Origin of the sequence: Catellatospora tritici (assembly GCF_019083965.1) — a bacterium.
GTDB classification, from domain to species: Bacteria; Actinomycetota; Actinomycetes; order Mycobacteriales; family Micromonosporaceae; genus Catellatospora; species Catellatospora tritici.
Window position 1 is genome coordinate 1 of record NZ_JAHRCY010000012.1, and the last position, 57,671, is coordinate 57,671.

General features: G+C 71.5%; 46 protein-coding genes. 13 read left to right on the forward strand and 33 right to left on the reverse strand.

Annotation, left to right across the window (positions count from 1 at the left end):
• Window positions 1-681 precede the first annotated feature (681 nt).
• The 8 genes from KUA19_RS43090 to KUA19_RS25500 all read right to left on the reverse strand — a co-directional run bounded on the left by KUA19_RS43090 (window position 682) and on the right by KUA19_RS25500 (window position 9,596).
• Window positions 682-1,026, reverse strand: coding sequence for an MEDS domain-containing protein (locus tag KUA19_RS43090; protein ID WP_254550121.1), 345 nt, complete (start codon window positions 1,024-1,026; stop codon window positions 682-684).
• On the reverse strand, window positions 1,023-1,412 hold the full coding sequence (locus KUA19_RS25470; protein WP_217399761.1) for an STAS domain-containing protein: 390 nt from the start codon (window positions 1,410-1,412) through the stop codon (window positions 1,023-1,025). Before KUA19_RS25470 ends, KUA19_RS43090 begins: the two co-directional genes overlap by 4 nt.
• 202 nt (window positions 1,413-1,614) lie before the next feature.
• Entirely contained in the window at window positions 1,615-3,630 is a 2,016-nt protein-coding gene (locus KUA19_RS25475) for an FAD-dependent oxidoreductase (protein ID WP_217399763.1), read from the reverse strand.
• A gap of 84 nt (window positions 3,631-3,714) precedes the next feature.
• Window positions 3,715-4,359 (reverse strand): DUF998 domain-containing protein, encoded by a 645-nt coding sequence (locus tag KUA19_RS25480; protein ID WP_217399765.1) that lies wholly within the window; start codon window positions 4,357-4,359, stop codon window positions 3,715-3,717.
• Between the two features lie 13 nt (window positions 4,360-4,372).
• Window positions 4,373-5,551, reverse strand: coding sequence for a DUF5685 family protein (locus tag KUA19_RS25485; RefSeq protein WP_217399767.1), 1,179 nt, complete (start codon window positions 5,549-5,551; stop codon window positions 4,373-4,375).
• Between the two features lie 53 nt (window positions 5,552-5,604).
• Window positions 5,605-6,465, reverse strand: a complete 861-nt coding sequence (locus tag KUA19_RS25490) for a hypothetical protein (RefSeq protein ID WP_217399769.1) — start codon at window positions 6,463-6,465, stop codon at window positions 5,605-5,607.
• A gap of 62 nt (window positions 6,466-6,527) precedes the next feature.
• Window positions 6,528-8,294 carry a vWA domain-containing protein gene (locus tag KUA19_RS25495; protein WP_217399771.1) on the reverse strand — a complete coding sequence of 589 codons (1,767 nt, stop codon included), beginning with the start codon at window positions 8,292-8,294 and terminating at the stop codon, window positions 6,528-6,530.
• A gap of 30 nt (window positions 8,295-8,324) precedes the next feature.
• Window positions 8,325-9,596 carry a serine/threonine-protein kinase gene (locus KUA19_RS25500; RefSeq protein ID WP_217399773.1) on the reverse strand — a complete coding sequence of 424 codons (1,272 nt, stop codon included), beginning with the start codon at window positions 9,594-9,596 and terminating at the stop codon, window positions 8,325-8,327.
• 231 nt (window positions 9,597-9,827) lie between these two features.
• Here KUA19_RS25500 and KUA19_RS25505 point away from each other — a divergent pair, with 231 nt between their 5' ends.
• From KUA19_RS25505 to KUA19_RS25515, 3 genes are read left to right on the forward strand one after another with little or no spacing between them, the layout of a single operon-like run.
• Window positions 9,828-10,910 (forward strand): FAD-dependent monooxygenase, encoded by a 1,083-nt coding sequence (locus tag KUA19_RS25505; RefSeq protein WP_217399775.1) that lies wholly within the window; start codon window positions 9,828-9,830, stop codon window positions 10,908-10,910.
• Window positions 10,910-12,379 carry a hypothetical protein gene (locus tag KUA19_RS25510; RefSeq protein ID WP_217399776.1) on the forward strand — a complete coding sequence of 490 codons (1,470 nt, stop codon included), beginning with the start codon at window positions 10,910-10,912 and terminating at the stop codon, window positions 12,377-12,379. Before KUA19_RS25505 ends, KUA19_RS25510 begins: the two co-directional genes overlap by 1 nt.
• 23 nt (window positions 12,380-12,402) lie before the next feature.
• Window positions 12,403-13,077 carry an N-acetylmuramoyl-L-alanine amidase gene (locus KUA19_RS25515; RefSeq protein ID WP_254550122.1) on the forward strand — a complete coding sequence of 225 codons (675 nt, stop codon included), beginning with the start codon at window positions 12,403-12,405 and terminating at the stop codon, window positions 13,075-13,077.
• A gap of 108 nt (window positions 13,078-13,185) precedes the next feature.
• Here the strand turns inward: KUA19_RS25515 and KUA19_RS25520 are convergent, their stop codons facing one another.
• The 5 genes from KUA19_RS25520 to KUA19_RS25540 form a co-directional block, all read right to left on the reverse strand.
• Window positions 13,186-15,666, reverse strand: coding sequence for a transglycosylase domain-containing protein (locus KUA19_RS25520; protein WP_217399778.1), 2,481 nt, complete (start codon window positions 15,664-15,666; stop codon window positions 13,186-13,188).
• Between the two features lie 260 nt (window positions 15,667-15,926).
• Entirely contained in the window at window positions 15,927-16,931 is a 1,005-nt protein-coding gene (locus KUA19_RS25525) for a cation diffusion facilitator family transporter (protein WP_217399780.1), read from the reverse strand.
• A 297-nt stretch (window positions 16,932-17,228) separates the two neighbouring features.
• Window positions 17,229-19,040, reverse strand: a complete 1,812-nt coding sequence (locus tag KUA19_RS25530; RefSeq protein ID WP_217399782.1) for an ABC transporter ATP-binding protein — start codon at window positions 19,038-19,040, stop codon at window positions 17,229-17,231.
• A gap of 200 nt (window positions 19,041-19,240) precedes the next feature.
• Window positions 19,241-19,984, reverse strand: coding sequence for a maleate cis-trans isomerase family protein (locus KUA19_RS25535; protein WP_217399784.1), 744 nt, complete (start codon window positions 19,982-19,984; stop codon window positions 19,241-19,243).
• Window positions 19,981-20,541, reverse strand: a complete 561-nt coding sequence (locus KUA19_RS25540) for a TetR/AcrR family transcriptional regulator (protein WP_308167634.1) — start codon at window positions 20,539-20,541, stop codon at window positions 19,981-19,983. Before KUA19_RS25540 ends, KUA19_RS25535 begins: the two co-directional genes overlap by 4 nt.
• Before the next feature lie 83 nt (window positions 20,542-20,624).
• On the opposite strand from KUA19_RS25540, the gene KUA19_RS25545 reads away from it, so the two are divergent.
• From KUA19_RS25545 to KUA19_RS43095, 3 genes are all read left to right on the forward strand, one after another.
• Window positions 20,625-21,518, forward strand: a complete 894-nt coding sequence (locus KUA19_RS25545; RefSeq protein ID WP_217399788.1) for a DUF4437 domain-containing protein — start codon at window positions 20,625-20,627, stop codon at window positions 21,516-21,518.
• A gap of 111 nt (window positions 21,519-21,629) precedes the next feature.
• A complete protein-coding gene (gene poxB / locus KUA19_RS25550; RefSeq protein WP_217399789.1) occupies window positions 21,630-23,366 on the forward strand; it encodes a ubiquinone-dependent pyruvate dehydrogenase in 1,737 nt (578 codons plus the stop codon).
• Window positions 23,367-23,579: 213 nt separating this feature from the next.
• Entirely contained in the window at window positions 23,580-25,421 is a 1,842-nt protein-coding gene (locus tag KUA19_RS43095) for a right-handed parallel beta-helix repeat-containing protein (RefSeq protein ID WP_254550123.1), read from the forward strand.
• Between the two features lie 80 nt (window positions 25,422-25,501).
• Here KUA19_RS43095 and KUA19_RS25560 read toward each other — a convergent pair whose 3' ends face one another.
• Window positions 25,502-26,194 (reverse strand): DUF4153 domain-containing protein, encoded by a 693-nt coding sequence (locus KUA19_RS25560; RefSeq protein ID WP_217399791.1) that lies wholly within the window; start codon window positions 26,192-26,194, stop codon window positions 25,502-25,504.
• A 208-nt stretch (window positions 26,195-26,402) separates the two neighbouring features.
• Here KUA19_RS25560 and KUA19_RS25565 point away from each other — a divergent pair, with 208 nt between their 5' ends.
• Genes KUA19_RS25565 through KUA19_RS25575 form a run of 3 tightly spaced genes read left to right on the forward strand, consistent with a single transcriptional unit; the run spans window position 26,403 to window position 29,333 of the window.
• A complete protein-coding gene (locus tag KUA19_RS25565; protein ID WP_308167635.1) occupies window positions 26,403-26,930 on the forward strand; it encodes a SigE family RNA polymerase sigma factor in 528 nt (175 codons plus the stop codon).
• Window positions 26,927-28,285 carry a TolB-like translocation protein gene (locus KUA19_RS25570; RefSeq protein WP_217399795.1) on the forward strand — a complete coding sequence of 453 codons (1,359 nt, stop codon included), beginning with the start codon at window positions 26,927-26,929 and terminating at the stop codon, window positions 28,283-28,285. The genes KUA19_RS25565 and KUA19_RS25570 overlap by 4 nt, the downstream gene beginning before the upstream one ends.
• Window positions 28,286-28,334: 49 nt before the next feature.
• Window positions 28,335-29,333 carry a WD40 repeat domain-containing protein gene (locus KUA19_RS25575; protein ID WP_217399797.1) on the forward strand — a complete coding sequence of 333 codons (999 nt, stop codon included), beginning with the start codon at window positions 28,335-28,337 and terminating at the stop codon, window positions 29,331-29,333.
• A gap of 3 nt (window positions 29,334-29,336) precedes the next feature.
• Here KUA19_RS25575 and KUA19_RS25580 read toward each other — a convergent pair whose 3' ends face one another.
• Both KUA19_RS25580 and KUA19_RS25585 read right to left on the reverse strand, forming a co-directional pair.
• Window positions 29,337-30,278, reverse strand: a complete 942-nt coding sequence (locus KUA19_RS25580) for a Dyp-type peroxidase (RefSeq protein WP_308167636.1) — start codon at window positions 30,276-30,278, stop codon at window positions 29,337-29,339.
• Between the two features lie 210 nt (window positions 30,279-30,488).
• Complete coding sequence (locus KUA19_RS25585) at window positions 30,489-33,539, reverse strand: alpha-mannosidase (RefSeq protein ID WP_217399801.1); 3,051 nt, start codon at window positions 33,537-33,539, stop codon at window positions 30,489-30,491.
• Window positions 33,540-33,820: 281 nt separating this feature from the next.
• Here KUA19_RS25585 and KUA19_RS25590 point away from each other — a divergent pair, with 281 nt between their 5' ends.
• Window positions 33,821-35,668: a VWD domain-containing protein gene (locus KUA19_RS25590; protein WP_217399803.1), complete on the forward strand. Its 1,848-nt coding sequence runs from the start codon at window positions 33,821-33,823 to the stop codon at window positions 35,666-35,668.
• A 178-nt stretch (window positions 35,669-35,846) separates the two neighbouring features.
• On the opposite strand, the gene KUA19_RS25595 is transcribed toward KUA19_RS25590, so the two are convergent.
• Window positions 35,847-38,105 carry a tetratricopeptide repeat protein gene (locus KUA19_RS25595; protein ID WP_217399805.1) on the reverse strand — a complete coding sequence of 753 codons (2,259 nt, stop codon included), beginning with the start codon at window positions 38,103-38,105 and terminating at the stop codon, window positions 35,847-35,849.
• 301 nt (window positions 38,106-38,406) lie between these two features.
• On the opposite strand from KUA19_RS25595, the gene KUA19_RS25600 reads away from it, so the two are divergent.
• Both KUA19_RS25600 and KUA19_RS25605 read left to right on the forward strand, forming a co-directional pair.
• Window positions 38,407-39,135 carry an AfsR/SARP family transcriptional regulator gene (locus KUA19_RS25600; protein ID WP_217399807.1) on the forward strand — a complete coding sequence of 243 codons (729 nt, stop codon included), beginning with the start codon at window positions 38,407-38,409 and terminating at the stop codon, window positions 39,133-39,135.
• A 35-nt stretch (window positions 39,136-39,170) separates the two neighbouring features.
• Complete coding sequence (locus tag KUA19_RS25605) at window positions 39,171-40,544, forward strand: hypothetical protein (protein ID WP_217399809.1); 1,374 nt, start codon at window positions 39,171-39,173, stop codon at window positions 40,542-40,544.
• A 100-nt stretch (window positions 40,545-40,644) separates the two neighbouring features.
• Here KUA19_RS25605 and KUA19_RS25610 read toward each other — a convergent pair whose 3' ends face one another.
• From KUA19_RS25610 to KUA19_RS25655, 10 genes are read right to left on the reverse strand one after another with little or no spacing between them, the layout of a single operon-like run.
• Complete coding sequence (locus tag KUA19_RS25610; RefSeq protein ID WP_217399811.1) at window positions 40,645-41,064, reverse strand: VOC family protein; 420 nt, start codon at window positions 41,062-41,064, stop codon at window positions 40,645-40,647.
• 18 nt (window positions 41,065-41,082) lie between these two features.
• Window positions 41,083-41,496: a helix-turn-helix transcriptional regulator gene (locus KUA19_RS25615; RefSeq protein WP_217399813.1), complete on the reverse strand. Its 414-nt coding sequence runs from the start codon at window positions 41,494-41,496 to the stop codon at window positions 41,083-41,085.
• Window positions 41,497-41,544: 48 nt separating this feature from the next.
• Entirely contained in the window at window positions 41,545-43,287 is a 1,743-nt protein-coding gene (gene treZ / locus KUA19_RS25620; protein ID WP_308167637.1) for a malto-oligosyltrehalose trehalohydrolase, read from the reverse strand.
• 38 nt (window positions 43,288-43,325) lie between these two features.
• On the reverse strand, window positions 43,326-44,510 hold the full coding sequence (locus KUA19_RS25625) for an MFS transporter (protein WP_217399817.1): 1,185 nt from the start codon (window positions 44,508-44,510) through the stop codon (window positions 43,326-43,328).
• A gap of 44 nt (window positions 44,511-44,554) precedes the next feature.
• Entirely contained in the window at window positions 44,555-46,858 is a 2,304-nt protein-coding gene (treY, locus tag KUA19_RS25630; protein ID WP_217399819.1) for a malto-oligosyltrehalose synthase, read from the reverse strand.
• Complete coding sequence (gene malQ, locus KUA19_RS25635; protein ID WP_217399821.1) at window positions 46,855-48,357, reverse strand: 4-alpha-glucanotransferase; 1,503 nt, start codon at window positions 48,355-48,357, stop codon at window positions 46,855-46,857. Before malQ ends, treY begins: the two co-directional genes overlap by 4 nt.
• Complete coding sequence (locus KUA19_RS25640; RefSeq protein ID WP_217399824.1) at window positions 48,354-49,766, reverse strand: glycogen synthase; 1,413 nt, start codon at window positions 49,764-49,766, stop codon at window positions 48,354-48,356. The genes malQ and KUA19_RS25640 overlap by 4 nt, the downstream gene beginning before the upstream one ends.
• Complete coding sequence (locus KUA19_RS25645; protein ID WP_217399826.1) at window positions 49,756-50,484, reverse strand: HAD family hydrolase; 729 nt, start codon at window positions 50,482-50,484, stop codon at window positions 49,756-49,758. The genes KUA19_RS25640 and KUA19_RS25645 overlap by 11 nt, the downstream gene beginning before the upstream one ends.
• Window positions 50,481-50,756, reverse strand: coding sequence for a MoaD/ThiS family protein (locus KUA19_RS25650; protein WP_217399828.1), 276 nt, complete (start codon window positions 50,754-50,756; stop codon window positions 50,481-50,483). Before KUA19_RS25650 ends, KUA19_RS25645 begins: the two co-directional genes overlap by 4 nt.
• Window positions 50,756-51,541 (reverse strand): beta/alpha barrel domain-containing protein, encoded by a 786-nt coding sequence (locus KUA19_RS25655; RefSeq protein ID WP_217399830.1) that lies wholly within the window; start codon window positions 51,539-51,541, stop codon window positions 50,756-50,758. Before KUA19_RS25655 ends, KUA19_RS25650 begins: the two co-directional genes overlap by 1 nt.
• Window positions 51,542-51,734: 193 nt before the next feature.
• On the opposite strand from KUA19_RS25655, the gene KUA19_RS25660 reads away from it, so the two are divergent.
• Window positions 51,735-52,358: a hypothetical protein gene (locus tag KUA19_RS25660; RefSeq protein ID WP_217399832.1), complete on the forward strand. Its 624-nt coding sequence runs from the start codon at window positions 51,735-51,737 to the stop codon at window positions 52,356-52,358.
• Window positions 52,359-52,388: 30 nt separating this feature from the next.
• Here KUA19_RS25660 and hpxZ read toward each other — a convergent pair whose 3' ends face one another.
• The 6 genes from hpxZ to KUA19_RS25690 form a co-directional block, all read right to left on the reverse strand.
• A complete protein-coding gene (gene hpxZ / locus KUA19_RS25665; protein WP_217399834.1) occupies window positions 52,389-52,766 on the reverse strand; it encodes an oxalurate catabolism protein HpxZ in 378 nt (125 codons plus the stop codon).
• A 75-nt stretch (window positions 52,767-52,841) separates the two neighbouring features.
• The gene (locus tag KUA19_RS25670) at window positions 52,842-54,491 is read right to left on the reverse strand and encodes a regulator (protein WP_254550124.1); all 1,650 of its coding nucleotides are present in this window, start codon (window positions 54,489-54,491) and stop codon (window positions 52,842-52,844) included.
• Between the two features lie 29 nt (window positions 54,492-54,520).
• Window positions 54,521-55,219, reverse strand: a complete 699-nt coding sequence (locus KUA19_RS25675; protein WP_217399836.1) for a cysteine hydrolase family protein — start codon at window positions 55,217-55,219, stop codon at window positions 54,521-54,523.
• Between the two features lie 36 nt (window positions 55,220-55,255).
• Window positions 55,256-55,996, reverse strand: a complete 741-nt coding sequence (biuH, locus tag KUA19_RS25680) for a biuret amidohydrolase (protein WP_217399838.1) — start codon at window positions 55,994-55,996, stop codon at window positions 55,256-55,258.
• 81 nt (window positions 55,997-56,077) lie between these two features.
• A complete protein-coding gene (locus KUA19_RS25685) occupies window positions 56,078-56,731 on the reverse strand; it encodes a GntR family transcriptional regulator (RefSeq protein WP_254550146.1) in 654 nt (217 codons plus the stop codon).
• A 182-nt stretch (window positions 56,732-56,913) separates the two neighbouring features.
• Entirely contained in the window at window positions 56,914-57,444 is a 531-nt protein-coding gene (locus KUA19_RS25690; protein ID WP_217399842.1) for an SMI1/KNR4 family protein, read from the reverse strand.
• Window positions 57,445-57,671: the final 227 nt, after the last annotated feature.

The following is a 57,671-nucleotide window of genomic DNA, read 5'->3' on the forward strand; positions in this document are numbered from 1 at the left end:
CAACCACCGACAAATAAATGTCCGAATGTTTGCTTAATACCAAAGGAATGACCACGACGAGGTGATCAATAAATTGGCACTGGCATATCTAGCACCCTGTTGAGTTCTCAAAGAACAAGCACACACCGAAACCAACCGCTCACACGGCCGAATTTGCGGGGCAACTCGTCAAAGCTTACCCGACCGGCTACGCGGCCCCCCAACCGGGGTCCGCACCACTCGGGGCGGCCAAGCGATCCGGCCTCCGCCCGAGCTAACCGCTCCGGCGTTTCTGTCCGTTCCTCGCTGGCAGAGAGAACATTACGCGGCCCCGCGGGCGGCATGCAAATCGGGGTGGGTTGTCGCCGGTCACATCATCCATCCGCGTCCAAGTCACGAGTAATCGTCGCGTCCGCGATGCCATTTCAGGCGGCGGAATCGCCCGCGACCAGGGCGATGGTGAATCCGTCCGCCACGGCGCAGGGACACGTACGCACAGAGCTGGTGCGCCAACCACAGGCCCAACCCGCCCGGCCCGGCACCGGGCAGCAGACCCGCTGCCGGGGTTGGCCGGGCCCGGACCCCCGTGGGAGACCGTGACGACGATCTGGCCAAGAACTGCCCACGCCCGCAGCACCACCGGCACGCGGCCGTACAGCAGGGCGTTGGTGACGGCCTCGCTGGTGCTCACCAGGAGCCCGTTCAGGTCATCGGCACTCCGACACCGGGGTGCGGCACGTCCGCGATGCGGATCTGCGCCGCACCCTCGGCTACGTAGTCGGCCAGCATCTGCCGGTGCCGCCGGACCGCGACGGCCGGGCGCAGGTAGTGCGGACCGCCCTCGATGAAGACGACGCCGCTGCTCGTTCCCAGCGCCTCCCGCACCAGGTTCTGGTTGCGCCCGCCGAACAGGGAGACGGTCGGCTCACCAGCCGCCACCCCACCGCGCAGGAACGGCAGCACGACCGCGAGGAACTGCTCGTCGGTGTCGTAGAACGCCGCTTCGTGGAGGATGCCGTCGTGCCCGGCGGTCGGTCCGGATCTCACGACACCACCACCTGCAGGTCCGGCAGACGTAGCAGGTCCGCCAGCACCTGCGCCGGGCCGCGACCGACGGTGTGCAGCACCGCGGTGGCGCCTTGACCGCGAGCGTGGTCGACGAGGTGGAAGAGTCCCCGGTGGTCGATGAAGGACAGGTCGCGCGCGTCGATGGCCACCGTGCCGTCGACCGCTGCGACGCCCGCGCGGTCCAGCGCGGTCTGCAGCAGCGCGTGCCCGGCGATGTCGATCTCGCCGGCCAGTGCCGCACCGGTGTCCGGCCGATCGGAGGCGAACAGCCGCAGCGGGGCGGTGGCGGTCCTTGCCAGCGGGTGCATGCAGGCGACCTCGGCGATGGCGGTCGAGCTGAGCTCGCTGCGGTTGTAGCCGCACATGGCGGAGAAGGGGTGTCGAAGGCCGAGCACACGTGCGCGTGGCCGCCGAGGCCGTCGATCGCGTCGACGAACCCGGTCCGGCGCATTGATCGGACACAGCACGGTGGGCTGTGACAGCCCACCGGTGGCGATGAAGGTGCAGGTCGCAGCGGACAGGACGAGCGCGGTGCCTGATCATGTGGGCGAGGTCGGGTCGGGCCGGTCAGACCAGGACGAAGCGCGCCGCGTCGGCGACGACGTAGCCGTCGGTGGCCTCGGTCCGGATCAGCACGCTCGCCCCGGTCGCCGACGACCCGGCGGGCAGCGCGAACGTGCCCAGTGAAACCCACTGCCCGCCCGCGCTGCGCTGGTCGACCGTCCTGGTGGTTACCGTGCCGCCCGCGCACACGTCCACCGGCACGTTGCCGGCCCGGTTGGCGTGCGCGGTCCACCGCAGGAACACCTGGTAGTTGCCCGCCGCCGGAATCGTCGGCGTGAACCGCAACCGGCAGACGCCCTTGTTGGCGTTGTCGTCGTGCTCGTAGTCCGGTCCCCAGTAACCGCTGATCGAGGTCGAGCTCAGCCATACGCCCGCCCGGGTCACCCCGGCCGAGGTCGAGCTGTCCACGATGATCTCGCCAGGCGTGGTCAACGGCCAGGTCAGCAGTTGGCCGTCGGCGCGCAGCCGGGCCTGCAGGGTCGCGATCGGCACCTGCTGCACCGCCGACCCGGCCGTGAGCGCCAGGTGCGCGGCGGTCGCCGCGGACTGGGCCAGGATCATGAACACCGGCTCCATCCGGATCGAGCCGTACGCGATGTGGCTGGCCGACAGGCACACCGGCACCAGCAGGTTCGCGCACTGCGACTCGTACGGCGTGATCGCCCGATAGCTGATCGGGTACGGCTGTGGCACGCCGATCTGCACGTCGCCCTCGTTCTTCAGCGCCCCCGACACGACCACGCGCTGACAGTTGTGCGAGTCCATGGTGTAGCTGGCCAGCCCGACCGAGTCGGCGGGCACCCGGCTGCCGCGGCAGTCCGCCTCCGTCATCACATACGCCGACAGCATCCGCCGCGCCTCGCGGAGGTAGAGCTGGGTGGGCCAGCCGCCGTTGCCGGTGAACTCGTCGGGGGCCAGGCCCCATGAGGCGGTCGCGGTGCGGATCGACGCGGGCAGTCGTGGATCGTTGGCCAGGAACCACATCAGGCCCTGCTGGTAGACGCGGTGCTCCTCGACCATGGCGGCGCGCGCGGCGTAGGACGCGGTGGGGTAGCCGTAGTTCGCGCCGATGAAGTCGGTGGAGAACGCGCCGTCGTTGTTGGAGTCGGTCTTACCGCCGCCGACCGTGTGCGTGGTGAAGAACGGGCCGGTGTAGCCCGCCTGCACGTAGCGCGCCAGCGGCTCGTACCGGATCGGGTCGTAGCCGCTCGGCTTGGCGAACGGGATCCGATTCGCGGCCTGGGTCAGGCACATCCGGAAGTTGTACGCCTGGATCCGGGCGTCTCCGCTGCCCGCGGGCGCGACCGGGGCGGCCGAGATGCCCGGCAGCAGCCCGCTGGCCGGACTGCCCGGCGTGACGTACGGGTCGACGACCCGGTTGAACTGGTGCCCGCTGCGCAGCTGTACCCCGTTGATGGTCTCCCCGTAGACGCTGTTGGCCTCGCGGCCCGAGGTCCAGCCGACGCCCGCCGCCGCCATCAGATCACCCTCGTAGGAGGCGTCGACGTACATCGGGGCCCGGAACGCCTGGCCGCTGTCGCAGGCCAGCTCGGTGATCCGGTTACCGGCCCTGGTCACGCTGGTCAGCCGGGTGTTCAGGTAGATCGGCACACCCGCCTCGGTCAGCAGGTCGTCGAAGACCGCCGCCGCGACGTGCGGCTCGAAGGTGAACCGGCCGGGTGAGGTCGGCGTGACCGGGGTGCCGTTGTACTTGCCGTACACCCGCCGGTAGAACTCCCCGGCCAGGCCGCCGATCGCGGGCTTGACCCCGCTGTCGGTCATGCCCAACCCGCCGGTGGACAGGCCGCCCACGTGGGTGCCCGGCTCGACGATCAGCGCGGTGCGCCCCAGCCGCCGGGCGGTCACCGCGGCGGCGATCCCGGCCGAGGTGGCGCCGTAGATCACAAGGTCGGCGGTGACGACGGCGGCGGCCAGCGCGGGCAGTGGCAGCGCGGGGACCGCGGCGACCACCAGGGTCGCGGTGCCCAGGCGAAGGACATGGCGGCGGGTGTACGGCATGACGGGCTCCAACTCGACAGTCGACCTGTGCAGGAGCGCGCCGCCACACCCGAACCTAAAGGGTCATGCTCATCGAGGTCGATGTCAACCGCGCCGGACGGTCCCCGCGCGAGCCGGACTCGTCCCGGCCGATCGATCCAGCAGCACCAGCAGACCGGTGGCCGCGACCCAGCCCACCGGCGGCACCAGCGCCACCCGCTCGAGCACGCTGGTGAACAGCCCTCGGCCGAGCGCCAGCAACCCGAACACCAGCGCCGCCATCAAGGGCAGGGACACGGCGAAGAACACTCGCGCGGTACGGCGCAGCGCCGGCTGCAGCGAGATCGCCGCCACCCCGCCCATCGCCACCATCGCCAGCCCCACGGCGACCATGCTCGCCCCGGCGTGGACCAGGTCGGTCGGCGTGGACCTCTCGTAGGGCGGCAGCGGGCACCCGGGCGTGCAGGACACCGCCGCCGACACCGCGCCGAACCCGCCCGCGGTGACCAGGACCGCGCACACGTACGGCACCAGCCGCCGCAACGCCGCCCCGAGCAGCACCAGAGAGGCGGCCACGAGCACGATGCCGGTCCGGTAGACCCAGTGCCGGGGGCTGGACGCCACGCCGCCCTCGCTGATGTAGCCCCGTAGCCACGGCTCGGGCAGCACACCGAGCCCGTACATCACCGCGGCGGTGCCGACGACGCAGGCAGCGACGGCGCCGCCCGCTGCCCGGCGCAGCCTGATCAAGCCCGCACCGGGTTCAGCAGTCACAGCCGCAGCAGTCACAGTCGCAGTGGCAGGGCTTCGCGCAGTCGCAGCAGTCGCAGCAGCGACTGCAGTCGGGGTTGCCGCAGTCACAGGCGGCGCACCACCCCTCGCGGGGCAGGCCACTCCACGGGCCCGGATACGGATCCCGGCAGCAGACCTGGCAGGTGCAGCACATCCAGGTGGCGACCGCGCATCCGAACAACGGCCCACGCACCCGCGGCGGCATCTCCACCTGCGGCCACCAGCACGAACCACCGCCCGGCGCCTTCGGCGCCTTGGGCTTGCGCCCCGGTTGCACGACCGGCGGATAGTAGTCGGGGTCGGCCTGGGCGAAGGTGCGCTCGATGGCGTGCTCCACCTCGTGCACCAGCAGGCGGTGCACGAGCTTGGCATCGGTGAACTCGACCTCGCGCAACGCCATCCGGATACCCGCGGCGGCGTCCCTGGCCAGCACCCCGGCCTGGGCGTACGACGCGCCCGTGGCGGCCAGCGGGTTCCACGCCCCGGCGGCCAGGTCGGCGGCCAGGTCCTCGACCGCGTCGAGCAGGTGCGCGATACGGCCGAAGAAGCGACCCGCTTCGGCCAGGGGCTCGGCGTTGCCCGGTCGCCCCGCCAGCACCGCCGTGTGCGCGAACGCGGCGGCGGTGGCGATCTCGGTCGGCTCGGTGACGGTCAGCAGGGACGCGCCGCCGGTGACCGCCAGCTCGACCTCCCGCTGCCCGGCCACGGCCGCCAGCAGCACCGCGGTGTCCAGGCCCAGATCCAGTCCGGCCCGGTGGGCGCGGGCGGCCCACCGCCGGGCGACCACCCGCGCGCCCGCCGCGACGGGACGCCGGGCGTAGATGCCGTCGCGGTCGGCGGCGTGGTCGGACAGCTTGGCCGAGGCCAGCACCAGTGAGACCGTCGCGGCCAGCCGCGCGCCCACGCCGTCGGCCACGGTCGCCGTGCGCATACCGCGCAGTGGGCACGGCCCGGCGGTACGCCGCCGTGCCGTGCCCAGTTGAGCCTGGGTCAGCACCGAGATGATCAGGCCGTCGTAGTTGGTGACGATCCGGGCCGACTGCCCGTGCTCGTCCCGCAACGCCAGGCACAGTCCACACAGGTGGCCCAGCCATTCAGCGTGCAGCCGCTCGGAAAGACTGTGCGCACAGGGTCGGATGATGCCGAACACCGCGGCAGCCTAGAACATTCGTCCGCGAGCCGCGCGCCCGTGCCGCCACGGCGTCACATGGTGGCGAACGTGGCCGTCATCCAGCAGGACACCGAACCGGTGTTGCGGAAGTCCGCGCTGACCGCACCCAGCTCGAAGAACTCCATCGGCTCTGGCGAGAACTCGCACGGTCCGTCCGGGTCGGTCTGCGGCACGGCACCGACCACCACGATCCTCGTGCCGTCGGGACCGATCGTCCCCTGAACGCCGACGTAGCCGCCCGGCGGGGCGCCGCCGACGTAATGGCTCTCGGTGACCGGGACGGACACGTGCAGCAGCTTGGCCGAGCAGGCGACACTGCCGACGTTGACGGCCTCGTAGTCGAACTCGTTCTCCCCGTCGGGGTTGGTGCGGTACCGCGTGGTCACCTCGACGGCGCAGGCACCCGCCGCGGTCTGCTCGCCCAGCACACCGACGAGGTAGATGACCTGGTCGGTGTGGGCGTTGTTCCAGTGGCTGCGCCAGGACTGGCCGGGTGCCAGCACGCCGATCGAGCTCTCGCGGTACTTGGTGAAGCCCGCGAGGTACACCCGCACCTGGCACCGATCCTGGGTGTCGCCCTGGACCGTGAGGTAGAACTCCTTCTCCCCGGAGGGCTGGCGCACGTACCAGGTCCGCAGCAGGGTCACCCAGCAGTGCGCGTCCGGGTCGTCCACCACCACCGCTTCCAGGGTCGGCGCGTACGCGTCAGAGTTGGCGTTGTTCCAGTGGGTGGTCTTCAGCTGGCGCGGCTCGAAGACGCCCATGCTGAAGGAGTACGGGCCGGCCGCGGCCGCCACCTCGGGGGCAACTGTGACGGCGGTCAGTGTGGTCAGTGCCATGACGAGCGCGAGCACGCCGGCACGCCACCGGGTCGGTGCTGTCGGTCTGTTCATCGGCGCAGGATGGCACGCACGATGCCGCGGCAAGCGCCGGATTGGACAGCGTTGGACGGCCCTCAGAAGCTGCTGAGCAGCTTCACGAAAGCCTCGTCGATGAGGCGCGGATCCTGGGCGTCGAAGGTCTTGCCCGTCGTGGCCTTGGCGATGGCGTCCAGGGTCGCCAGGTCCGAGCCCTTGTCGAAAGCGATGCAGAAGATCTTCACCGGGCGGTCGGGGTCGAGCGCCACGTCCTTGAGCAGTCGGGCCAGGTTGTCATCCTTGGCGTACTCGTTCTCGCCGTCGGTCAGCACCACCACCGCGTTGATGCGGTTGCGGTCGTAGTGGTCCAGCATGTAGCGATGCGCGGCCCGGATCGTCGTGTACAGCGCGGTCGCCCCACCGGCCTGCAGCCCACCGAGCCGGGCGGCGAACCCGCGCGCGTCCAACCGGGACAGCGCGACCTGCTCCCGGTAGGGCAGCTCACGGGAACCCTGCTTCTCCGAGGAGAACGACCACAGCCCGACCTGGTCCTCGGAGTTCAGCAGCTGCAAGCCCTTCGCCGCGGCGTCGGTCGCCACGTCGAGCCGGGTGCGCGAGCCCACCTTGTTCGACACCATCGACCCGGACACGTCGACAGCCATCAGAATGTTGGCCTTCTTGCGCAGCGTCGCCCAGCTGTCCAGGATGTCCTGCACCACGTCCGGCGAGGGCGGCAGGAAGTAGTCCTTCTTGGCGGCCTCGTGCCCGCCCACCACCGCGGTAAGTTCGGGCGCGGCCACCCGCTCGTGGTCGCGGAAACCGAGTTCGGCGAAGGCCCGCTGCTGCGAGTCCTCCTGCAGGAACGCCAGGAAGTCCGCGGCCGCCGCCCGCTGCGCCTCGCTCGCCCCCGGCAGCACCACGTACGGGTGGTCGAGGTTGAACGTGCCCTCGTTCGGATACAGCGCCACCAGCGGCTCGTGCGGCTTGTCCCCCACGTGCGGGCTCAGCCGCCCCTCGTTGTAGAGGTAGACCAGCTCCTCCTGGGTCACGATGGCGCTCAGGTCGGAGCCGGCCGAGTCGACCTGGGACAGATCGGCGGCGGCCAACGACTTGAGCAGGTCGACCACGTCGTCGCTGTAGTGCGACACGTTCGCCTCGATCCGGCGCACGAACTGGGTCACGTCCGGGCGCCGTACGTCGGCCTTGGTCAGGTCGCTGGAGGTGCCGGTGGCCGCGTAGTACGTCGCGATGGTCGCGGCCAGGCCGGAGGTGGACAGGCGCGGGTTGTCCTTGCCGAAGGTGAACCGCTTCCACTCCGGCTTGCCGAAGGTGCCCCAGCCCCGGTCGCCGGACATGCCGAGAATGTCGCCCCAGCCCAGGCCGCCCTGCTGCTGCAGGATCCGGGCCTTGGTCGCGGGCATCGCGATGACCAGTGGGCTGTTGGCGATCGACGGGAAGGGCCCCGGCGTCTGCTCCGGCCGCCTGGCCGCCTGGTCGCGCAGCTGCAGCTGCCCGGTCCACAGGCTCGACGTGGGCAGCCACACCTGCGGCTTGGGAATCGCGCCGCCCGCCACCGACGCCCAGTCACCGTCCAGCGCCTCCATCGCCTTACCCGAGGTCAGCCCGGCGACGGTGACGTCGGCGCACTTGCCGCCGAAGCGCCGCCCGCTGTGGTCGTACCGGTCGGCCAGCTCTGCCACCAGCACGTTCTTCTCGGTGGAGGAGACCACATCCAGCGCCACGCAGTCGGAGCGGTCGTCGTCGAGCCGTACGTAGAGGTAGGCGCCCGCGATCACGGCGAGCCCGACCACGACGGCGATGGCGACGGGAAGCCACCTGCGAGCGGTCGACGGACCCGATGCCATGTGTTCCTCCTGTGCTGCGGGGTGAGCGGGTCAGCGCCCGGACGGGTCCTGCTCGGTGCCACGGTCCAGCGCGGCGGCGAGGACCAGCCGGACGGCGTATACGGCGCCGAACGCGGCCGCGCCGATCGTCGCGGCCGTGCCGGTGTCCGTGGAGGCGACATAGCCCGCCGCGAAGCCGCCCGCGCCGAGGACGATCGCGGCCGAGATCCCGATCGGGTCGCCCGCCTGGCGGCCCAGCCGCCGCGCCCAGCCGACCGGGGCCGGGGCAACCCGGGTCGGTGCGGGCACCGGCACCGCGACGGTGGCCTGCTCGGACGCGGTCGACGGCAGGGCGGGCGCGGTTGCCGGCAGGGCGGGCGCGGTCACCGTCGCGGTGCCGGACCCGGGCCCGACCGGGGCGGGCAGCACCGTGGTCGCCGCGTCGCTGCCCTCCCGCAGGGCGGTGCCCAGCGAGATCTCCGGCGCGGACCGGGTGGCGTGACCCAGCAGGCGCAGCAGGAGCTGCTCGGCGGTCGGGCGGGCGTGCTGGTCCTTGGCCAGGCTCTCCTGCACGATCTCGAGCAGCGGGCCGGACAGGTTCGCCAGGTCCGGCGGCTCGTGCAGCACCCGGGCCATCACGGTGGCCAGCGAGTCGTGGCCGAACGGGCCCCGCCCCGAGGCGGCGAACGCGATCGTCGCCGCCCAACCGAACACGTCGCAGCTGGGGCCGACGTCGGTGTTCTGGAAACGCTCCGGCGCCATGTACGGCACCGTGCCCATCACGTTGCCGGTCAGCGTGTGCGTGCCCAGTGCCCGCGCGATGCCGAAGTCGATGACGCGTGGGCCGTCCAGTCCGAGGATCACGTTGTCGGGCTTCATGTCGCAGTGCACGATCCCGGCCTGGTGGATCGCGGCGAGCGCGGTCGCGGTGCCGACCGCGAGCCGGTAGAGCGCGTTGCCGGCGATCGGGCCGCGGTCGCGGACCTGCCGGTGCAGGGTCGGACCTTCGATGAACTCGCTGGCCACGTACGGCTGCTCGGCGTCCAGATCGGCGTGCAGGACCTGGGCGGTGCAGAACGCCGCGACCCGGCGGGCGGCCGCGATCTCCTTGCCGAACCGGGCCTTGGCCTTGGGGTCGTGCTCCAGGTCGATGCTGAGCATCTTGACCGCCACCTGCCGGTCGCCGCCGTCCACGCCCAGGTACACGACGCCCTGCCCGCCCTGCCCCAGCCGACCGAGCAGCCGGTATGGCCCGGCCGAGCGCGGGTCGCGAGTGGACAGCGGCGTCAGGTCGGGCCGTGGGGCATCGGTCGCCAACGCCATCAGCCTCCCTGGATCTCGATGATCAGCCACGCGCCGCAAGGATAGCGTCGGCTGTCCATCACGCCGCCGCACGGTTCGACTTGTCCATCCGCTGCGCGACTCGCCGGGCCGCGCCGCGGGGCCGCCACCGCCACACCGGGCCCCTGACGACGATCGATCGGCTGGTCGCAGGGTCGAGGCCGGTCGCGGGGGCGCCCCCGGCCGAGGCCGGTTGCCGCCATAATGGCCGCCATGATCGAACGGGAGGCCGTCATCGTGGGCGGCGGAATCGGCGGGCTCGCCGCCGCCGTCGCGCTGCGTCGCGCGGGCTGGGAGGTGCGCGTGTTCGAGCGGGCACCCGAGTTCGGCGAGATCGGCGCGGGCCTGTCGCTGTGGCCGAACGCGCTGCGCGCGCTGGCCCGGCTCGGCCTGCACGAGCAGGTCCTCGCCCTCGGCACCGTCGAGGCGCACGGTGGCGTACGCGACCGGCGCGGCCGGTGGCTGTCGCGGACGTCGGCGGGTGAGGTCGAGCGGCGGTTCGGCCACCCGCTGGTCATCGTGCGCCGGGCCGACCTGCTGCGCGTCCTGCGCGAGGCGCTGCCCGACGACGCGCTGTGCGCGGGCACCGAGATCACGCGGGTGCCGGACGCGCCACTGGTCGTCGCGGCCGACGGCGCCGCCAGCACCCTGCGCGAGCGGCTCTATCCCGGCCACCGGCCGCGCTACGCCGGTTACACCGCCTGGCGCATGCTCACCCCGTTCCCCGCGCTCACCGAAGGCGCCGTCACCTGGGGCCACGGCGAACGCTTCGGGTTCACCCCGATGACCGACGGCCTGGTCTACTGCTTCGCCACCGCCTCGGTGCCCCCGGGTTCCTTCGCCGACGACGAGTACGCCGAACTCCTGCGCCGCTTCGCCGGCTGGCCGCAGCCGATCCCGGCGCTGCTGGCCGCCACCGCGCCGCAGGCGGTGCTGCGCCACGACATCACCGACCTGCCACCGCTGCCGAGCTTCGTCCACGGCCGGGTCGCGTTCCTCGGCGACGCCGCGCACGCGATGACCCCCAACCTCGGCCAGGGCGCGTGCCAGGCCCTGGAGGACGCGGTGACGCTGGCCGCGTGCGTGTCCGAGCAGGGCATCCCCGCCGGTCTCGCCCGCTACGACCGGCTGCGCCGCCGACACACCCAGGCCGTCGTACGCCGGTCCCGGCGCCTGGGCCGCATCGGCCAGCTCTCCTGGCCACCGGCGGTGTACGCCCGGGACACCATGGCCCGCCTCGTCCCGGCGGAAATGACCCTCCGGGCGATGACCCCGATCCTGAACTGGGGAATGTGATGCCCGACTGGACCTATCACCCGCTGCGCCCGATCACCACCGCACTGTTGGGCGCACGCCGCTCGCAGCGGCTGGCCCTACGCGCACTCGGCACGCTCGCCGCGCGGCCCGCCGGTGCCCGCGCCATCGCCTGGGTGTTCGACCATCCACGGGTGCCCGAGGAGCTCGTGGGCCGCTTCGGCGCCTCGGTCCCGGCCGAGGTCGCCCGGGACGCGCGCCGGGCGCTCACGGTGCAGGGCGCGGGCGTCATCGAGGTACGCGAACCCGGCATCGACCCGGACGACGACGCGATCCGGCTCACCGGCCCGTCCGTGGCCGACGCCGTCCGGGCCCTCGACGATCCGGCGGCGACCGTGCTGGCCATGCCGTCGGTCCTGCTCGCCGCCGGGCCGGGCTGGTTCCAGCGGGTCATCGAGGCACGCACGCCCACCTCGCCCGCCCCGACCTGGCGCGACGTCCCCGCCAACCCGCTGCGCTGGCCCGGCTGGCTCTGGGGTGTGCTCGTCGGGATCGGGATGATCCTCGCCGGACTCGTCGCGGCCGGGATCACCCTGGGACCGGTCCTGCTCTGGTACGACCGGACCTTCCTGGGCGCGGGCCGCACCGACCTGCACGCGGTCAACGACCACCTGGTGCACTTTCTGCAGCACGACCGCATCACCATGGCCGGGACGCTCGTGGCGACGGGCATCCTCTACGTCGGACTGGCCGGGGGCGGCATCCGCCGGGGCTGGCCGTGGGCGCGTCGGGCCTACCTGGCCTCGGGCTTGGTGGGGTTCCCGACGCTGTTCTACTTCCTCGCCACCGGGTTCGTCGAGCCGCTGCACACGTTCGCCGCGATCGTGCTGTTCCCGATGTTCCTGGCCGCCGTGTGGCGGCGCCCCGCCCGGCCGCACTGGACGATCCGGCCGGAGGGCCCGATGGGGCAGCGTCGTCGGGGCCACGTGGGCCAGCTCCTGATGATCGCGACCGGGGTCGGGCTGTTCATCGGCGGCGCGGTCGTGTCGACTGTCGGGCTGACGGACGTATTCGTGCTGACGGACCTGGAGTTCCTGCGTACCGACGCCGGCCTGCTCGACGCCGCCAACGCGCACCTCGTGCCGTTCATCGCCCACGACCGGGCGGGCTTCGGCGGCGCGCTGATGGCCGCCGCGACGGCCATCACCCTGCTCAGCCTGTGGGGCTGGCGCCGCGGCGAGGCGTGGGTGTGGTGGACCCTGGCGACCGCCGCCACGGTCGGCTTCGCCCCCGCCGTCGTCGTCCACGCCGTCATCGGCTACACGAGCCTGCCCCACCTGGCACCGGTGCTCGTGGGCATCGTCCTCACCGCCACGGCGCTGGTGCTGGCCCGCCCGTTCTTGCACGCCACCGACCAGGCGACGGGCCGCTCCCGGTGGCGATTGCCGGTCGACCAGGGCATTGAAGAAATTGACCAGCCGCAAAACAATTCAGGTAAGACACCTTCATAGATAGATCTGCATACTATAAATTCATGCCGTCAAGGTCCCTCGCCCCCGAGAGGTGCACGATGATCGGCAACCCCGGCGCGCGCCGCCGAACGCTGCTGGCCGCGGCGGTCGGCCTGGCCGCGGCCCCCTTCGCGGCCAGCCCCGCCTTCGCCGCCGTACCCAAGGTCTACCTCGACCCCGGACACGGCGGCACCGACGCCGGTGCGGTCGCCAACGGCCTGCAGGAGAAGACCCTCACTCTCAACATCGCCCTGCAGACCCGCGACATCCTCAAGGCGAGCTGGAACGTCGACGTGCGCATGTCACGCACCACCGACATCACGCGCAGCCTGGCCTACCGCACCGACGACGCCAACGCCTGGGGCGCGACGATCTTCGTCAGCATCCACATCAACGCCGGTGGCGGTACGGGCTTCGAGAGCTACCGCTATCCGGGCGTCGGCGCCACCACCCAGCGCCTGCAGAGCACGGTGCACTCCAACGTGCTCGCCCAGATGCGGACGATCTCCGCCATCACCGACCGCGGCCTGAAGTCTGCCGACCTGCACGTGCTGCGCGAGAGCGCGATGCCCGCCGTGCTGACCGAGAACCTGTTCATCGACACGGTGGCCAACGCCAACCTGCTCAAGCGCGCCGACTTCATCACCGCGACCGCCCGCGGCCACGCCCAGGGCATCGCCGCGTTCCTGGGCCTCTGAGCCCATCGGCGGTGATCGCCGTCCGCGGTCACGGCCTCGACCACAACACGAGGTCATGACCGCGGGCGGCGATCGTCACTCACACCGACGCGGGTCGCGGACGACGGCTCAGTGGAAGTCCCCGGGGTCCTGGTCGGGAGCGGTCGGGAGCGGGGTCGGCGAGGCGCTGGCGCCCTGCCCTCCGCTCAGCGGCGACGGCACCGGGTCGGGGGCCTCGTCCGGACAGAGCAGGTCGACCACACAGCCCGACGGAGACTTGCTGGGTGACGGGCTCGGGGAGGGTTCGACGCCGTCGCCGACGTCCTTGGTCGCGCCGAGTTTGCCGCCGGTGCCGTTGGCCAGCGGTTCGGGCGCGAGCTTCATGTTCGTGTGGGCGACGTTCATGAAGCCCTGCCAGATGTCGGCGGGCAGGCCGACGCTGAGGATGTTGCCGCCACCTCTGGCCTTGGGCATGTAGATGGGGTCGGAGGCGTTCTTGACGTTGCCGACCCAGATCGCCGCGGCGATCTGGGGGGTGTAGCCGACCGTCCAGACGTTGGAGTTGCCGCCCTTGAGGGCCTTGCTCTCCCAGGTGCCGGTCTTCGCGGCGGCCTGGCGCCCGGTCAGCGGGTGGTAGTAGTAGCCCGGCATCTGTTTGAGCACGCCGGTGACCTCGTCCGCCACCTCGGTCCGGATGCGCCGCTCGCCGGTGACGACCTCGCCGGTGTTGGGCACCAGGTGGTACTTGCCGGTCTGCTCGTCCTTCTTCTCGACCCGGACCACGAAGTGGGGCTTGTGGTAGATGCCGCGGTCGGCGAAGGTCGCCATGCCGGAGGCGTGGTCCAGCACGGTGATCGGGTACTGGCCGAAGCCGACCTGGTAGTCGAACGAAGCCCGGCTGATGTCGGTGGCGGGATCGTCGAGGTGGCGCGCCTTGCCGTCGATGAGGGCCCACATGGTGTTGATCCCCGCGGCGTGCGCCATGGTGACGACCTTGTCAGGGCCGATCTTTTTGGCGATCTTGAAGAAGGGCACGTTCAGCGACATCTTCGTGACCTCCTCCAGCGTGCACTTCCGCTTGCACTTGATGGCGCCCTGCGAGCGCCCGGCGTTCTCCACCTCGTACGGGCAGGCCTGGTACTTGTCGCAGTTCTTCCCCTTGCCCTCGGCCACGATCGGGGTCGGGTCCCAGGTGGACTTGAGCGAGATGCCCGCGTCGATCGCGGCGGCCAGCGCGTACACCTTGAACGACGACGCGGGCGGGTGGCCGCCGTCCTCCCAGATGGTGCCCTCGTTGATCTTTCCGGCGTAGTCGATGCCGGTGCCGTCGGCGCCGCCGTAGTAGGCCAGCACCCGCCCGTTGCTGGGGTCGATCGCCACCCCGGCCGCGATCACGTTCTTCGGGTACCCCTTGATCTTCGTGTCCTTGCCGTCCACCTCGTGGTCGACCGCCTTGACGACGTCGTTGACGCAGGTCCGCTTCTCGCCCTTGCCGGTGCACGTCTCCTTCCACTCGAACGTGCGGAACAGCTGCGCCTCCAGCGCCTTCTGCGCCCGGGAGTCGATCGTCGTGGTGATCCGATAGCCCTTGTCGCGCCAGTCCTGGATGCCCCACGCGGCCAGCTCCCGCTGCACGTACTTCTGGATCACGAAGCCGGTGCCGGTGCCCTGGATGCCGGTCTCGCCCGCGCTGGCCGAGTACTTGCGCAGCGATTTGTCCGGGTAGACCATGCCCGCCCGCTGCTGCGGGGTCAGTTTGCCCATCTCGACCATGTTGTCGAGCACGTAGCCCCAGCGGCTGCGGGCGGCGTCGGCGTTGAAGTGCGGATCGTAGCCCTTGGAGCCGTCGGCGTCGTTCGGCTCCGGCTGCTTGAGCACGGCACCGAGCACCGCGGCCTCCTCAACGGTCAGCCGGCTCGCCGACTTGCCGAAGTAGGCCTTGGCGGCCGCGCCGACGCCGGTGGAGGCCCGTCCGAACCATACGGTGTTGACGTAGTAGCCGAGGATCTCGTCCTTGGTGTGCTCCTGCTCCAGCCGCCGCGCCATCACCGCCTCACGCAGCTTGCGGGCGTAGCTGACCTCCAGGTCCCGGGCCGCGTTGCGGGCGTACTGCTGGGTGATGGTGGAGGCGCCCTGGGTCTCGCCGCCGGTCAGGTTGTTCCACGCGGCGCGGGCCACACCCCACAGGTCGATGCCGCTGTGGGTGAAGAAGTTCTTGTCCTCGCCCGCGATCAGCGCCGACTTCACCTCGTCGGACAGGGTCGACATGGCGACGATCTCGCGGTTCTCCCCGCCCAGCTTGGCGATCCGCACCCCGTCGGCGGAGTACACGAAGGTGTTCTCGTTGGCGCTGAAGTCCGCGGGTTCGGGCACCGAGTCGTAGAAGTACGCGCCGCCGATCAGTCCGGCCCCGGCCAGCAGGATCAGCACCGCCAGCGACGCCAGCAGCAGGCTGCGCCACCGCCGCCTGCGCTTGCGGCCGCCCGGGGCGGTGCCCGTCGGCGGACGGCCGCCGTCGGATCCAGGCGGGAGTACGGCCGCACGGCCGACGCTCGCGCGTCCGATCGCACGGGGCGCCGCCGCCTCGGCGCCGGGACCATGCCGGTCCACGCCAGTCTCGTCGCCGGGGTTCGGACGCTGTCCGTCGGCAGGCGGCGGGGTGCGCCGCGAACGGGGCGTCGGGCGCGAGGTCATCGGTCCACGCCCCTTCGCACACAACCGTCTGTGATCATTTCCGCTTCGCCTTCGGACCTGAATTGTCGGACTTTGCACCCTTCTAACGACGGATCCCGGCATACCGCTCTTCCCTCGAGCGCGGCCGACCGGCGTCCGAGCGGTTCGATCGATGCCACGAGCGGTACTTCAGCAGCTCAGGCGGCTGATGGCGAAGTGCGCAGGGACGGCTCGTCCGGCGCGGACGGCCCCAACACCACGGCGACGATCACGGGTGAGGCAGCCTGGAGCCGCGCCTCCACCGCGCGCAACCGCACGGCGAGCAGCGACTCCACGTCGTCGCCGACGAGGTCGACCCGGCCGATGACCGACACCATCAGCGGGCCGACGACCTCCACCCGCAGCGAGGTGACCCGGTCCACCTCCGGCTGGCGCGCCAGCAACTCGGCCACCGAGCCGATCACCCGTGGATCGGCCTGCTGCCCGACCAGGAAGCGCCGATTCGAGTTGATCAGCACGAACGCCACCACGGTGAGCAGTACGCCGACCAGGATCGAGCCGATCGCGTCGGGCACGGCCGATCCGGTCACCTGGTGCGCCGCCAGACCCAGCGTGGCGATCACCAGGCCGATCAATGCCGCGGCGTCCTCGGCGAACACCGCGCGCAGCGTCGGGTCCGAGGTGGCCATCACGTGTTCGAGCAGGTCCCGATCAAGCAGCCGGGCCGCGGCCCGAGCCTGCCGGACCGACCGCAGATAGGACACCCCCTCCAGCACGAACGACACGGCCAGCACCGCGTATCCGATGGCGAAGTGCCCGGCCGGTTCGGGGTGCAGCAGTTCCTGCACGCCGTGGCTGACCGAGATCGCTCCGCCCGCGACGAACAGGCCGATGGCCGCGAACAGCGACCAGACGTAGGCCTCGCGGCCGTGGCCGAAGGGGTGCCCGGCGTCCGGTGGACGGGCGGCCCGGCGACCGGCGGCGACCAGGAACAGTTCGTTGCCGGTGTCCGCCCACGAGTGTGCGGCCTCGGCCGCCAGCGACGCCGAGCCGGTGATCACCGCGGCCGCCGACTTCGCCACCGCGATCAGGGCGTTTGCCACCAGCGCCACCACGACCGTGCGGACACTCTCCGAGGCCGGTTGGACCGCCCCCAGTTCCGGCCCGGGACCGAGCGCCCCTGGACCAGCCTGGCCGGACATCGCTCCACTCCCTTCGACAGCCCTGCCGATGACCTACCCGGCCGCGATCGTGCATCACCCTGACTGTGCGCCAGAGCCGGCCGAGGAAGGAACTCGAGGGGGTGCCGCGCAGGCGGACAGTCTAAATCATCCGGTATGACCTGATAGAACCCTGCTGGCCCGGTGCGGCCGCACCCGTTGCCCGCGGAGCTTGACGGTGAGTCAAGGCCCCCGGCCGGGTGGCCTGCCCGTTTCGGCAAGGCCACCGGCCACGGAAGCTTGGATACCGGACCGCGCCGGTCGCATCCGGTCCGGCCGCTATCGGCCGAGGAAGCCGCCCGACTGTCTCACCCACAGGGCGGCGTAGAGACCGTCGCGGGCGAGGAGTTCGGCGTGCGTACCGTCCTCGACGACCCGCCCCTGATCGAGCACGACGATTCGGTCCATCCGCGCGATGGTGGACAGTCGGTGGGCGATGGCGATCACCGTACGACCGGCCATGACGTCGTCCAGGGTCTCCTGGATGACCGCCTCCACCTCGGAGTCCAGTGCCGAGGTGGCCTCATCGAGGATGAGGATCGGCGCGTCCTTGTGGATGGCACGGGCCAGGGCGATGCGTTGGCGCTGGCCGCCGGAGAGCTTGACGCCCCGTTCGCCGACGTGGGCGTCGTAGCCGGTCCGGCCGCTCTGATCGACCAGCGAACTGACGAAATCGTGCGCCGCCGCCTGCCGCGCCGCCGCGATCACGGCAGCGTCGTCGCCTGTCGCCGGGCCGATGTTCTCGCGGACCGACCGGTGCAGCAGCGCTGCCTCCTGGGTCACCATGGCGATCTGGCCCCGCAGGCTGTGCTGGGTCACCGTCGCGATGTTCCGGCCATCGATCTCGACCGTGCCGGTCTCCGGGTCGAAGAACCTCAACATCAGGTTGACCAGCGTCGACTTGCCCGCGCCCGAGCGCCCGACCAGCCCGACTTTCTCTCCCGCGGCGATTTCGAGGCTGAGGCGGTCCAAACCGCCCTCGCCCCTGCCGTAGTGGTGGCTGACGTCGGTGATGCGGATGGCGCCGCCCCGCACGGCCAGGGCGGTCGCGTCCGGCCGGTCCGCGACGGCGGGTGGCTGCGCAATCGTGCGCAGCGCGCGGCGCAGGGTGCCGACCGACCCGAACAGCGACGAGACGCCGTCGAGCAGCCACTCAGCCATCGAGGTGATGCGGAAGGCGAGCGCCAGCGCGGCGGCGACCAGGCCGATCGGTGCAGCCGCGGCCTGCCAGAGCACAATGCCGTATCCGATGAGCCCCACCATCAGCACCCCGCTGAGGCTCATCATCCCGACGTTCATGGTGACCTCGAGCCGCTCCACACGCAGTCGAGCCTGGCGCGCGGCGGCGAAGACGGCCCGGTCCGCGTCGGCCGGGATCCCGAGCAGCGCGAGGGTGTCGACGTTGGCGTACGAGTCGACGAGCAGCCCGGTGACCGCGGAGTCCGCGTCCTGGTGGCGTTCGGAGGCGCTGCGGTAGCGCGGGACCACGTAGGCCATCAGCCCGGCGTAGAGCAGGATCCAGATCCCGAGCGGCAGGGCCAGTCGCGGGTCGATCGAGCCCATCAACCAGACCGACCCGGCGATGTAGGTGAGGACGAAGGCCAGGATGTGTATGACGACGTAGGTCGACGTCACGGCGGCGGCGGAGCCCTCCCGGACCCAGGTGGCGATCCGCCCGGCCAGATCGTCGCGGAACCAGCCGACCGGCTGGCGCGACACCCGCCGATGCGCCCGCCAGAGTGCGAGCGTGCGCGCGTTGGGCCGGAACGCGATGTCGTCCAGGCCCTCATTGAGCAGATGCAGGAACGGTCTGACGACAAGGACCAGCGCACCCACGGCGATGAGCTCGACGCCATGGCGCTGCCACAGCTGCGCCGGGTCGCTCCCGGCGAGCGTGTCGACCAGGCGCCCGGCGTATCCGATGAGCCAGACCTCGAGGCAGGCGGCCAGGACGGTGGTGAGCAGGCTGGCCGCGATGACCCAACGCAGTGGTCGGAACTCTGCGATCAGGTACGGCAGGACCCGTTGCGGCGGCGTGCCCGGGTCATCGGTGCCGAAGGGGTCGGCGGCATTCTCGAAGAGGCGGAACATGAACGGTCTCCAGGCAGGGAAGAGAAAGCGGACCAGGAAGCGGAAGCCTGCCGTGTGTCCTCATCGGTCTCTCCTCGCGTAGGCGTTCATGCGACTCAGCGCGCCGAGCCTAGCCACGCCTGCCGCATACCGCATCCGGTTTCTCCCCGCGGACGGAGCAGGCGTTCATGTCCCGGTCGGCCCTGGGCCGGATGGGGCGTTCAGTGCTCCCGCAGCAGTCGCCCCGCGCCGTCGATCCGGTCGGCGATGCCGTGCTCGCGTAGCGCGTGCCACAGCGTCGCCGCGTTGATCGCGATCACCGGTTTGCCCAGCTCCCGCTCCAGCCGGTCGGCGAGCGCGACGAACGACAGGTTGGTGCCGACCTGCACGATGGCGTCCACCTCGGGTCCGTCGAGCGAGGCCACGGTGTCGCGCAGCCGGTCGTCGGGCACGCGGGCGATGTCCATGGCGGTCGGGCAGCGCAGTCCGGTGACGGCCGCGACGTCGAAGCCCGCCTCGGTGAAGAACCTGCCCACCTCACGGTCGGCGATCGGCTGGTACGGCGAGAACACGGCGATACGTCGGCAGCCCAACTCCTGTAGCGCCGCACGGCAGGAGCTGGCGCCAGTGGTGACCGGCAGCCCGGTGCGCTCGCGCAGGCGCCGCTCGAAGGCGGCGTTGCCCTCGACCCCGCCCCAGAACGTCTCGGCCGACATGCCCATGACCATCCGGTCGGGTTCGGCGGTGAGCACGTCGCGCACGGCGGTGTCGATCGAGGCCCGGATCTGGACCAGCAGGGCCTGGAAGTCGTCGTCGTCGCCCATGACCGGGTTGGGGATGTACATCGACCCGGCGCGGTAGGCGATGCCGGGCACTCCGGCAGTCCAGTAGTCGTGTTCGACGACGGTGTTGGTGCTGGGCACGATGACGCCGAACACGGCGCGCGGCCCGACGGCGTTGGTCATGCCCTGGCCAGCCTGTTCACGACGTCGTCGACGATGCGGTGGGCGCGGGTGCGGGCGGTGGGCCGGTCCAGCAGCAGCGCGTCCAGCAGCAGCGGAGAGGCGATCATGGCGACGGCGTCCTCGCGCTGGATGGCGGGTATGTTCGCCACGCGCAGCACGGCGTGGAACGGTTCGAGCAGGTCGCTCACGTAGCGGTGGCGCAGCTCGACGGCGTCGGGGTCGGCCGCCGCCGCGACGACGAGCGCCTGCAGGAAGGCGCCCACGGGCCGGTCGCGCAGCCGGTTGCACAGCAGGTCGACCTCGGCGTGCAGGTCGCGGGCCAGGTCGCCGGAGGGCTCGACGGGCGGCAGCGGGGCGACGTCGATCAGCGCCGCCAGCACGGCGGCCGGGGTGGGCCAGTGGCGGTAGATCGTGGAGCGGGACACGCCCGTGGCCTGGTGCAGGCGCTGGGCGGTGAGCGCGGCGGCGCCCTCGGACAGAAGCAGTTCCAGCGCCGAGGTAAGCACGACGGTCGCAGTGTCGGCGGTGGGCCCGGTGGGGCGGCCAGGTCGGTTCACGGGGTTAACGCTACATCTTGTACTTGAAAAAGTTAACCGATACATTCCGCACTGGAAATTGTTCCCGCCCGGAGGAGGCAGCCATGCGCCCGCACGTGGAGATCATCGACGAACGCGACCTCATCTGGCACGTCGCGGAGTTCCAGCACGCCAGCGGCGACGCCGAACAGCGCAACCTCAGCTACGACGAGGAGGACGGCTCCGCCTCGCTGAAGGTCAGGTTCACCACCGACTGGTCTCGCCCCGCCGGGGTCCACCACGCCGACACCGAGTGGTACGTCCTGTCCGGACAGATCACCATCGGCGACACCACGCTGGGCGAACACGGCTACTGGACCGCACCGAAGGGCGTGTGGACCCCGCCGGTCACCGCCACGGCGGGCACCGAGATCCTGCTGTACCGCGAGTACGGCGACTGGCACTTCGACCTGGCCGACGCCGACCGCGAGACCGTCCGCCCCGACCAGGTCCTCGTCGTGCTCGACAGCGCGAAGATGCCGTGGATCGACGTCAAGGACGGCAGCCCGATGCGCTTCGACCTCGGCGGCACGCCGGTGCCGGGGCTGTACATCAAGCTGCTGCACCGCGACGAGAAAACCGGCTTCTACACCCGACTGATCAAGGCCAAGCCCGGCTGGCGCGAGGTGCCGCTGGCACACCACCCCTGCTCGGAGGAGGCCTACTGCCTCGAGGGCGCGTTCGACTACAACTTCGGCAAGATGTGGCCGGGCACGTACTTCTGGCGCCCGCCGCTGGTGCGCCACGGCGACTTCACCGCCGGTGACGAGGTCGGCTGCACCTGGCTGGTGCGCTCCGACAGCGACCTGGTCGACTGGTACACCGACAACGCGCGGGTGGTGGTGCAGGGCGACGCCACCAACTGGGGTCCGGCCAGCCCGCACAGCGCCACCCCTCGCCTGGTCGAGCCGGTCCGCTCCCGCAGCATCGGCCGCTGGGCCGACCCCACCTACCAGTGACGCACCCGGGGCGCGGCGGATCCGTTCGCCGCGCCCGATTCGGCCGGTTCCCGGGCGTGGCGCTCGCCACGGCGGCGATAATCGGGGCGAGCCGGGCAAAGGGGGCCGATCATGGCGCGCACGGTGGCCGATCTGATGGTCGCGACGCTGAAGGCGTCGGGCGTACGCCGGGTGTACGGGGTTCCCGGCGACTCGCTGAACGGGCTGACCGACGCGCTGCGCCGCGACGGCACCATCAGCTGGCAGCTGATGCGCCACGAGGAGGCCGCCGGGTTCGCCGCCGCGGGTGAGGCCGCGGTGACCGGCGAGCTCGCCGTCTGCGTCGGCAGCTGCGGCCCCGGCAACCTGCACCTGATCAACGGCCTGTTCGACGCCAACCGCAGCCGCGTGCCCGTGCTCGCCATCGCGGCGCAGATCCCCCGGGACGAGATCGGGTCCGGCTACTTCCAGGAAACGCATCCGCACGAACTGTTCCGCGAGTGCTCGGTCTACTCAGAGCTGGTCACCACCCCCAGCCAGCTGCCGCGCACGCTGGAGATCGCCATGCGCACCGCCCTGGCGCGCAGCGGGGTCGCCGTCATCGTCGTCCCGGGCGAGGTGTTCCTCGCCGACGCGCCGGACGGCGCCACGCCGGTGGCGGTGAGGGTGCCCGCGCCGATCGTCCGGCCCGACGAGCAGTCGCTGGCGGCCGCCGCGGCCGTGCTGAACGCCGCCGAACGGGTGACCATCCTGGCCGGGGCGGGCTGCGCCGGGGCGCACGAACAGCTGTTGAGTGTCGCCGAGGCCTTGCAGGCACCGGTGGTGCACGCGATGCGCGGCAAGGAGTTCGTCGAGTACGACAACCCGTATGACGTGGGCATGACGGGTCTGATCGGGTTCAGTTCCGGCTACCGGGCGATGGAGCACTGCGACGCGCTGCTCATGCTCGGCACCGACTTCCCCTACCGACAGTTCTTTCCCGAGGGCGTGCCCGTGGTGCAGGTCGACGTGCGCGGTGAGCAGATCGGCCGCCGGGTGCGGGTCGACGTGCCGCTGGTGGGCACGGTTCGCGACACGGTCGACGCGCTGCTGCCGTACCTGACCACCAAGACCCATTCGGCGCACCTGCACCGGATGCTCGCCCACTACGAGCGGGCCCGACGGCGCCTGGACAAGCTCACCGAGAGCCGGGTGACCGACTCACCGCTGCACCCGCAGTACGTCGCCGCGATGGTCAGCAAACTCGCCGCCGATGACGCGGTCTTCACCGCCGATGTCGGCACCCCCTGCATCTGGGCCGCCCGCTACCTGCGGATGAACGGCCGACGTCGGCTCCTCGGCTCGTTCAACCACGGCTCCATGGCCAACGCACTGCCGCAGGCGATCGGAGTGCAGGCCGCCCAGCCCGGCCGCCAGGTGGTGACGCTGTCGGGCGACGGCGGCCTGGCCATGCTGCTCGGCGAGCTGATCACGCTGCGCCAGCAGCAGTTGCCGGTGAAGGTCGTGGTCTTCGACAACGGCGCGCTGTCCTTCGTGGAGCTGGAGATGAAGGCGGCCGGGATCGTCACCTACGCCACGGGGTTGACCAACCCGGACTTCGCGCAGGTGGCGCAGGCTGTCGGGCTTTTCGGCGTACGGGTGGACAGCGCGGGCGAGCTGGGCGACGCGTTGCGGGCCGCGTTCGCGCACGACGGCCCGGCCCTGGTCGACGTGCGCACCAGCCGCCAGGAGCTCTCGCTGCCCCCGAAGATCACGCTGGCGCAGCTCAAGGGATTCACGCTCTACGCGACCCGGACCATCCTGTCCGGCAACGCCGACGAGATCTTCGAGCTGGCCAAGACGAACCTGCGTGAACTCGACCGCGAGTGACCGGCGCCTGAACGACTGCAACAAACCTGCACACGGGAAGCCTTGTATCGAGGAAAGCGCTTTCCTTACGCTGTCTCCATCGATGCAGGTCGAGTGGTCTCGCCCGGGACCCGCTCCTCCTGCGCGGGTACGGCGCGAGCGCACGTCGCCGTACCCCACAAGTCCATCCGGACCTGCGCCCGGCGGCGCACCCCCGCTCTCAGGAGGACCTCAATGCGCTCACTTTCGTCGACAAGTCCGCGAACACGCAGGTGGCTCGCCGCGGCCGCCAGCGGTCTGCTCGCCGTCGGCCTGTTCTCGGCCACCCAGGCCGCGTTCGCCGCCACCGTCTTCAGCGCCAACTTCGAAGACGGCAGCATCAGCGGCTGGTCGAAGTCGGGCGGCACCTGGGCCGTCGTCACCGACGGCAGCAAGGTGCTGCAGCAGTCCAACGCCACCAGCGAGAACGCGCGCGAGTTCGCCGGTGACGCCGCCTGGACCGACTACACCGTCCAGGCCAGCGTCAAGCCGCTCTCGCTCGGCTCCGGCGGATACGTCGGACTGCTCGCCCGCGCGTCGACCTCCACCACCTTCTACCGGCTCGCCCTGCTGCCCGGCAACGTCGTGCAGCTGCAGGCCGTCAACAGCGGCTCGGTCGCCGTGCTCGGCAGCGTGTCGCGGACCGTCGCCACCGGCACCTGGTACACCCTGTCGCTGACGGTCACCGGCACCCAGATCAGCGGCGCGGTCGACGGCACCACGGTCGCCACCGGCACCAGCAGCGTGGTCGCCAAGGGCCGCATCGGCCTGCAGACCGGCTACTCGTCGGCGAACTTCGACAATGTCACCGTGACCACGGGCGGCACCAGCCCGTCACCGTCGCCGAGCGCCAGCTCGCCGCGCCCCTCGGCGTCGGCCTCGCCGTCCAGCCCCAGCAGCCCGTCGCCGTCGGCCCCGACCTCACCGTCCCCGTCGCCCAGCACACCGCCGTCGTCGGCCGTATACGTGTCCACCAGTGGTACCGACAGCGCGCCGGGCACGATCTCCAGCCCGACGACGCTTCCGTCGGCCATCACCAGGGTGGCCGCGGGCGGCACGATCTACATGCGCGGCGGGACCTACAACCTGTCGCAGACGGTCACCATCGCGGCGGGCAACAACGGCACCTCCAGCGCCCGCAAGAAGCTGTCCGCCTACCCCGGCGAGACGCCGGTGCTGAACTTCTCGGCCCAGGCCGAGGACCCGGCCAACCGCGGCCTGGCGGTCAACGGCTCGTACTGGCACGTCTACGGCCTGATCGTCGAGCGCGCCGGTGACAACGGCATCTTCGTCGGCGGCAGCAACAACATCATCGAGCGGACGATCACCCGCTTCAACCACGACAGCGGTCTGCAGCTGTCCCGGATCGCCTCGGACACCCCGCAGAGCCAGTGGCCCACCAACAACCTCATCCTCAGCGCGGAGTCGCACGACAACGCCGACTCCGACGGCGAGGACGCCGACGGGTTCGCAGCCAAGCTCACCATCGGCACCGGCAACGTGTTCCGCTACGCCGTCTCGCACAACAACATCGACGACGGCTGGGACCTGTACACCAAGACCGAAACCGGCCCGATCGGCCCGGTGACCATCGAGGACTCGCTGTCCTACAACAACGGCACGCTCAGCAACGGCACCGTGAACACCAACGGCGACCGCAACGGCTACAAGCTGGGCGGCGAGGACATCAAGGTCAATCACGTGGTACGCCGCAGCATCGCCTACCGCAACGGCAAGCACGGGTTCACCTACAACAGCAATCCCGGCTCCATCACCATGTCGAACAACCTCAGCATCGACAACACCGAGCGCAACTTCTCGTTCGACGCGGGCACCCACGTGTACCGCAACAACACCTCCTGCCGCAGCGGCAGCGGAACGAACGACAAGACGATCGGCGACGCCGACAGCTCCAACCAGTTCTGGACCGGCACCAACGGGTCCCGGTGCTCGTCTTACACCGGCGCCCTGGCCTGGTCGTTCGCGTCGGACGGTCGCCTCGTGGTGACCATCGGCGGCCGGACGGTCAGCCTGTAATCGTCACGGTGTACGCCGTCGGGTCGGGTCCGCGACCGGCCCCGACCCGACGGCGTGTCAGCCGCCCCGGTGCATGTTGATCAGATCGGAGAGGGGTATCCCTCCCGGGCGAGCAACTGCGGCGGCCTCGGCGCGGCGGGCCCGGCGGCGTCAGCCTCCGGTCGGGGCACGCGGGAAGCGTCACGCCCGCGTGACGTGTGGATCAGGGCGGCGGCCACAGCGGCCGTGGCGACGAATCCGGCAGCCGCCCGGACCAGGGTCGCCGGGCCCGGGAGCAGATCGCCGAGCACACCGGCGAAGACGTCGTCCGCCGCGGCCAGCAGCGCACCCACGACGATCGCGGCCACCAGGGCCGTCGCCCACCCGAACACGGCACGGCCAGCCGGGCGTACTTCGCCGACGGGATCGGGTGCACCCCTGCCGCGGGCGGAGGCGGCGCCGGCGGCCAGGCCCGCCAACGCGGCGGCGGGCAGCGCCAGCGGTGAGCGCAGCAGTCTCCGCCAGCTGAACTGTTCGCCGACAGCGAGGGAGACGAGCAACAGCGCGCACCCGAGGCAGAGCAGGAACAACCAGGGCGCGGCGCGCAGCGCACCCCCACCCACCAGCAGCACGGCCACTACCCCTATCGCGACCGACGAACGACGCGGGCGCCGCCGGGCCACCAGCACGATCGCCGACAACGCCGTCGCGACCAGCAGCCAGCCGACCCCGAGCCTGGTCAGCGGCAGTGCCACCGCCCCGATGAGGCCTCCGATCAAGATGAGCAGCACCACGTCCCCAATACACCGTTCACCGTTATATAACGCTGCACGGTAGCAAGGTCGGGTGCGATGTCGGAACCCCCGCGTGGTCGGCGAATCGCCCGGGAACGAGCACGGCCCGCCACCGCCACCGCCCGGGTGGCGCACTATGCTCGCCGCCCCGGCAGCGGGGTTCCACCCGTCCCGGCGGTGGCAGACGTGTACCCATCGAGGAGGCGTGGTGGAGGACTTCGAGGGGTTCGTGCGGGCGCGGTCGGCAGCGCTCGCACGAACCGCGTATCTGCTCACCGGCGATCGGCATCAGGCCGAGGACCTGCTGCAGGACGCGCTGGCACGGGTGGCCGAACGCTGGTCCGCGGTGATCCGGGGCGGTGATCCGGAGCCGTACGTGCGGCGCATGCTGTACACGCGCGCGGTCGACGGCTGGCGCAGCCGACAGCGCCGCGCCACGCTGGACACGACTGCCGCGCAGCAGCGGCCAGAACTGCGCGGGCAAGCCGACGATGCCGACGCGGTGACCCGGCGGCTGGTGCTGCGCGACGCGTTGGCCCGGCTCACCCCGCGCCAGCGCGCGGTGCTGGTGCTCCGCTTCTACGAGGACCTCACCGAGGTGCAGACCGCCGAGGCGTTGAACTGCTCGCACAACACGGTCAAATCGCAGACCCGGCACGCGCTGCAGCGGCTGCGCGAACTCGCCCCCGAACTCGCCGACCTGTTCGGCCCCGGCACACCGGTGGAGGCCCGATGACCAGCAACCTGCGCGACGCGTTCGACGACCTGAGCGCCGACGTCGCTCCGTACGTGGTCGGCGACGACCTCGGCCGTACCTCGTGGCGGGCCGGGCGCCGCCGCCGCACCCGCCGCCTGGTCACCACCTACGGCCTGGCCGTGGCCGCGATGACCGTGTTGGCGCTGGCCGTGCCCTGGCCCGTCGCATCGCAGGCGCTGACACCCGCGAGCGGCGACGCCCGCGCCACCGGCTTCCCCCAGCGCATCGAACACCAGTGGTGGATCGGCGACCTGCCGGACCAGCCAGGCCCGGTCGCCGGACTCGTGGAGATCGTCGACGCGGAGGCATCCAGTCGCGGCTGGCACGTGCTGTCCCAGCACGGCCACCTGTGGCGGCTGCCCAGCGCCAACGGAGGCGCCGGTGACTGGCCCGCGCTGTCCCCGGACGGACGCCACCTGGGCTACCTCACCGCCCGGGAAGGTCCCTACATGCTCCGAGACCTGGTCACGGGCACAGCCCTGGCAGTCCCTTCGGTCAGCGCGGGCGACACCCTTCTGTCGTCCCCGTACTGGGTGTCAGACCAGAGCCCGACCTTCTGGTCACCGGACGGAACCCGGCTGCTGCTGCCCGGTGGCGAACGCGCCCCCCTGACTTTCAGCGGGCTGATCGTCGGCGTGGACGGATCAGTGCGGCCAGCGTCCCACGACGACCTGGGCTTCCCCGCCGGATGGGCCGGCCCCGACCGGGTGGCGTGGGTCAAGGTGTCCGGCGACCGCGATACGTCCGAGTACACCATGATCGCGACGGTTACCGACCTCACCGGAGCACCCGTCCACGCTGCGACGTTGCGTCCAGCGGCCGGGTGGCGACCTGGCGGAAACCTCAACCAGTGGTCTCCGGTGGTCTCTCCGGGCGGCGAGGAGCTCCTTGTCTCGGACTACCTGCCCGGCGGCGGGAACCAGGCCGAGGTGCACCGATTCTCGCTGCGGGACGGCACCGACCTCGGCACGACCACGGTCGACGACGTCCTGACGCCCTGTGGCGTGACCTGGGTCGGCGACGTCCCGGCCATACCGCTCGACCTGCCGAACATGGGCGACGGCAACGCTTCCACCGTGCTGCTGGAGCCCGGCGGTCCGCGCCGCGTCGTGACCGCTGACCCCGGCCTGGGCACCGGCTGCCTCATCTGGGCGTCCGACGCGCTGGCGGGCGAGGCGCACGGATGGCCGTTCGGGCTGAGCACGGCCTGGTGGACCTGGTGGTGGCGGGAGATCCTGGTCGGGGCCGTTGCGCTGACCGTGCTCGCCTGGGGGTATGTCCGCCTCTGCCGCCGGCCGGTGCCCGTCAGATCGAAGGTGGCCTCGCCTGTCTGAGGCCGGTGGGACCGGCGCCGAACAGCGCAGTACGTTCGGCGCCGGTCGCGTGAGAAAGGTCTATGGCACCGACGCGATGTCGGCGGGCGCCGCTACGGTGGGTGCGGCCGAGAGGAGCCTCGCCGTGGTCGACAAACTGGCGCTACCGCACCCCGAAAAGGCGTGGCGGCTGGAGGTCTTCCACACATCCGACGGACGACCGCGACTGGTCTCCGGCGGCTCCGACGTGATCTGCGTGTGGGACCCGGTCAGCGGTGAGCAGCTGGTCGAATACGAAGCGGAGATCGGTTGGTTCGGCTTCGCGGTGTGCCGCCCCGACGGTGGTGAACCGCTGGTCGCCCTGGGCACCGAGGATGGCGTGGAGTGGTTCGACGCGGAAACCGGTCGGGCACATTCAGCAGAGACCTGCCCGGACCAGATCTGGGATGTGACGGCCATCCGGATGCCCGACGGCACCGAGACGCTGTTCGGCGCCGGTTACTCCCATCCGCACCCGATCCACCGCTGGGACGCTTCGACCAGGAAGCCCCTGCCTCAGCTCGGTGAGCACAGCAACCACATCGTGGCCGTCGCTGCCTGCACATTGCCCGATGGCAACGTGATGGTCGCGGCGACCGGCTGGGCGCGCACCATCCACCGTTGGGACCCGGTCACCGGAACCGAGCTCGGGCCGCCACTGGCGGGACATCGGGACATCGTCCACTGGATGGACACGGTCGACGTGCCCGGCCGCGGGCTGCTGTTCCTCTCCGGCGACTTCGGCAATGTGGTGCGGCGCTGGGACGCCGTCACCGGTGAGGCCGTCGGCGAGCTGATCAAGGTCCATTCCGGACTGGCGTCCGTGCGGGCACTGACCGTGGCGGGCCGTCCACAGCTGCTCACTTCCAGCGAGGACCGGGTGATCCGGCGTTGGGATGCGCTCACCGGAGAACTCCTCGGCGAACCCGGCACCGGGCTCGACCCCGTGGTGCTCAGCGTCGGCGGCGAACTTGTCGTGGCCGCCTGCGAGATGGATCATGTGACCGTCCAGCCACTGCGGTTGTGCTGACCGTCAGGGAGCATTGGCCGGAACTGGTGGATCGTCGAGGAAGTCGCCGCTCGGGGCGAAGAACAGGCTGCCGGTGACGGCGGTCGAGAAGTCGAGGATGCGGTCGTGGGCGGCGGTTCCGTCGCCGCGGAACATGCGCTCCAGCATCTTCTCGGTGACCGTGGGGGTCCGGGCGTACCCGATGAAGTAGGTGCCGAACTCGCCCTGTCCCACGGACCCGAACGGCATGTTGTCGCGCAGGATCTGCCGCTCGGTGCCGTCGGGGTCGACGATGGTGGTGAGGGCGACATGGGAGTCGGGTGCCTTGGCCTCGTCCGGGATCTCGATGTTGGACAGCTTCGTACGGCCGATCACCCGTTCCTGCGCCTCGACCGGCAGCGCGTTCCACGCCCGCAGGTCGTGCAGGTACTTCTGGACGATGACGTAGCTGCCGCCCGTGAACGGCGGGTCCTCGGGCCCGACCACGACCGCCTCGCGGGCCGCCGCACCGACCGGGTTCTCGGTGCCGTCCACGAAGCCGAGCAGGTCGCGCACGTCGAAGTACTTGAACCCGGACACCTCGTCGTGGACCGTCACGGCGCCGCGCAGCCGTTCCATGATCTCGGCGCCGAGCGCGAAGCACAGGTCCGTCCGCTGGGCGCGGATGTGGAACAGCAGGTCGCCGGGGGTGGCCACGGCCCGGTGGACCGGGCCTGCCACCTCGCGGAACGGATGCAGTTCCGCTGGGCGGGGCCCGTCGAGCAGCCGGTCCCAGACCTGGGCGCCGATCCCGGTGATGCAACTGACGTCGTCGTCGGGCTCGCGGAAGCCGACGGCCCGCTGCAGGCCGGACAGGTCGGGCAGCAGGTCACGTACGCATGACTCGCCACCGGGGTCGACGGTGACCACGAGGATGAGCGCGGCCCTGGTGAGCGGCCTCAGCACGGCCTCCGGAACCTCGGCCACGATTCCTCCCGCCGGACGCTTCCATGGCATAAATCATCACCAAATGGGTGATCCGAGTCTAGCCGGGCTTCACCCACGACGAAGCAGCCCTCCCGTCGGCGGCGGGAGGGCTGCCGCTCAGTGCAGCGGGCCGGTCGGCCCAGGCGCCACTGCGGATTGCCGCCCAGCGGATTGCCGCAGGAGATCCTCGCCCGCAGTGGGCAACGGTTCTCAACGCTGCACGGTCGGCCGGCGCAGGCGCAGCGTGACCATCTCGAAGGGGCGCAGCCGCAGGTGGACCACGCCGTCGGCGAGCTGGACGCTCGCGTTGCCGCAGGCACCGACCGGCCGCTCCAGCAGGTCGCACACGGTCACGGCGACCGTGTCGAACGACGGGATGACCCGGGTCCGGGCACGGGCGCCGCGTGACTCGTACAGGCGCACCACGACGTCGCCGCTCAGATCGTCGGCGAGCTTGACCGCCGTGACCACGACCGCGTCGTCGTCGACGGCCACCAGCGCGTCGACGTCGACGCTGCCCGGCACGCGCCGCTGCGGCAGGTTGATCAGGTAACCCTCCCGTACGGCGTCGCCGATGTCCGCGCCGGGCACCAGCGCGTACGAGAACCGATGCAGGCCCTGGTCGGTGCGGGGATCGGGGAACCGTGGGGCGCGCAGCAGCGACAGCCGTACGGTCGTCGTCGTGCCCTCGTCGGCGCGCACGGTGCGGGTGACGTCGTGGCCGTAGGTGGAGCCGGTGACGACCGCGACGCCCCAGTCGGGCTCGGCCAGGTGCACGAACCGGTGGTTGCACGCCTCGAACTTCGCCGCCTCCCAGCTGGTGTTGGTGTGCGTCGGGCGGAAGATGTGCCCGAACTGGGTCTCGGCGGCGTAGCGGTCGGTGTGGATGTCCAGCGGGAACGCGACCTTGAGAAACTTCTCCCGCTCGTGCCAGTCGACCTCCATCTCGACGTCCAGGCGCCGCTGCCCGGCGGCCAGGGTCAGCGTCTGCACCGCTGTCGACGCGCCGAACGAGCGGACCAGCCGCAGGGCCACCGCGTCGGGTCCGTCGGCGCTGACGGCGATCTCGTCCAGGCCGGTCAGGTCGACGACGGTGTTGCGGTAGAACTGGTCCACGTCCCAGGCGTCCCACTTGTTCGGGAAGTCCGGGTGCAGCTGCAGCAGGTTCGCGGCGGCACCGGCGGGGACCGTCTCCCGGTCGGCGGCGACGTCGTACACGGACACGACCAGGCCACGGACGTCGACCCGGACCCGTAGCAGCCCGTTGTCCAGCAGCCAGCCGCCATCGGGCAGGTCGGCTACCGAACAGCCGCCCTCGACGGCGGGCGCGGACCGGCCCGCCCGGCCGGGCACGCCCGCGCGGGCGTGCGGTGCGGCGTTGAAGACCACCGCACGGCCCGGCACCGGCTCACCGGCCAGCGCACGCTGAGCACGGCCGATGATCGCGGCCAGCTCCTCGGTCACGACGGCGTAGGTGGCCTCGGCCTCACGATGTACCCAGGCGATCGACGAGCCCGGCAGGATGTCGTGGAACTGGTGCAGCAGCACCGTCTTCCAGAGCCGGTCCAGCTCCTGGTACGGGTAGTCCAGGCCGACCCGGACCGCGGCCGTCGCCGACCACAGCTCGGCCTCGTAGAGCAGATGCTCGCTGCGCCGGTTGCCCTGCTTGGTCCGGGCCTGGCTGGTCAGCGTGGCCCGGTGCAGTTCCAGGTAGAGCTCCCCCGCCCAGACCGGCGGGTCGACATACTCGGCCTGCGCCTGGGCGAAGAACTCGGCCGGGCGCTGCCACCGCACGACCGCCGAGCCCTCCAGGTCGCGCATCCGGGCCGCCTTGGCGATCATCTCGCGGGTGGTCCCACCCCCGCCGTCGCCCCAGCCCGTCGGGGCCAGCGAGTGCCGGGCCCGGCCCTTGTCCTTGAAGTTGCGGGCGGCGTGGGCCATCTCGCGCCCGAGCATCGAGCAGTTGTAGGTGTCCACCGGCGGGAAGTGGGTGAAGATGCGGGTGCCGTCGATGCCCTCCCACAGGAACGTGTGGTGCGGGAACTTGTTGACCTGGCTCCACGAGATCTTCTGGGTCAGCAGCCACTTCGAACCCGCGGCCTTGATGATCTGCGGCAGGCCGCCCGCGAACCCGAACGTGTCCGGCAGCCACGCCTCCTCGTTCTCGACCCCGAACTCGTCCAGGAAGAACCGCTTGCCGTGGACGAACTGCCGGGCCATCGCCTCCGAACCGGGCATGTTCGTGTCCGACTCCACCCACATGCCGCCCGCGGGCACGAACCTGCCCTCCGCGACGGCCGCCTTGACCTGCGCGTAGACCTCCGGCCGGTGCTCCTTGAGCCAGGCGTACTGCTGGGCCTGGGACATGGCGTAGACGAAGTCCGGCTCGTCGCGCAGCAGCGCGGTCATGTTCGCCGTGGTCCGGGCCACCTTGCGTACGGTCTCCCGCAGCGGCCACAGCCACGCCGAGTCGATGTGCGCGTGGCCCACGGCGCTGATCCGATGCGCCGACGGCTCAGCCGGCGCGGCGAGCATCCCGGCGAGCTGCTCGCGGGCGGCCGCGGCGGTGGCGTTGACGTCCTGCAGATCCAGGACGTCCAGGGCCCGGTCCACGGCACGCAGGATGTCCCAGCGGCGGGCGCCCTCGACCGGCAGTTCGGCCATCAGCTCGCCGAGGACCTCCAGGTCCAGCACGAGGTGCCACACCTCGGGATCGAAGACCGCCAGGTCCATGCGCTCCAGCCGGTACAGCGGCTCGTCCCCGGCGGTGAGCCGGTCGCCGAGCTCGGTGGGCCGGAACGGGTGGTAGTCCAGGATCATCGGGTTGGACGCGGCCTCGACGTGCAGCAGGACCTGTTCCCCGCCGATGACCGGCGAGCCGATGCGCACCCACTGGTTGCGCGGCTGCAGACCCTTCACCGGCGTCCCGTCGGGGCGGTACACCAGGCCTTCGCACTGGAACCCGGGCCGGTTGGGATCGAAACCCAGGTCGAGCACGGCCTCGACGGTTCTGCCCGCCCACGCGGCGGGCACGGTGCCCGACACGGTCAGCCAGCTGGTGCCCCAGGGTGCTCCCCACCGATCACCAACGGAGATGGGTTCGCCCCGGGCGGCGAGGCCCTCGGCGACCGGGACGGGCTCGTCCGGGGCGGTCCAGATCGTCACCCGCAGCGGCACCGACTCGGGGTGGATCGCCGGGCGGATGCGCTCCTCCAGGACGCGCTTGAGGCGGCCCTCGGCCAGGAGGCGGTCGTCATGCATGGGTCACTCCAGTGTTCTCCGGACACCTGTCGGCAAGGTCATTGTCTCCCCGGCCGTGCACGCGGGCGAGGTCACGTGGCGGTAGTCGACTTCCCGACGTCCTGTCGGGCCCGTCGGATTGACGACCGGGCAGGAGCCGCTTGGGAAGCAGCACGGATGTTGTCCCGGTAGCGCGTTCGGCCGTCCGCTGGTTGCACACAGCCTCACCCCGAGGCTGGCACGTGGTCCAGAAAGGACACGAGATGATCACCTCTCTACCATCTCGGCAGAGACTCAACAGAGTGTGGGCGCTGGTCGCCCTGCTGGCGATCGTGACGGCCGCCGGTGCCTTCGTCAGGAAGACCGACGCCTGGGCGGTTCCGGCTCCGCCGCCACCGACCGAGGACCAGTGGCGCATGCAGCTGCCACAGCTGCCCCCGCCGGCGGCGAGGTGCGCCACCTCCGCCTACCCGCGCCTGGTCTGGCAGTCGACGCAGTGCAAGTCGGCGCCGGACATCCCGCAGCTGCCCCGGGTGCCGGACACCCCCCGCACGCCCCACGTCGTGGGCAACGGCACCGACCTGTCCGCGCAGGCACCGTCCGGGACCATCAGCATGGGCATCGGCTCGTTCGACAACGTCACGGGCGTGACGAGCGAGAGCTCCCCGATCGGCAACACCGGCACGCCGGTCGCCGACGCGTACACGCTGCAGCTCAACACCGAGTTCTTCGTCAGCTCCGCCTGCGCGGGCTCGCCCAACCCCAACTGCCGGGGCTGGGAGCAGTTCATCTTCGCCAACGACGGCACCAGCGGCGTGGCGTTCATCCAGTACTGGCTGCTGCAGTACAACGCGCCCTGCCCCACCGGCGGCGGAATCCTCTGGAACCAGTTCTCGTTCACCGGCGGCACGGACATCTACTGCTACCGCAACAGCCCGACGGCCGTGGCGGTCCCCTTCCAGCCGATCACCAACCTCGCCAACCTGCGGCTGGCCGGCTCGGCCACAGCGACCGGCGACTCGGTCACGATGTTCGTCGGGGCCACCGCCTACACCGCGGCCGGTGACAACGCCGTCCACGCGGCCGGGGCCTGGACCATCGCCGAGTTCAACGTCTTCGGCTACGGCGGCAACAGCGACGGCGGCGGCATGGCCACCTTCAACGCGGGCGCTTCGCTGAGCGTCCGGACCCGCATCCTGTACGGCGGCACCGAGAAGCCCGAGTGTGTCGCACGCGGCTTCACCGGGGAGACCAACAACCTCGGTTTCACCACCACCCCGCCGGTGGCGTCCCCGCCGGGCCCGGCGCTGCTGTTCGTGGAGGACTCCACCGGCACCTCGACGCCGAACTGCGACACCATGGCCACCGCCGTCGGCGACACCCACCTGCACACCTTCGCCGGGACGTCCTACGACTTCCAGGCCACCGGTGACTTCCTGCTGGCCAAGGCCGACCCGGAGTTCACCGTCCAGTCGCGGCAGGTCTCCAGCGCGCCGCGCTGGCCGGACGCCTCCTTCAACAGCGCCGTCGCCACGCAGATGGGTGCGACCCGGGTGGCGGTGTGCGCGTCGGAGAAGGACCAGCTGTTCGTCAACGGCAGCCCGGTCTACGTCGGCAGCGGGGGCGCGATCTTCCGCGACGGCGTCAGCATCGACCGGTCCGGCAACACGTACACGGTCGTAGACGAGAACGGCAACAGCATCACCGCGACGATCAACGAGAGCACCTGGATCAACGTCGACGTGGGCCTGGGCCGGTGGCCGACCGAGGTGCACGGCCTGCTCGCCAACCCCGACAACTCCCCGCGCCTGCTGCAGGGCGGCGACGGCAACGTGTACGAGGTCCCGCTGTCCTTCGAGGAGCTGTACTGGAAGTACGGCGAGAGCTGGCGGGTCAAGGCCGACGAGTCGCTGCTCAACGACTGCGGCAAGGTGACCGAGGAGAGCAACCCCGGCCGGCCGTTCTACGCCGGTGACCTCGACGAGAAGGAGCGCGCCGAGGCTCGGGGGATCTGCCTGCAGGCCGGGGTCAAGGACTCCCCGACCGTGCTGGACGCCTGCACCCTGGACGTCGCGGTGCTCGGCAAGACGGCGGCGGCGGTCTACGTCGGCGCCGACGAGCCGCCCGTGAACGGCAACCCCAGGCAGTAACCGCCCGATCCGGCCGGCCGACCGGGCACCCCCCCGGGGGCCGCCCCCCCCCCGACGGAGACCAGGGACGGCGAGGAGGCGCACCCCCGCTCCCGCCCCCCCCTGCCCGTCCCCGCCCTCCGCGCCCGCCCCCCCGCCCCCCCCCGGGCCGCCCGGCCCCGGCCACGAGGAAGCCGTGTCAGTTCAGGTAGCCGAACCGCAGCATCACGGCGCGCAGATCGGCCGACGCGCCGGTCTCGCCGAGGCGTTCGTGCAGGCGCCGGGCCTCGGCCAGGTGGGCACGCGCCTCGTCGAAGTCCTCCAACGCGTGATGGTCGATGCCGACGCTGTAGTGGGTCAGCGCGAGGACGCGCTGATTGTCGAGCTCGGTACCGATGTCCATCGCCATCCGGTGGTAGCTGAGACTCGCCTCCACACCGAGATGGAAGTGTGCGGTGCCGAGGTTGTTGAGGAAGTACGCCTCCGACGCGCGGTTGCCGGACTCGCGGCTCAACGCCACCCCCTGCTCGGCCAGCTCGCGCACCCGGTCGTAGTCGCGCTGGCGGAACGCGGCCACCGTGTGCGCCTCCAGCACCCGCACCCGGGCCGCCTCGTCGTCCTCGGCCGCGGCCATGGCGTACGCCTGCTCGAACGCCTCATCGGACTCGGCCCGCTGCCCCGACTCCGCGTACGACTTGCCGATGACGCTGAGCAGCACCGCCCGGCGCGCCGCGGTGGGCGCCAACGCCAACGCCTGCTGGTAGCACTGCACCGCCTGCGCGAACTCGCGCTGGTTGTAGCAGGCGTTGCCCCGCTTGCTCAGCAGCAGGTGCAGCCGCGGCACGTCATGGCGCTCCCAGAGCCGGGCGATCGCGGCGTCGACGAGGTTCAGCAGGGCCAGGTGACCGTAGGTGTCCAGGTAGCCGCCCTCGGCCAGCGTGGTCACGATCGCGAGGAAGTCCTCCACCGCCACGCTCTGCGCCCGCTCGGCGGCGGCGATCACGTTGTCCAGATCGAGGGCGATGACGTGGTGGTCGGCCCGGTTCGCCTCGACGAACGCCCGCACCGCCGTGATCGCGGCGCCCGGATCGCGGGGCGCGCCCAGCACCCGGGCGTAGCCGATGGTCAGATCGTGGAAGGCGTAGGCCGTGGTCCCCGCCGCGCGCTTGGCGAAGCTCGCGTCGACCAGGGCGTTGAGCGCGGCCAGGGTCCGGTTGGCGCTGTAGCCGAGGCAGCGTTCCACCAGGCCGGGCGTGACCACACCGCTGAACAGGCCACCGACCGCGCCGAGCACCGCCCGCGCGTCCGGGGACAGCGCCTCGTAGGTGGTGTCGAGCAGGCGTTGCCCGTTCTCCCGACCCGGGGCGGCGAACCCGGCCGGCATCTCGATCTCGGTGGGCGTGTCGAGCTGCCGACGCAGTTCGGCGGGCGTCAGCGCGTACTGCCGCAGCCGGTGGCCCGCGATCTCGATCAGGTACGGCTGGTACGCCAGGTAGGCGCACAGCTCGTAGGAGTCGGGGCGGGCGGTGTAGGAGTCCTGCTGGGCGTGGTGGGCCAGCAGCCCGGCCGCCGCCACCGGGTCCAGCCCGTCGACGAGCACCTGATCTGCCGCCCCGATCCGGAACCGGGAGGTGACCAGCACCCCGACGTGGTCAGGCACCGCCTGCAGCACCGTGTGCAGGGTCCCCGCGTCCCACGCGTCGTCGAACACGCACAGGGTGGCGCCGCTGGCGGTGATGGCACCGGCGACGGCCAGGAGTCGACCGTCGCCACCGGACGTGCCGGTCCAGCGGTGCCCGGTGACCGTGGCCAGACAGCGGGCCATGGCGTCGAGCACCACGTCCGCGCCCGTGGTCCCGACCCGTACCCACAGGTAGGGCCCTTTCCCGGCCTCGATACGACGGTCGGCGATGGTGGCCGCCAGCGCGGTCTTGCCACTGCCGCCCAGCCCGTGCAGCAGCAGCCGCGCACCGGTGTCGAGGCGGCCGCCGACCGCGTCGATGAGGTCGGCCCGGCCCACCAGCAGCCGTGGCCGGTTCGGCCGGTTCACCGCCGCCTCGTAGAAGATGACCTCGCTGCCCTCGGTGCTGTCCGGTGCGGCGGTCCACCCGCCGGTCGGCTGGCCCGCAACTGGCTCCCGGTGTGCCGACGGCGGGGCGGGTTCGGCGGCCGGACGCCCGGCCCGCAGGTCCTGCCAGGCGGGAACCGCGGCACGGCGTAGCTGCTCGGCCAGTTCCGTGTCGCCGTCCAGGTGCAGGGCGAGGTTGCGCAGGTGTACCTGGCCGACCAGCCGCTTACCGGTGAAGAACTGGTGCACGGTGGCCGGTTCGAGGTGCACCGCGCGGGCGATGGCGACCATCGTCGGCCGGCCGGCCGAGGCGTGCAGTTTGTCCAGGTACGACAGCAGTTCCAGGACCGGGCCCTCGGCGGGCCACCAGCGTTTGGTGTAGTCGGCCATCTTCGCCCCCGTCGATCCTCCGTGCGGCCCTAGAATCTGTCGGATTACGACGATGACCCCATCCAGCTGCCCGGTCAACGCGACCCTGGATAGCGGACAGCATATTGGACACAAACCAGACAGTACCCGCACGGACAGGCACGCAGCGGGCGATGTCAATCGCCTATCTTGCAGCCGGGCGTGCGGTTCGTTAGCAATCTGTCGGCACTGTCGGCAGACTCTCGGCAAGTGCCCGCCAAACCTGGCGACCGCGTGGACGGGCCGCGACCCTGGCATCAACGCGATGCCAGGGAGGCCCCAGATGCACACAGACAACCACTTCGGTCGCCCGGTGCCCGCCGTCAGACCGGCCGAGGTACGACGGGCGCCGCAGCCGGTCGCGGTACGGCTGCACGCGTTCGGTCGGTTCCGCACCGAGGTGGACGGCGTGCCCACGGCGCTGCCGCCGCTGGCCACCACCGTGCTCGCCCGGCTGGTCCTGGCCCGCGGCGGGCTGGTCCACGCCGACACCCTGTACCGCGACTGCTGGCCCGAGCCCGCGCGGACGATCCGGCGCGAGCAGCGGGTCGCCGTCCACAAGCGGATCGCCATGATCCGGCTTTGCCTATCGGCCGGCGGACGGGCGCCGCAGGAGGTGCTGTTCACCGAACGCGCCGCCACCACCGGCTACCGCCTGATCCTCGACCCCAATCAGGTGGACATCCACCGGTTCGAGGACCTCGTCTGGCGCGCCGGTGCGGGCTGGGACAACGTCGCGGTGGACCTGCTGATCCAGGCGCTCGGCCTGTGGCGGGAGCGGCCGCTGCTCGGCCTGCACGACCAGGACTTCGTACGCGCCGGAGTGCAGCACCTGGCCGCCCTGCGTGAGCGCGCCTGCCGGGACCTCGTCTCGGTCAGCCCGGCGGTCGGCCGCACCCGCGACGCCCTGCACGCCCTCGATCGCCTCCAGGCCGCCCAGCCGGAGGACACCGCGCTCCAGCAGCAGGTTGCGGCCTGGCGCGCGGAACTGCACGTACGGGCGAACCGGTGACCCCGCGCGCCCACCACCCATCACGGAGGACAGCAATGCACAAGCGCAGATCTCGTACGGCGACCCTGGCGGCCCTGCTCGCCCTGGGCCTGACCGCCTGCTCCCCCGGCGGCACCCCCGCCAACCGGACCTCGCCCAGCCCCAAGCCCGCCGAAAGCAGCCTCGCCGACGTGGCGGTGCTGGTGGTGGACGACTTCCAGCTGACCGGCCCGCCGAAGGCGGGTCCGGGCGGCCCCACCGACAACTGCGCTGTCGGGGCGAACGTCGTCGGCTCCGGCGGGGCGGGCGACGACCTGCCGCTGGACGCCATCACCCACGGTGAGCTGGTCTACCGGACGCTGCGCGACGGGCTGGACGCCTCGGTCAGCACCGCGCGTGGCGGTGCTGCCGTCACGACGACCGCGTCGGCGCCCGCGCTGCCCAAGGGGTCGCCCCGCACGGTGGAGACGAGCGCCGAGTGGAAGCTGCCCGAGAGCGGCGCGGACTACCGGATCCGGCTGGTCGCCGTCGACGCGCCCGGCCACACCACCCGCAACGTCGTCGACGGACTCCAGAACGTCATGGCCGAGCTGGGCAGGGACGGCTTCCACCGCTTCGTGCTGAACCTCAGCTTCGTCGTGCTGCCGTGCGACCCGCTGACGCTGCTGAACGGCACCGACCAGCGGGCGCTGCTGGAGTCGTACCTGGAACTGGCGGCGGCCGACCCGGACCTGCTGACCGGGCTGTCCGACGCGCTGGGCATCCCGGCCTCCGGCGTCGACCTGGCCGTGCTGAACAGCCGGACGTCGGACGTGGACAAGGCGGTGCTGACCGATCCCCGGCTGGGGCCGCTGCGCGGCTGCCTCATCGACGGGGTGTACCGGGCGGTCGAGCGGGACCAGAAGCTGGGCGAGAGCCGGATCGGCCGTCAGCTGATCGACGACGCGGCCTGGGCCGGGTTCCAGACCTCGGTCGGCCAGTCGACCGGCGAGCAGGCGGTGGTCGCGGTCGGCGCGGCGGGCAACGGCATCCAGTGCGGCAAGGAGCGTCGCGCGTCGTTCCGGTTCCCGTTCGCTCCGGCCCTGTGGGACGGCGTGGTCAGCGTCAGCGCCGCGAACCCCGCCGGCGGGATCATGGCCTATTCGAACTCCGGTGAGGTGAAGCTCGACGGCGAGGGGCCCACCGCGCTGCTGCCCGGCAGCCACGGCACCTCGTTCGCGGCGCCGCGGCTGAGCGCGTACGAGGCCATGTACCTGCTGCGCACCGGCCGGATCCGCTGCGCACCGACGGCGGATCGGCCACCGCTGGCGTACGTGACCCAGGCCGACGTGCTGGGTGCGGCCACCACCGGCGTCCTGCCCTGGAAGGACGAGGACCGTCCGGTCTGGCCCCGCTACTGCGCCGACTTCCGCGCCGTCAGCGGCGCGTAGCCCGAATGTCCGTGCGGTTTCGGGGAAAGTGCTGGAATCGCCGTCAAGATTCGTGCACTTTCCCCGAAACCGCACGCCGGTGCGGCGGGCGAGCGCCGACTCAGGCGGCCTTCGCGGCCTGGTTCAGCCGGACCATGTTTCCGGCCGGGTCGCGGAACGCGCAGTCGCGCACCCCGTACGGCTGGTCCATCGGCTCCTGCAGCACTTCGGCGCCCGAGGCCTGGATCCGCTCGAAGGCGGCGTCGACATCGTCGGTGACGAAGATCAGCCCGCGTAGCAGTCCTTTGGCGAGCAGTTCGGACATCCGCTGCCGGTCCTCAGGGGACGCGCCCGGTCCGGCGCCGACCGTCTCGAGGGTGATCTGCAGCTCCGGCTGGCTCGGCGGCACCAGCGTCACCCAGCGCATGCCCTCGAAGCTCACGTCGTTGCGGACCTCCAGGCCCAGCGCGTCGCGATAGAAGGCGAGCGCCTGCTCGTGATCGTCGACGGTGATGAAGCAGTGCGAAACCCTGATGTCCACGTAGCTCACCTTACGGCGTCAGGACCCGGCGCGAGCCTGCCCGCTCCGTACCGGCCGGGTCAGCATCTTGGCCACGCACGCGGGGATCTGCGCCCCGGTGTCGTGCTCGCGCGCCCGGTACGCGCTGGGCGTCTCCCCGACCAGTTCGGTGAAGCGGGAGCTGAACGACCCGAGCGAGGTGCAGCCGACGGCGAAGCACACGTCGGTGACGCTGAGGTCACCCCGGCGCAGCAGGGCCTTGGCTCGCTCGATCCGCCTGGTCATGAGATGGCTGTACGGCGTCTCGCCGAACGCGGCCCGGAAGCTGCGCGAGAAGTGGCCCGGCGACATCAGCGCCTCCCGGGCGAGCGCGGGCACGTCCAGTGGCTGCGCGAAGTCGCGATCCATCCGGTCGCGAGCCCGGCGCAGCCGGACGAGATCGTCCCGGTTCATTCCCCCAGCATCCCACGCGGGTCGGACCGGACCCCGGCGGTGGCCCGCTCACGCGACGCCGGTCACCACCGCGAACGACTCGGCCCCGAGTTCCAGCTCGGTGCCGGTCCAGCGGGTCTCGCCGGAGGCCAGCAGCAGCTCACCCGGCGGCGCACCCACCGGCACCCGCTGCGGTTCGGCGGCCAGGTTGCACACCAGGCTCACCACTCCCCTCCGTACCACCAGCCACCGCCGCGCCTCGTCGACGGTCACGGCCAGCCGGTCCAACCGGGGGTCGGTCAGCTCGGGGCGGGCACGCCGCAGCGCGATGAGGTCGCGGTAGAGCCGCACGATCCGCTGGTGCTCCGGCTCGGCCAGCTCCTCCCAGCGCAGTTTCGACTCCAGGAACGTCTTCGGGTCCCCCGGATCCGACGAGACCTCCAGCCCCCAGGTCGCGCCCAACTCCCGGCGCCGCCCCTGGCGGACCGCGTCGCGCAGCCCCTCGTCGTGGAACGAGACGAAGAACTGCCACGGACCCCGGCTCCCCCACTCCTCCCCCATGAAGATCATCGGCGTGTACGGCGAGCAGAGCACGATCGCGGCCGCGCATCCGAGTAGCCCCGGCGACAGCGTCGCCCCGATCCGGTCCCCCTCGGCCCGGTTGCCGACCTGGTCGTGCGACTGCACGTAGACCAGGAATCGGCTGGCCGGGATCCGGGCGGTGTCCACCGGCCGTCCGTAGCCGCGGCCGCGATAGGTCGAGTGGCCCCCGGTGAACAGGAAGACCTCGCGCAGCGCCTGGGCCAGGTTCGCCAGCGGGCCGTAGTCGGCGTAGTAGCCGTGCCGCTCGCCGGTGAGCGCGGCGTGCAGGCTGTGGTGGACGTCGTCGTTCCACAGCGCGCTCAGCCCGAACCCACCGGCCTCGCGGGCGGTGACCAGGCGCGGGTCGTTCTGGTCGGACTCGGCCAGCAGCGCCAGCGGCCGCCCGAGGTGGGCCGACAGCGCGTCGACGGCGACCGACAACTCCTCGAGCAGGTGCACGGCCCGGCCGTCGCGCAGCGCGTGTACGGCGTCCAGCCGCAGCCCGTCGAGGTGGAAGTCGCGCAGCCACGCCAGCGCGTTGTCCAGCACGTAGCGGCGGACCTCGTCGGAGCCGGGGCCGTCGAGGTTCAGCGCCGGTCCCCACTTGGTCTGGTCGGCGAAGTAGGGCGCGAACCTGGGCAGGTAGGCGCCCGCCGGGCCGAGGTGGTTGTGCACGACATCGAGCAGCACCCCGATGCCGCGCCGGTGACAGGCGTCGACGAAGCGTTTCATCGCGTCGGGACCGCCGTACGGCTGGTGCACGGCGAACCACAGGACGCCGTCGTAGCCCCAGCCTGCCTCACCCTCGAACGCGTTGACCGGCAGCAGCTGCACGAAGTCGACGCCCAGGCGCACCAGGTGGTCCAGGCGTTCGGTCGCGGCGTCGAAGGTGCCCCGCTCGGTGAAGGTGCCGACGTGCAACTGGTAGACGACGCCACCGGCCAGCGGCCGCCCGCGCCAGTCGGTGTCCTGCCACCGGTAGGCGCTGTGGTCGTAGCGGCGGGTGGGGCCGTGCACGCCGTCGGGCTGCCAGACCGAGCGGGGATCGGGCAGCGGGGTGGGGTCGTCGTCGAGCAGGAACGCGTAGTCCACGCCGTCGGGCACGCCGGGCACGTCGGCGTGCCACCAGCCGTCGGCGTCAGCCGTCATCGCGTGGTCGTGCCCGGCGACCCGGACCGCCACCCGCGCGGGCAGCGGCGCCCACACCGAGAACCTGTGCGTCTGCGTCACCGCGTCCTCCATACCTGCCGACCCCTGATGTGAACGAGTCACCGGCCCGCCACCGCGCCGACCCTGGGCTCGGGCGCCGACACGGTGGTGGCGCGCCGACCGAACAGGAACAGCAGCGGGAGCAGCACCACCGCCGCCGAGCAGGCGACCACGGCCGGGTAGCCGACCCCGCCGAGCAGCATCCCGGCGCCGACGCTGGACAGCGCCGAGGCGGTCCACACGATCGCGTCGACGCCGCCTTGGACGTGTGCGCGCTCGTCGGGCGTGAGCGCCTTGGTGAGCAGGCTGCTGCCGCCGACGAAGGTCAGGTTCCAGCCGTAGCCGAGCAGGAACAGCGCGACGTAGAGCGCCGCGGTCGCCGACCACAGCGCCGCCGCGGCGGAGGTGAGGATCACCCCGATACCCAGCACGATCGTGGTTCGGGCGCCGAACCGGTCGGCGAGGTGCCCGGACAGCGGCGCGAGCGCGAACATGCCCAGCAGGTGCGCGCTGAGCACCGCGCCGACGGCGCCCAGGCCGTGGCCGTGCATCTCCATCTGCAGCGGCGTCATGGTCATCACGCCGACCATGGCGACCTGGCCGCCGGTCATCGACACCACCGCGGCGCGCACCACGGGCAGCCGCCAAACGCGGGAGGGCGCGGACCCGTAGGCCACGCCGCCGCGCCGGGTGCGGGTCGCGGGCAGCGCCGTCGAGGCCAGGCAGGCCGCCGCGGCGCAGACCAGCGCCAGCAGATACGGGCCCGTGTACGGGCGCAGCCCGAGGCCACCGGCCAGGCGGGTGAGCGGCTCGATGAGGTTCGGGCCGATCAGGGCGCCGACCGTGCCGCCCCAGACGATGAGCCCGACGGCGAAACCCTTGCGGTCGGGCGGGTACAGGTCGGCCGCGCAGTAGCGCGACAGCTGCGCGCCGCCGTTGCCGATGCCGAGCAGCAGCATGCCGGTCATCAGCACGGTCGCCGACCCGGCCGCGACCGCGTAACCGGCGACCACCGCCCCGACGACCGCGACGGCGTACCCGACGAACAGCGCGATCCGGCTGCCGTGCCGGGCCATGACGGCGGCCAGGGTCAGCGTCCCGACCGCCGAGCCGATGACCCCGGCCGCGTTGGGGATGCCGCTCCACATCGGGCTGAGCAGCTGCGCGCCGAGCAGGGTGCTGACCGTGCTGGCCCCGACCATGGACACGTTGGTCGCGGCCGAGCCGGTGAACAGCACAGACATCGGTCGGCGGATGTCGGGTGCCTGGAGTTGGGTCGTGGTCACTGCTACCCCCGTACCAGAAGGGCCACCGGGTATCGCCGCAGCAGTTCGGCGACCCGGGGCGTGGTGGTCTCGACAGGTTCGCCGCTGATCAGGTCGGTCCAGCGGTCGGTGCCGTGCGGCAGCGGCAGGACGGTGTCCGACCAGCCGCCCGCGGCGTGCAGGCCGACCGGCAGCCGGGTAGCGACCGCCACCACGTCGCGGCGCGGCCCGCGGGCGAACCCGACGAGGTGGTCGGCGGCGCGGCCCTCGGCGGACACGGGTGCGTAGCCGTGCCACAGGTCGGGCCGGTCGCGGCGCAGCCGCAGCACCGTCGCCACGACGAGCAGTTTCGCCGCGCCGGTGTCGTCGACGTCGGGCCGCCAGCCGCTGTCGAGCTTGTCGAGCAGTTCCCGGCGCGCGGCGAAGTCCACCGGCCGCCGGTTGTCCGGGTCGACCAGCGACCAGTCCCACAGCTCGGTGCCCTGGTACACGTCGGGCACGCCCGGCCCGGCCAGCTGCAGCAGCTTCTGTCCGAGCGAGTTGGACCAGCCCGCGTCCCGGATCCGGGCGACGAACCTGGCGACGTCGGCGGCCACCTCGGCGTGCGCCAGCAGACGCTGCGGCCAGCCCGTGAGCGCGCGCTCGAGGTCCGGGTCGGGGTTGGTCCAGTCGGTGTGCTGCCGCGCCTCGCGGGCGGCCTTGAGCAGGAAGCCGCTGAGCCGCTCCGGCTCGATCGGCCAGGCGCCGACCAGCGTCTGCCAGGCCAACGGCGCCAGCTCCGGATACCCCAGCGGGCAGTGGGCCGACCAGCCGTCCATCGCGGCGAGGAACCGCTCGGGCAGCTCGCTGAGCACCGCCAGCCGTGCCCGTACGTCCTCCGACCGCTTGGTGTCGTGAGTGGACAGCGTGGTCATGGTGTGCGGCCAGGTAGCTTCTCGGGCCGTGTTGGCCGCGTGCAGTTCCGGTGGCGGCACGGCGAAGCGGTCCAGGTCACCGCCGACCTCGTTGAGCGAGACCAGGCGGTGGTACCGGTAGAACGCGGTGTCCTCGACCCCCTTGGCCATGACCGGTCCGGTCGTCTGCTGCACCCGGACGGCGAGTTCCCCCATCGGCTTCGCGACCATGCGCGCGGCGACCGCCGTCAGGATCGCGGCCAGATCCGGGCGGCGGCCCTGCGCGGTCGCGACGGCCTCGTCCAGCGCCCACCGGTGTTCGGGCAGGTACGTGCGGTAGACCGGAAACGCGACCAGCAGTTCGACGGCGGCGTCGTGGCACCGGGACGGGGGCTCGTCGGGCAACAGGTCACCGATGAGCCGGGCGATGCGCCGCAGCTCCGCCGGGAGCAGGGTCAGCGTGACCTGCCGTCGGCAGTCCTGGTCGACCTCGGCGGCCGAGGTCCGGTGCCGGGCCTCGAACAGGTCGCGGCCGCCCGGGTCGACGAAGACCCCGCAGATCTCGCGCAGCGCCTCGTAGCCGGTCGTGCCGTCGACCGGCCAGGAGGCGGGCAGCGGCTCGCCGACGGCGACGACCTTCTCCACCACGATCCAGGCGTCGGGCGCCGCCGCGCGCAGGCGGCGCAGGTAGCCGCCGGGGTCGGCCAGCCCGTCCGGGTGGTCGACGCGCAGACCGGTGACCTCGCCGTCGCGTACCCAGCGCAGCACCTCGGCGTGGAGCGCGTCGAACACCCTCGGATCCTCGGTACGCAGCCCCGCCAGCGTGTCGATGTTGAAGAAGCGCCGGTAGTTGAGGTCGCCCATGCCGCGCCGCCACGACACCAGCCGGTAGTGCTGCCGCTCGTGCACCTGCCGGGCGGTGCCGTCACCGGTGCCCGGCGCCAGCGGATAGCGGTGTTCGTGATACCGCAGCGTCGCCCCGTCGACCGTGAGATCGTCCACGGCCGACACCCCGCCGTCGCCGTCGTCGGCCAGCACCGGGATCAGCAACGGACCGGCCGCCCAGTCGACGTCGAAGAACTCCGCGTACGGCGAGTCGCGGCCGTGCCGCAGCACGTCCCACCACCACGGATTGGCGGGCGGATCGGCCACGCCCATGTGGTTGCAGACCACGTCCAGCACGAAGCCCAGCCCGGCCCGGCGCAGTCGGTCGGCCAGATCCCGCCGGGCGTGGTCGCCACCCCGGTCGTCGCAGGTGCGCGACGGATCGACCAGGTCGTAGCCGTGGGTCGAGCCGGGCGTCGACGCCAGCAGCGGCGAGCTGTACAGCGCGCCGACGCCGAGGGCGGCCAGATAGTCGGCGACGGGTGCGGCGTCGGTCAGGCGAAGGTGCGGTCCGAACTGGAGCCGGTAGGTCGAGGTGGGAACCGTCATCCCGTGAACCCCCGGGCCCGGCGCTGGGTGGCCATCCGGTCGCGGCCGTACACCTCGGTCAGTCGGCGCAGCCGGAACTCGGCCCCGGGCGTGAGCGACCTGGGATCCAGGCGCCACTGCCAGTTCCCGGCGGCCCGGCCGGGGGTGTTCAGCCGCGCCTGGCTGCCCAACTGCAGCACGTCCTGCATGGGCAGCACAGCCAGGTACGCCACCGAGCCGAAGATCGCCCGCGCGGCCGACCAGCAGATGCCGTCGCCGACCCCGCCCAGGTACAGCTCCACCCGGTCGCGCTCGTCGGCGGTGGCGGTGTCCCACCACCCGACCGTGGTGTCGTTGTCGTGGGTGCCGGTGTACGCGACACAGTCGGCGGGATAGTGGTGCGGCAGGTGCTGGTTCTCGTCGCCGGAGAACGCGAACTGCAGCAGCCGCATGCCCGGAATGCCCGCGTCGATCCGCATCCGCTGCACGTCCTCCGACGGTGGGCCGAGATCCTCGGCGATCATGTCGACGTCGGCGAGTTCCTTGCGGATGGCGGTGAACAGGTCCGCGCCGGGGCCGTCCTGCCAGTGGCCCTGGGTGGCGTCACCGGGCACGGGCACCGCCCAGTAGCGGTGGAAGCCGCGGAAGTGATCCAGCCGCACGATGTCGAACAGGTCCGCCATCCGGCGGACGCGGTCGATCCACCACCGGTAGTCCTCGGCCGCCATCGCGTCCCAGCGGTAGAGGGCGTTGCCCCAGACCTGGCCGTCGCGACTGAACTCGTCCGGCGGGAAACCCGCCACCACGGTGGGCCGACCGGCGGCGTCGAGCTGGAACAGGTTCGGCCGCGCCCACACGTCGGAGCTGTGCGTGCCGACGAACATCGCCACGTCGCCCAGGATCTCGATGCCCAGCTCCCGGGCCTGTTCCCGCACCGCGGCGTAGTGGCTGCCGAACAGGTACTGGGTGAACCGGTGGTAGTCGATCTCGCGGGCCAGCTCCCGCGCCGAACGCGCCAGCGCGTCGGGTTCGCGGCGGGCCAGCGGCGCGGGCCACTCGGTCCAGGCCCAGCCGTACCGGCGGCGCAGCGCCATGTAGTGGGCGAAGTCGTCGAGCCACCAGCTCTGCTCGCGGATGAACCGTTCGCTGTCGGCGGTCGGGGTGAAGTTCGCGAACGCCCGCGCCAGCAGCCGATCCTTGACCGCCGCGGCGGCCGGGTAGTCCACGTCGCCGCCGGACAGATCCGGGACGTCGGCCAGGTCCGCGCGGTCGAGCAGCCCGGCGTCCAGCAGCCGGTCCACACTGATGAACAGGGTGTTCCCGGCCAGCGTCGCGTACGACTGGTACGGGCAGCCGTCGCTGTCGACCGGGTTGAGCGGCAGCATCTGCCACACCGACTGCTCGGCCCCGGCCAGGAACTCCAGCCACTCGGTGGCGGCCGGACCGAACTCGCCGATGCCGTACCGGCCGGGCAGGGAACTGGGGTGCAGCAGGATGCCGCTGCGTCGGACCAGACTCAACGCGGATGCCCCTTCTCACGCTCGGCGGCCGAGGGCCGGTACAGCCGCTCGTACCGTTCGGCGGCCTCGTCCCAGGTGTACCGGGCCCGCATCGCCCGCTCCCGCAGCCGCGCCCAACCCTGGCCGCCCCGGTAGCGTTCGATGCCGTCCCACAGCGTGCCCAGCAGCTGAGCCCGGTCGTTGCCGGTGAACGACAGGCCCAGGCCGGTGTCGGCCACCGTCTGCGCCATGCCGCCCACCCGCCGCACCACCGGCACCGAGCCGTAGCGCAGCGCGATGAGCGGGGCCAGCCCGCACGGCTCGAACTCCGACGGCGCCAGGAACAGGTCCGAGCCCGCGTAGGCCAGCCGCGCGACCGGTTCCCGGCTGTCGGGGTGGAACGCCATGCTCGGGTAGAAGCGGGCCGCGCGCGCGAACGCCCGCTCGAAGCGCTCGCCCCGGCCCACGAACACGAACTGCGCGTCGAGCGCGGCCAGCTCGTCGATGCTGTCCAACAGCAGCTCCACGCCCTTCTGCTTGACCAGCCGGCCGACGAAGGCGAACAGCGGCACCGCCGGGTCGACCGGCAGGCCGCTCGCTCGTTGCAGTTCGGCCTTGCAGACCGCCTTGCCCGCCATGTCGCCCACGTCGTAGCGCGCGGGCAGATGCGGGTCGGTGCCCGGATCGAACTGGTCGTAGTCGACCCCGTTGAGCACGCCCGAGTAGTCGCCGCCCCGGTCGCGCAGCAACCCGTCCAGGCCGCAGCCGCGCAGCGGGGAGAGGGTCTCGTCGCGGTAGCGGTCGCTGACCGTGGTGACCGCGTCGGCGTGCGTGATGCCCTGGGCGAGCAGGTTGCCGACGCCGTACTCGGTGAGCCCGAGTTCACCGGCCATGCTGTGCGGGAACAGCCCCTGGTAGGCCAGGTTGTGGATGGTGAGCACGCTGCGGCAGGGCGCGTTCAGCGTACGCAGGTAAGCCGGGACGTGCCCGACGTGCCAGTCGTTGCAGTGCACCGCATCGGGACGCCAGCCGTCGCTGATCGCCAGCCGGGCCACGGCCCGGGAGAACAGCACGAACGACGCGAGGTCCTTCTCCACGTACCCCTCGGGGCGGTCCCACGGGAGCTGCTCGGCCGTGCCGACGGTGTAGTAGCGGACGCCGTCGTGTTCGCCCTGGTCGGCGACCTCGAACCGGGCCCGCGCGGTGCCCGCGGCGACGTCCAGCTCGGCGACCTTCCGACCGGTGGGCAGGCCGGTGTACCGGGGCAGGAACAGGTCCACCCGGTGCCCGCGCCGGGCCAGGCTCTTGGGCAGCGCCTGCGCCACATCACCCAGGCCACCCACCTTGACCAGCGGAAACACTTCCGAGGTCGCGAAATGGACACGCAGCGGCCCCGTCCGGCCCGCTCGCCCCCGCACCTCACCGCCCATGTGTCTCCTTTCCCGCCTCACCCGGCCGCCAGGCGCGCAGCGTGGCCACCGGCTCGCCGGACAGGTCCAGGACCACGCCCTGCCCGGCCGGCTGACCGCGCACGGCGGCCAGGTCGGGCACGGTCCAGGTCGCGCCACTGGCCGCCAGGCGCGGATCGGCGCCGACCCCGACACAAACCGCGCCCGCGCGTACCGCGGCGGTCACCCCGCTGGGCGCGTCCTCGAACACCAGACACCGCGCCGGTTCACACCCGAGGCGACGCGCCCCCAGCTGGTAGCAGTCGGGCGCGGGCTTGCCGTGCTCGACCTCGCCCCAGGTCACCAGCGCCGCGAACGCGGCCCGCACCCCCAGCTCGGCCAGCACCCGCCCGGCCCGGTACGCCGACGCGCCCGTCACCAGACCGAGCCACACCCCGGCGGCGTGCAGCCCGGTGACCAGTTCGGCCGCTCCCGCCACCGGCTTGAACGCCAGGTCCGGTTCGGCGGCGCGGACCGCGGCCAGCACCCTGTCCCGGCCGTCGGGGTCCAGGCCGCCGAACACCGTTCGCACGGTGTGCTCGGGCGAGCAGCCCAGCACATGGCTGTCGACGTCGCGTTCGCTCAGCTCGAGCCCGTGCCCGGCGGCCAGGTCGCGCCACAGCGCCACGATCGCGTCCTGCGTGTCGATCAGCACCCCGTCCAGGTCGAACAGGGCGCTGTCGAACAGCGGGGCGCTCACCCGCCCGCGACCGCGGGCAGGATGAGGATGGAGTCGCCGTCGGCGACCTGGGTGTTCAGCGCATCGGCGGCGCGGACGTCCTTCTCGTTGACGTACACGTTGACGAACCGCTTCAGGGTGCCGTCGGCGTTGACCACGCGGGAACGGATGCCCTGGTGCCGCGAGTCGAGGTCGGCGAGGACCTCCGCGACCGTGCCGCCGTACGCGGTGACCCGCTTGGAGCCGTTGGTGTGGGACAGGAACACCGTCGGGATCTCGACCAGGACCTCCATCACCGGTCACCCCCGACCGAGTCCTCGTCGCCGGGCATCGCGACCGCCAGGTGGGCCAGCCGCCCCGCCTCGACGGCCGAGCGCATCGCGGCCGCCATCAGCAGCGGCTCCTTCGCGTCCACCAGGGCCGTGTTGACCAGCACACCCGCCGCGCCCATCTCCATGGCCAGTGTGACGTGCCGCGCCGTACCGAGTCCGCCTTCGACGATCACCGGCAGGTCGACCCCGTCGATGATCTCCCGGATGCGGCGCGGCTCCGGGATGCCCCGGCCGGACGCCACCGGAGCGGCCATGATCCGCAGCGCCGAGCAGCCGAGCTCCTGCAGCGCCAGCGCGTCGTCCAGGTCCGGCAGGATGAACGGGAGCACGCTGTAGCCCTCGGCACGCAGCGTCTCGGCGATCTCGATGGTGGTCTTGTTGTCGGGGCGGTTGCCGTCGTCGCGCACGTCGAGCTTGAGGATCTCGATGCCGTACGAATCACGCAGGATGTGGGCGGTGTGCAGCGCGCTCTGCCCGGACCGGGCGAACGACGTGGTCCCGATCCACAGGTAGCGCTCCAGCGGCAGCTCGTCCTCCAGATCCGACAACAGCAGGCTGGGCCGGTTGTTGTCGGGGTCCACGGTGGTGATGAAGATCTGCGAACCGCTCGCCTCCAGCACCTGTCGCACCAGGGTCGGTGACGTGTACTGCTCGATGCCGACCAGCAGCCGCGAGGTCAGCTCATACCCACCGAGGGTGAGCCAGGATTCCTGGACGCCAGCGTCCTCAAGCGCGGTCACAGACATTTATCGCCACCTTTCATGAAGTCTCTTAATGAATTCTTCATGCCGGTCACCTCAGACGGCGTCTTCCAAATTGCTCCGTAGGGCCCAATTCCGGCGGGCCGGACACGAGGCGCCGCCCGCGAGCCGGTGTTTCCCGGTCGCGAACCGACAATCGGCTCGACAGACGTGCCTACGGCCAGTTCAATCGACGTCCGTGGACGGTTTCGACGCCTGGATGAAGTACCTGTTCGAGTACGAGCACGACCGCCGCGACCGGCCATGGGACGAACCCGAACCCGAGTGGCTGGCACGGTACGCCCGCGACGACACCCCCGTCGCCGTCGCCGAACGGATCCTGCGCCTGTTCAGCGCGGCCGGCGCCATCCTCAGCCCCTACGGCGACGAACAGGTCGGGCGGGGTCTGGTCGAGATCGTGGACGGGGGCGACATTCACGTGCTCGGCGGCAAGCAGGTGCCGCGGGTCCTGCGCAGCCGCGGGCTGCGTTCCATCGTCACGCTGTTCGCCGAGGTCTTCGCCCCCCGGATCACCGTCGAGGACACCAAGCACATGCCGAAGCTGCAGTACGTCTGCTTCATGTTCTTCGACATCGCACCCATCGACCTGGGCGAGGACACGGTGCTGGACGTGCTGGAGGACATCCTGGCGCTGGAGTCGGTCGCCTGCCAGCGGGCCGCCCTGCACGGGCTGGGCCACGCGCACCACCGGGCGCCCCGGCACGTCCCGCCGATCGTGGACCGCTGGCTGGCCAAGCACCGCGGCGCGCCGCAGGAGCTGCGCGACTACGCCGCCGCCGCCCGCGTCGGCGGCGTCATGTGACCCCACCTTTTCCGGTGATCGCCGACGCGGTCACCCGGCCGGGTGGGAAACGTGGGCACTGACGATGCGCCAGCCATCGGGCAGCCGTACCCACGTCTGCGACTGCCTGCCGACCGCCGCGCCGCCGGGATAGCTGAAGCAGGTGGTGACCACGGCCAGGTCGTCGCCGAAGGTGCTGATCCGGGTCTCGTGCAGGGTGCGGCCCGGTGGCAGCGGCGGCTGCTCGCGGCGCCAGGCGTGCTGCTGCTTCCAGCCGGTCTGCCGGTCGGCGATGCCGAAGCGGACCGTGTCGGGGCTGTCGTGGAAGAACGCCATGATCTCGTCGGGATCGTTGCCGACCAGCGCTTTCTCGTACGCGGTGAAGGCGGCCGCGACCTGCGCGACGACCTCGGGCCGGTCGATGTCCATGCGGTCTCCTCGCTAGTCGCCGCCTCCCGGTCCGGGCGCGTGCTCCCGGGCCGGGAGGCGGCGGGTGTTACCGGATCAGACCGTGGCGGCGGCCTGGTCCGGCTCCGCGGCGACGGCGGATTCAGCGGCCGACGGCTGTGCGTCGGCACCGCCGTGCAACCGGTCGAGGGCCAGCTCCTCGGGTTCGGGTTCCCGGGGGGCGTGGCCGCCGAAGTGGAAGATGACGCAGACGAGCGCGACGAACAGATAGCCCAGCGCCACCGGCCCGTTGGCGTTCCACTCCACCTTCTCGCCGTGGATCAGCCCGACGAAGGTGAGCGCGGCGCCCACGGCGGCGAAGATCCCCGCCTTGAGGAACCGCTTGTCGATGATGAACACGACGATCGCGCCGAGCACCAGACCGGCCAGGATCGCGCCCTGGCCGAGCACCAGCAGGCCGTGGTAGACCACGCCCGCCCCGGCCAGCGCCTGGTCGCCGACGGCACCGGCGGTGGTGCCCGCGGCGGCCAGCGAGTTGTCGATCTGGGTGGTGGCCCAGGAGGCGATGTTGGGGATGAGCGCGGCGACGACCGCCGCGGCATGGGCCCGTGGCGTCGCCTGGAACGCCTGGGCGCCGATCAGCAGCCCGATATAGAGCAGGATCGGCACGATCGCGGCCGTCGGGAAGATCGCCGCGAGCAGCCCGAACATGCCCAGGAAGCACAGCAGCGCGATGACGATGCCGGTCGCCATCGAGTAGCCGGTGCGGCCGCCCGCCGCCTTCCAGCCCGGGTGGCCGACGTAGACCGCGGGCGGGAACGGCGAGCCGAGCAGCGAGCCGATGATCGCGCCCGTACCGTCGGCGAGCAGCACGCTGCGCAGGTTGTAGTTGTCACCGGCGGTGGCGGCGCTCTCCACGTTGGTCATCGCCTCGGTGAAGTTGTACACGCCCAGCGGGATGGCGGTGGCCAGCAGCGGCGCCATCTCCTTGAGCCCGGCCAGCAGCAGGTCGACCTTGAGGTCGGGCACGGCCAGGGCGATGGTCTTCGCGGCGGCGGTCACGTCGGGCACCGACATGGCCCCGCCGATCCAGCCGATGGCGGTGCCCAGCAGCAGTGCGGCCAGGCCGATCGGGAAGTTGAACGGCAGCTTGACGTTGGTGAGCAGGCCGATCAGCAGCATGGCGAAGACCGGCAGCGCGACCCAGGCCAGGTCCCACATCCGCCCGGCCGGGTTCATCGAGATGAAGGTGATGGAGATGCCGGCCAGCGTGCCCAGCAGTGCCGCGCGCGGGGTGTACTTGCGGATGTACGGGCCGACGAACGCGCCGATGAGCACGATGACGCCGATGATGAACGCCCAGGCGATGCCCGCCTGCCAGGCCTTCACCGCGTCCTTGGTCTTCAGGTACACCGGCAGCATGATCACGAAGATGACGATGAACATGTGCGGCACGCTGGGGCCGTACGGCAGGGCGGTGACGTCGGTGCGGCCCTCGCGGGCGGCCAGACGCCGGGCCAGGATCGTGTAGTAGACGTTGCCGAACACCAGGGCGATGCCCAGCGCGGGCAGGATGGTGCCGAACACGTTGTCGGGCGAGAGGTTGATGACGTACAGGCACAGCGTGGTCAGCGTCAGCGCGTTGACCAGGACGTTGACACCGAAGCCGAAGAAGGCGTTGGTGTCGCCGCGCACCCAGTGCGGCAGCTTCACCGGCGCGGCCGGGGCCGGGGCGAGTTCGGTCATGGATACCTGCTTTCGGGGCGGCGGGAGGTTCAGGCGGCTTGCGACAGCGCGGTGCTGCTCCGCAACGCGGAGATGAAGGCCGGTGACGGCGCCACCCAGCCGAAGATGCCGCCCTGCGCGGCGATCATCTGCAGGCCGACCCGCTGGAACTCGGGGAAGTACGACCCCACGCAGTCGGACAGGACCAGGCACTCGTAGCCCCGGTCGTTGGCCTCGCGCACCGTGGTGTGCACGCACACCTCGGTGGTGACCCCGGTGACGATCAGGCTGCGTACGCCCAGCTCGGTGAGCAGGTCGCCGAGCCCGGTGGCGTAGAACGCGCCCTTGCCGGGCTTGTCGATCACCGGTTCGCCGGGTAGCGGGGCGAGCTCGTCGACGATGTCGTGGCCGTACTCGCCGCGGATCAGGATGCGGCCCTTGGGTCCGGGGTCGCCGATGCGCATGCTGGGCGCGCCGCGGTTCAGCTTCGCCGGTGGGCAGTCCGACAGGTCGGGCAGGTGCCCCTCGCGGGTGTGGATGACCGGCAGGCCGACCTCGCGGCAGGCTGCCAGCAGCGCGGCGGTCGGCGCGATGGCCGTACGCAGCTGGGCGACGTCGTTGCCGAGGGTCTCCCCGAAGCCGCCGGGTTCCAGGAAGTCGCGCTGCATGTCGATGACCAGCAGCGCGGTGGTCGCGGGATCGAAGGTGTACGGCGACGGCTGCGCGTCGACGGTGGCGGGGGTGGTCATAGAGGCTCGCCTTCTCGGTGAGGCGGAACGCTTCGCTCAGGAGGTGGAGGTGGCCGCGATGACGTCGTCGGACGTCGCGACGCAGCCGAAGACGCCGCCCTGCATGGTCACCATGTGCAGCGCGGCCTCGTGGTTGCCGGGGTCGGTGGCGCCGGTGCAGTCCGACAGGATCAGGCACTCGTAGCCACGGTCGTTGGCCTCGCGCATGGTGGTGTGCACGCACACGTCGGTGGTGATGCCGGTCAGGATCAGATGGGTGATGCCGTGGGTACGCAGTACCAGGTCCAGGTTGGTGGCGTAGAACGCGCCCTTGCCCGGCTTGTCGACGATGACCTCGCCGGGGACCGGGGCGACCTCGGGCACGATCTCCCAGCCCGGCTCGCCCTTGATCAGGATGCGGCCGCACGGTCCGGCCGACCCGATCTCGGCGCCGATCTGCGCCGAGCGCCAACGCTTGTTGGCGGGTAGGTCGGACAGGTCGGGGTCGTGACCCTCGCGGGTGTGCACTACCAGCATGCCCAGCGCGCGCACGTGGTCGAGCAGTTTGGCGGTCGCGGGCAGCCCGGCCCGGGTCAGCCCGATGTCGTATCCCATCGCGTCGACGTATCCGCCCGGCCCACAGAAGTCGGTCTGCCAGTCGATGCACAGCAGCGCCGTCCGGGCGACGGGCACGGACCCGTCGTACGGCCAGCGGTAGGGCCTGGCCTGCACCGGCCCGATGCGAGCCCCGCTCGGCACGGCAGCGGCGGAGTTGAGGTGGGGCACCAGGTTCTGCATACTGTCGATTGTCGACCGAACTGTTTCACGGTCTGTTCCAGTCGGTAACGTTGCGATGACCTGGTGCCCCCGGCCGGGGCCCTACAGATAGGACCGTGCTCCGTGCCCGCCCAGCGCGGCCAGGACCGCCGCCGTGTCACCGGTCTCGACCGCCTCCAGCAGCCGCTCGTGCCGGTGCACCCCGTCGTCGGAGTGCGTCTGCTCCGCCTCGCGCCGCAGGTTGATCGCCATGTACAGCTGCAGCCTCACCAGGATCGACTCGTAGATCGAGGTGAGCTGCTGGTTGCCCGACATCGCCACCAGGCTGACGTGGAACGACCGGTGCGCGTTGGCCACCTCCAGCTGGTCCCCGGCCGCCGCCGCGTCGCGCAGCTGCGCCAGCGCCGACCGCAGCCCGGCGAGGGCGTTGGGCTGACCCGCCGACAGCGCCTGCTCCACCGCGTGCCGCTCCAGCATGTCGCGCACCGCGTACAGCTCCCGCACGTCCCGGTCGGACAGGGTGGCCACCCTCGCGCCCCGCCGCGGCACGTGCTCGACCAGCCCCTGCTCCCCCAGCAGCCGCAGCGCCTCCCGCAGCGGCGCCCGGCTGATCCCGAGCCGCCGGGTCAACTGCTCCTCCACCAGCCGCTCGCCCGGCTCCGACCTGCCGCTGAGGATCTCCCGGCGTAACCGGGTCACCGCCAACTCGACCAGGCTGAAGGACTCGATCTCCCCGTGCACCGGGGCTGGTGCCATCTCCGTCACGGCACCGAGTCTGCCAGCCGTCGCAACTGACCGAACTCTAGTGTCCTGAGTCCGAAATTTGCTGTTGGTTCTGGTATGGATGATAGTCGCTGGCCGAAGCTCGCGCTGCCGGAGTCGGCCGAGATTCGCGCCAGCCTCGCCGCACACGGCGAACGAATCAAAGACTCCGCACGTTAGCGCGGTTCCCCGTCCTCGTCGAAGAAGGGGCCGTTACAGGTTTCCTCGACGAGCTCCTCCAGGGCGGCCAGGATGGTCTCGGCTTCGGCGCGAACGGCCTCGATCGAGCGTGGTTCGCCGGGGGCGAGCGCGATGAGCTCGGGGATCGGCTCCGGCACGCGGGTCAGGTCGTCGACCGCTTCCAACGGACCGACGCCGTTGGCCAACAGCCACAGGTAGTCGCCAAGGTTCTTCGCGATCACGGCCAGCTCGCCCTCGGAGCCGAGGTATACCACCGGCTGGGTCTCGATCGCAGCGTCCCGGTCGCGCAGCCAAACGGCCGCGTGGCCGCCCGAGCCGTCCTGGCCGAAGAAACGGAAAGGCGGCACGCCGGCGTCCTCGTTGTCGGTCCAGGCCGCCCACCATTCCGCGGTCTCCTCCAACGAATCGAACTCGTCGGACGGCTGGAAGTCATGCCCCTCGTGGTCGGTGGCGAAGGGTGCCTTGAGCGCGGCGGCCAGCATGGCGGGCAATTCCTGATGAAGCACAGCCAGGAGCTTAGGGCCCGCCCGGCCGAGCACACGGTAGACCAGTGAGTGGCCATACGCGGCTTCGATTCCCCAGGTCAGTGCAGCAGGGCGACCACCAAGGCCGGCACCGGAACGAAGACCCCGAGAACCAGCAGCTCCGTAGCCGGTCGCCGCAGCCTGTACTTGCGTTGTCGACCGGCGAACCGGGCATCCACGGCAGGCTCGGCCGCACGGTGCGGCTCGCC

Coding starts and splice junctions, on each gene's coding strand:
- KUA19_RS25570 (WP_217399795.1), top strand. CDS start 26,927: ATGACCAGCAACCTGCGCGACGCGTTCGACGACCTGAGCGCCGACGTC.
- biuH (WP_217399838.1), bottom strand. CDS start 55,996: ATGCAGAACCTGGTGCCCCACCTCAACTCCGCCGCTGCCGTGCCGAGC.
- KUA19_RS25505 (WP_217399775.1), top strand. CDS start 9,828: ATGATCGAACGGGAGGCCGTCATCGTGGGCGGCGGAATCGGCGGGCTC.
- KUA19_RS25650 (WP_217399828.1), bottom strand. CDS start 50,756: ATGGAGGTCCTGGTCGAGATCCCGACGGTGTTCCTGTCCCACACCAAC.
- KUA19_RS25615 (WP_217399813.1), bottom strand. CDS start 41,496: ATGAACCGGGACGATCTCGTCCGGCTGCGCCGGGCTCGCGACCGGATG.
- KUA19_RS25500 (WP_217399773.1), bottom strand. CDS start 9,596: ATGGCGTTGGCGACCGATGCCCCACGGCCCGACCTGACGCCGCTGTCC.
- KUA19_RS25605 (WP_217399809.1), top strand. CDS start 39,171: ATGCACAAGCGCAGATCTCGTACGGCGACCCTGGCGGCCCTGCTCGCC.
- KUA19_RS25490 (WP_217399769.1), bottom strand. CDS start 6,465: ATGAACAGACCGACAGCACCGACCCGGTGGCGTGCCGGCGTGCTCGCG.
- KUA19_RS43095 (WP_254550123.1), top strand. CDS start 23,580: ATGCGCTCACTTTCGTCGACAAGTCCGCGAACACGCAGGTGGCTCGCC.
- KUA19_RS25675 (WP_217399836.1), bottom strand. CDS start 55,219: ATGACCACCCCCGCCACCGTCGACGCGCAGCCGTCGCCGTACACCTTC.
- hpxZ (WP_217399834.1), bottom strand. CDS start 52,766: ATGGACATCGACCGGCCCGAGGTCGTCGCGCAGGTCGCGGCCGCCTTC.
- poxB (WP_217399789.1), top strand. CDS start 21,630: ATGGCGCGCACGGTGGCCGATCTGATGGTCGCGACGCTGAAGGCGTCG.
- KUA19_RS25495 (WP_217399771.1), bottom strand. CDS start 8,294: ATGGCATCGGGTCCGTCGACCGCTCGCAGGTGGCTTCCCGTCGCCATC.
- KUA19_RS25475 (WP_217399763.1), bottom strand. CDS start 3,630: ATGCCGTACACCCGCCGCCATGTCCTTCGCCTGGGCACCGCGACCCTG.
- KUA19_RS25600 (WP_217399807.1), top strand. CDS start 38,407: ATGCACACAGACAACCACTTCGGTCGCCCGGTGCCCGCCGTCAGACCG.
- KUA19_RS25545 (WP_217399788.1), top strand. CDS start 20,625: ATGCGCCCGCACGTGGAGATCATCGACGAACGCGACCTCATCTGGCAC.
- KUA19_RS25515 (WP_254550122.1), top strand. CDS start 12,403: ATGCCGTCAAGGTCCCTCGCCCCCGAGAGGTGCACGATGATCGGCAAC.
- KUA19_RS25530 (WP_217399782.1), bottom strand. CDS start 19,040: ATGTTCCGCCTCTTCGAGAATGCCGCCGACCCCTTCGGCACCGATGAC.
- KUA19_RS25685 (WP_254550146.1), bottom strand. CDS start 56,731: ATGGCACCAGCCCCGGTGCACGGGGAGATCGAGTCCTTCAGCCTGGTC.
- KUA19_RS25510 (WP_217399776.1), top strand. CDS start 10,910: ATGCCCGACTGGACCTATCACCCGCTGCGCCCGATCACCACCGCACTG.
- KUA19_RS25625 (WP_217399817.1), bottom strand. CDS start 44,510: ATGTCTGTGCTGTTCACCGGCTCGGCCGCGACCAACGTGTCCATGGTC.
- KUA19_RS25525 (WP_217399780.1), bottom strand. CDS start 16,931: ATGTCCGGCCAGGCTGGTCCAGGGGCGCTCGGTCCCGGGCCGGAACTG.
- KUA19_RS25640 (WP_217399824.1), bottom strand. CDS start 49,766: ATGGGCGGTGAGGTGCGGGGGCGAGCGGGCCGGACGGGGCCGCTGCGT.
- KUA19_RS25595 (WP_217399805.1), bottom strand. CDS start 38,105: ATGGCCGACTACACCAAACGCTGGTGGCCCGCCGAGGGCCCGGTCCTG.
- KUA19_RS25670 (WP_254550124.1), bottom strand. CDS start 54,491: ATGACCGAACTCGCCCCGGCCCCGGCCGCGCCGGTGAAGCTGCCGCAC.
- KUA19_RS25535 (WP_217399784.1), bottom strand. CDS start 19,984: ATGACCAACGCCGTCGGGCCGCGCGCCGTGTTCGGCGTCATCGTGCCC.
- KUA19_RS25585 (WP_217399801.1), bottom strand. CDS start 33,539: ATGCATGACGACCGCCTCCTGGCCGAGGGCCGCCTCAAGCGCGTCCTG.
- KUA19_RS25655 (WP_217399830.1), bottom strand. CDS start 51,541: ATGTCTGTGACCGCGCTTGAGGACGCTGGCGTCCAGGAATCCTGGCTC.
- treY (WP_217399819.1), bottom strand. CDS start 46,858: ATGACGGTTCCCACCTCGACCTACCGGCTCCAGTTCGGACCGCACCTT.
- KUA19_RS25470 (WP_217399761.1), bottom strand. CDS start 1,412: ATGTGCGGCTACAACCGCAGCGAGCTCAGCTCGACCGCCATCGCCGAG.